The sequence below is a fragment of the Paenibacillus sp. JT31N7 genome, assembly GCF_059692095.1.
The window spans coordinates 173,014-230,684 of the sequence record NZ_JCAUAT010000006.1 but is presented as its reverse complement, the minus strand read 5'-3'; the positions used below and the strand labels follow the sequence as shown (position 1 = coordinate 230,684).

Below are 57,671 nucleotides of genomic sequence, written 5' to 3'. Positions count from 1 at the left end.
GCAGGGCCTGTACAAGCATGAGCTGGGCCGGGTCTCCGATCCGGGCATACTCCGCAAGGTACGCGACGCATGGAATGTGCAGAACCTGATCCAGCAGCCCGATCTGCAAACCATCGTGGACAAAGCGCTGCAAGCCGATCTGATTACCGGCTATAACGTAAAAGACGACCGGTATACGCCGCACTTTGACAGCGGGCGCTCCCTTACATACGGACACAGCGAAATTGATCACGCCCTTCAGCTAATCGGACTGCTCCGCAGCGAAAATATCGACGCCCGCGTCCAACTTGAGCCGAAAACCTCCGCTTTCATTTACTTGAAAGAATGGGGCGAGCCCGTGCAAACCGACGATTACAAAGTTGTGCGGATCGAGAACGGAAACTACATTGCCTATGCCAAGGAATATGACCTTTCATTCGAGTTCGCGACAGCCGGGCAAAAAGACCGGTTTCAGGAGATCGTCCTGAAATACGCCAAGAAAGACAGCGAAGACCAGAGCGGCCTTATTGCTCACTCTTGGTGGCAGCCGCTGTATTATTCCCGGACCGAGCTGCCGGATTACAAAGTCATCGCCAACAACAAAATCGCTAAAGGTCACTACTACGCCCAGACCTTTTCCCTTGCCGACAAGTCGGAAGCCATTGCGGAGGGCATCCGCAAAATCAGCCCGGCTACCAAGGTTGAGTCTTACCGGTTCTGGGTCGACGAGCCTTTTTACAACTATTTAATCGGGGAATACAAGTAAAAGATCATCCGGATATATCCGGGTTTTACCGTGAAGACAGAACCCTCCAGAGGAGAAGAGGCAGCGAGCCAACTCTCTTTTTCGGAGGGTTCTTGTGCTGAAAAAAAGGCTCTCTGCCGCAAGACAGAGAGCCTCGAAAAGAAAGCGAACGCGGGTTAATCCAGTTTTTCTACCGTGATCTGGGCGTTCGTTCCCGTGCCGCTGAGCGTTAACGTCAAACCGGACACGGAAACCGTAAGGCTTCCCGTCGTTACCGCCTGGAAGAGCAGATCGCCTGTCAATACGCCTCCCGCCAATGCCAGTGAAAATACCGAGGCACTCGGCTGCGGCACTGCCGTCCCGCTGAAACTTGCGGCCACCGAAGACAGCAGGCTGAGCGTTCCCGTATAGATGAGAAAACTTACCCGGTAATAGCCCGGTTCGTTGATCAGAAAAGTCGTCGTCGGCGCAGCCGGACTGAACGTAATAGCCGTGCCGTATTGGACGCCGGCCGTGTTGAACGGAACCAGTCCCCCTGCGGTGACCGTTGTCCCTCCCGTATTACTCCGGCTGGCAAACGAAGTGAAGCCGGTTCCCGCTGCACCGTCGGCTCCTGCCGTTCCGTCGGCCCCCGTGGCACCTGTCGCTCCTGTCGGGCCAGTAGCACCCGTTGCTCCGTCGGCTCCCGTCGCACCTGTCGCTCCATCGGCTCCCGTTGCACCTGTAGCACCAGTCGGCCCGGTCGCACCCGTGGCTCCATCGGCTCCGGTTACTCCTGTTGCTCCATCGGCCCCGGTCGCACCCGTGGCTCCATCGGCTCCCGTTGCACCTGTGGCTCCGTCGGCTCCAGTTGCTCCTGTAGCACCAGTCGGCCCGGTTGCTCCTGTTGCTCCATCAGCCCCGGTTGCTCCTGTCGCTCCATCAGCTCCTGTCGCTCCATCAGCTCCGGTTGCGCCTGTGGCTCCATCAGCTCCTGTCGCTCCATCAGCTCCGGTTGCGCCTGTTGCTCCATCAGCTCCCGTCGCACCTGTCGCTCCGTCAGCCCCGGTTGCACCTGTCGCTCCGTCCGCTCCCGTTGCTCCTGTAGCACCAGTCGGCCCGGTCGCACCCGTTGCTCCATCGGCTCCGGTCGCTCCTGTCGCACCTGTTGCTCCATCGGCTCCGGTTACTCCTGTTGCTCCATCAGCCCCGGTTACTCCTGTGGCTCCGTCGGCCCCTGCTGCTCCTGTGGCTCCGTCGGCTCCGGTCGCACCTGTCACTCCATCGGCCCCGGTTACTCCTGTCGCCCCATCAGCTCCGGTTACTCCTGTCGCTCCATCGGCTCCGGTTGCACCTGTCGCTCCATCAGCTCCGGTTGCACCTGTGGCTCCGGTTGCTCCGTCAGCACCCGTCGCTCCGTCGGCCCCGGTTGCACCCGTTGCTCCATCGGCTCCGGTTGCACCAGTCGCTCCATCAGCCCCGGTTGCACCTGTTGCTCCATCGGCCCCGGTTGCACCTGTAGCACCAGTCGGCCCGGTCGCACCTGTGGCTCCATCGGCTCCCGTGACACCTGTTGCTCCGTCAGCCCCGGTTACGCCTGTCGCTCCATCGGCTCCCGTCGTACCTGTTGCTCCATCGGCCCCGGTTGCTCCTGTTGCTCCATCTGCCCCGGTTGCTCCTGTCACTCCATCGGCTCCCGTCGCACCTGTCACTCCATCGGCTCCCGTCGCACCTGTCACTCCATCGGCCCCGGTTGCACCTGTCACTCCATCGGCCCCGGTTGCTCCTGTGGCTCCATCAGCCCCGGTTACTCCTGTGGCTCCATCGGCTCCCGTCGCACCTGTCACTCCGTCAGCACCCGTCGCACCTGTCGCTCCATCAGCTCCGGTCGCGCCTGTTGCTCCATCGGCCCCAGTCGCACCTGTCGCTCCATCAGCTCCGGTCGCGCCTGTTGCTCCATCGGCCCCAGTTGCGCCTGTTGCTCCATCGGCTCCCGTTGCTCCTGTCGCTCCATCGGCTCCCGTTGCTCCTGTCGCTCCATCGGTTCCGGTCGCGCCTGTTGCTCCATCGGCTCCTGTTGCGCCTATAGCACCAGTCGGCCCGGTCGCACCCGTGGCTCCATCGGCTCCTGTTGCGCCTATAGCGCCAGTCGGCCCGGTCGCACCCGTGGCTCCATCGGCTCCGGTTACTCCTGTTGCTCCGTCGGCTCCGGTCGCACCTGTTGCTCCATCAGCTCCGGTCGCACCTGTCGCTCCGTCGGCCCCGGTTGCTCCTGTAGCACCAGTCGGCCCCGCTGCTCCCGTGGCTCCTGCCGGCCCCGTAGCTCCCGTACTTCCAGCCGGTCCGGCCGGTCCGGTCGCTCCAGTCGCACCCGTGACACCCGATGCACTTGCGCTTGCATTCATGACAACGACTTCGTCCACCAGCACGTTCGATGAATTTTGCAAAGGTGAAAGAGTCACCAGAAAAGAGGCATAGGCCGCATTCGCAGGCACCGCACCGGTTACCTCGTAAAGCATTTTCCATGTACCGGTTGACACGTCGGGAAGGGTTCCCTGCTGAATCGTGCTGGCTATTCCGTCCGAAATGAACAAATACGAGGAATCATAGTAAGCCAGCGTTACGTTAACTTGTGGACTCGTACCGGTGCCGGTTTTGGCAAATGAAGCGGATATCGCATAGCTTTCTCCCGGCAAAGCGAAAACCGCCTGAACGATCCCCGCCCCGACATTTCCGCCCGTCATTAGGCAAGCATTTGCGCCAACCTTGGGATTTGTACTCACCGCAACGGCATTATAGGCTCCCCAGGCATCCATGCTTCCCAGCTCGAAACCGCCGTTTTGAATCAAATTGTTAAATAAAATGGTCATAACCTCACCTCCTCTATTAATCTATTAACTTCGAACGTAATTGGTTTGTAGAGTTACCATGTGTTAAAAAATTCGGGCTCACGCCAAGCCGTCTTCTTCACCTAACGGCACGAAATGCTTTTCGGGGCAAAAGGTTTTAACCTTCTCTACGATGAGACTCGGGTTGTAGCCCGTTTTTTCCAGTTCGCCCGCAGAAACTTCCAGATTCCATTTGTTCCGGAATATTTCCGCATTGTAGAGGCCTTGTTCGTGCCAAGCGAGTCCGTTGGCCGTAAAAGTCGCGTGACCGTGATGATGCACGTAAACGTCGCAGGCAGCCCACAAAATTTTTCCGCTAATCCGGGTACGAAGGCAAAAATCGTCATCTTCATAACCGCCGGGGTAAAAACGCTCATCGAATCCTCCGATGGTTTCAATCAGTTTTTTATGAAAAAGCATACAAAAACCGATCAGCCGGTGCGGATAAAATCCCATTCCTATGTTTTGCTCTCTCCACTTGCGCGCAAACTGCTGCATCTCGACCATGGTTTGATAAGAGTCCGGCTGAATCCGCTGAATCGGTGCCACGTTACAGGAAACAGGTCCGACGATGCCGATGGTCTGGTCCCAATCGAGCCAGCCGCGCAGCCCTTGCAGCCAATTTTCCGTAACGACGACATCATTGTTCAGGAGCAGCAGGTAGTCTCCCCTGGCCGCCCGGATTCCCTGGTTGCAGCCACCGGCAAAGCCTTTGTTCTCAGAGTTGGCAAGCACGGTGGCATTTCGGACCGTGGATAAATAGGCCAGAGTGCCGTCGGTCGATCCGTTATCCACAAAAATAAACTCGTACGGCAAAGACGTGTACTTTTGTACGCTTTCCACACAAGCCCGGGTATGCTGCAGCCCGTTCCGGGTCAATATAATAATCGAAGTTAAAGCTCCCATTCTCTCACTCCTTTTTCGGATTCCTGCTAGAATATGTGCGCGGATAAGAGACAGTTTGGGTCTTGAAAAAAACAAACATCCGTACAAAAAAAGAGCTTCCGAAGCGAAGCCCTCTTTTAAGCCGGAAAATAGTTTCGGTCGGTTTTGATAAACTGTAACTACTATGGTAACTTAGCTAAGAGACAAAAGATCCCTCAAGGGAATAAAGGAGAGACATTCATGGAGCTTAAGAACAAAACGGCCATCATTACCGGGGCCGGCAAAGGAATCGGCAGAGCCGCCGCCATCGCGCTTGCCAAAGAAGGCGTTAACCTCGGTCTTCTGGCCAGAAGCACAGCGGACCTGGAAGCCCTTCGTAAAGAGCTTTCCGGTACTTACGGAGTCAAGGTTTTCTATGCTTCCGCCGATATTTCGAAATCAACCGAAGTGCAGCAGGCTATCTCCTCCTTAACCGGAGAGCTCGGCCATGTCGATATTTTGATCAACAATGCCGGAATCGCCCAATTCGGCACGGTGGCGGATATGGACCCCGAGCAGTGGGAGCGCATTATTCAGGTCAACCTCATGGGAACCTATTATGTGACGCGTGCCGTCCTACCGGGCATGATCCAGCAAAACAGCGGAAATATCATTAATGTGGCCTCTACGGCCGGAGAACGCGGTTTTGCGACCGGATCGGCTTACTGCGCCTCCAAATTCGGGGTTCTCGGTCTGACCGAGGCGCTTATGCAGGAAGTCCGCAAATCCAACATCCGCGTAACGGCGCTGACGCCAAGCACGGTCAATACGGATCTGGCGAGCAATGCGGGCCTCAAAATCGGCGACGAAGACCGCATGATGCAGCCGGAAGACGTAGCGGAGCTCATTACGACCACGCTGAAGCTTCCGCCTCGCGTATTCATCAAGACCGCCGGAATCTGGACAACCAATCCCCAATAACGCCGGTTTTAAAGAGTTGTCCTAAAAGTTTCCACGGGTAAGCTTCCAAAAATGGAAACCCTAAAAAGACCTCTTCCTTTCCAAAACGGAGGAGGTTTTTTGTTTTATTTTCTCGTATTAAAAAAATATCAGGTAGGTTAACTATAGGTAGGGTCAAAAATTTAGTTCCAAAAATTTTAAGAGCTTATTTTTACAGATGATTTTAGGGAGGGAATTATAAATGAGTTCAGCGGACGCTAACGTGAAAACATTCTTTTTCAAGGAAGATGGCGACATTCCGAACCACCCCCAGTTGCCCGTGCTTCTGTACAGCGGGGCTTTTCGGGAAAATGCGGAGCAGACGGAGAAGCTGTTTAACCGGCATAACTGGCTGAACAGTTGGACTAACGGCGTGTTCGATTACCATCATTACCACAGCAACGCGCACGAAGTCCTCGGCGTCATTAGCGGAAGCGCGGTAGTCCGGCTCGGCGGCGAGCATGGAAAGCAGGTAGAGCTGAAGACCGGCGATGTGGTCGTGCTGCCTGCCGGAACCGGGCACAAAAAGCTGTCGGGCAGCCCCGACTTCAAGATCGTAGGAGCCTATCCGGACGGCATGGAGCCCGACCTTCACAAAAAGGGCGAAAGCTTAACCCCCGCCATCCGGGAAAAGATCGTCAGCGTTCCCGTGCCGGACACGGATCCCGTTTTCGGTGAGGACGGGCCGCTCCCCCGATTGTGGAAATAAAAAGAACGGACCGGGTATGGAAATGCCGGTCCGTTCTTTTTTTGGGGTTGTATGCGCATGTGCGATTCCGGCTGAATTGCGGGAGTGTCACAGGCGCCGTTAGCGGTGCGCTGACGGTACTCCGGCAGCTATTCCCGCCGGAGTACGAGCCGCTTGGTCGGTGACCGCACAGCGGGCAGGCCCCGGGCTCGCATATCGTGGCCAGCCGGACAGCCCGGCCCGCGGCGGGCTCCAGGCCCTGCCCTCAACGGCCGGCCGTCATCGGCGACCGCACAGCGGAGCCTCGGGCACGCGCATGGGGCCAGCCCACCGGGACGGCCCCGCCCTCAGCGGGCAAGCCTTCGCCGGCAGCCCGGCCCGTCAGAGGGCTCCACGCCGCGCCCTCACCGCCCTGCCGCGCGCACGGCCGCTTCCCGGCGGCCCGCCGTCATCGGCGCCCCGCACAGCGGGCAGGCTTTCGCCGGCGCGCCGGGGGCCTTGCCCGCAGCGGGCTCGCCGGCGGCGATCCGCACCCAGGCGTTGCAGCCCGGTCCGGTGCAGAGCCACGCGGGCACCGTCTCCGTGCGTACCGGCCCTGCCGGCGCGCTTCGCTCCGGCGCCCTGCCGGACGCCGGTGCGGTGCGGCTCACCGCCGTCACCGTCCGCTTGCCGGAGGACGGCTGCGCGCGGCGGCCGGAAACCGGCGAATCGCCGCTCCGCCCCGTAAAAGCGGACACGACGAACCGGGAAACGCCCGCCTTTCTTCCCCGGTACAGGGAAGGCGAGCTTACGATGAGCTCCTCGCGGGCTCTGGTCACGGCCACGTAGGCGAGGCGCCGTTCCTCTTCGAGATCGGCGGCGCTGTCCGCCGCTTTCGGGTCCAGTACGGAGCTGTGGGGCAGACTGCCCTCGCACGCTCCGATCAGGACGACCACGGGAAACTCCAATCCTTTGGAACGGTGAATGGTCATCAAAGCGACCCGGTCGCCCTGCTCCTCGGAGAGATGGCGGCCGCTCTGTCTGCTCCGGGACAGCACGTCGTCCACGAACAGGACGAACTCGGCCGTGGTGCGGAACCGTTCCGCCGACGTTTCCAGCTCGTCCAGCATCTCCTTGAGCATTTCCTTATGCTGGGTCGGCTGCTTCCGCCCGTCCGTCTCGACGTAGGCGTCGTAGAAATGCACGCGCATTTTGCGGATCGCGTCTATCGGCTTCAGTTTTTTCAGCTCCCGGATCAGCTCCAGTCTGGCCTGGATCTTCTCTTTCTGGAAGTCCTTCTTGTCCGGCATGGACAGCAAATGGACCAGCGGTCCTTTCTTCGGCTGCCGGGCCTCCTGTTGGCGGATATACGCCATCCCGTGCTCCCGGTTGATGTACAGAGAAGGCAGCACCCCCTCCATCGCCTCGAAGTCCCGGCGGTTCAAAGACAGGCGCATATGATCCAGAATCGGCTTGATCAGCCAATGCTCGTACAGCAGCTGCCCGTCCCCGTAATCGATATAGGGGATTTCGCGCAGAACGAGCTGCTCCAGCAGAGCGCGGTTGTTGCTTGCGGAGCGGTAAAGCACGGCGTAATCCCCGTAACTCCGTTTTCCCTGCTCCACATCCTGCCGGATACGGGAGAGGACGATTTCCGCCTCCTCGTCGGTCGTCAGCGGGCGGATATACTGGGGCCGGGCGCTGTCCGCGCTCGCGGCTTTCAGCGTCTTCTCCCGCCGCATCTTGTTGTGCCGGATGATTTCGTTTCCGAGCCCCACGATAGACGCCCCCGAGCGGTAATTAATCGCGAGCGTAATCACCTTGGCGGACGGGAACTCTTTTTCAAAATGAAGAATAAATTCGCTCCGCGCCCCGTTAAACGAATAAATCGTCTGGTCGTCATCCCCGACCACCATCAAATGGTTCTGCGGGGAAGCAATCATGCGGATAAGGTCGTACTGGATGCCGTTCGTGTCCTGAAACTCGTCCACCATGACATATTGAAAACGGTTCTGCAGCGAGCGCAGCAGGCTCTCGTTCTCCTTCAGCATCCGGTACGCCCGGAGAAGCACGTCGTCGAAGTCGATTTTGGCGTTGGCCCGCTTCCATTCTTCATAGCGGATCAGAATGCTCCGGATTTCTTTCTCTTCCTTCGTTTGCTGCGGCAGGTCCTGAAGCTCCGTCCGGTTCATTTTATAGAAAGAAAGCAGCGTCAAAAGCGTTTCGGGCTGATACGTATCGGGGATGCCCAGCTCCCGCATAATCTGCTTGAGCAGGATATGCTGCCGGCGCGTCTCGTTGAAAATCTCTTCTTGGACCCCCTGGCTCCTGATAACCCGCAGAAAAAAAGAGTGAAACGTCCGCGCTTGAAGCCGGGAGGCTTCCTGGGCCGTTATTCCCGGCAGTGCGGAGATGCGTTCTCTCATTTCGGCGGCGGCTTTGCTGGAAAACGTGACAAGCAAAATGCTCGCCGCCCGGATTTGGCGAACCGCGAGCAAATAGCCCGTCCGGCAGACGAGCACGGACGTTTTGCCCGAACCGGCGCCCGCCAGCGTCAGCAGCGGTCCTTCGAAGTGTCTTACCGCCCGGATTTGCGGCTCGTTCAGGGCGATGCCCTGCGCCTCCAGCCGTCGGAAGTAAAAAGCGTCCCGTTCTCCGTCCGGGACCAGTTCCCTGCTTGTATGTGCGGAAGCCATGGCGGCTTGCGGAATGTTCGTTTGTCCCGTACCCGGAGGCACGGTGTAAAAAGGGGCCTGACTCACAACCGTTCACCTTCAACTTCTGTCTTTTTTGTCCTCTTGCCGCTCTATGCAAGCCTGGTTTCAAAGCTCACCCTAGAACTATACCACTCCGCGGACGAAGAGAATACATTCCGATAACAATTTGTAACATAACTGCAATCCAGTTTTCATCTTCCTTTAATATAAAAGCTCTATACTAAAACTCGACCCCCTTTTAATAAATAAATCTTAAGACCCGCAGCCCGTTGCTGTGGGTCTCTTTCTTTTTAAAAATGGAACGCCTATCCATTTTTTTCGTTCCTACGGAAACAATTCGGCGGGGCTCCCCGAACAGTATAAAGGACGAGCCGGAATAGAGCCGGCCCGCCGTCACTCCCCTGCAGCCGCCGATAAGCGTGGGCGGAAGCTTTTGATGACCATCGTAGGCCCTTAAGTCCCTATCGCACGTACACAAAACGTGGTCATAAAAACAAGAGGAGGTTTTCCTTTAACCATGAAAAAAATGCCTATATTATTATCTGCCGCAGCATGCGCCATCGGCCTTGTCAGCGCGGCCCCTTCGGCCTCGGCCATGTCCCTGAGCACGGGAACCCAGAGCGAGCACGTTCTGAACCTTCAGGAGCGGCTTGACGCGCTCGGTTACTTTGACGCGGGCGTCACCGGCTACTACGGAATGAAAACGGCGGAGTCCGTGAAAAAATTCCAGCGCGCTTACGGCCTTCCCGTCGACGGCGAAGCCGACTCGAAGACTCTCGGCAAGCTGGAGAAAGCGGCCCTGCCGAAACAGAACGCTCTGGAGCAGATGGCGCGCATCATCTATTCCGAAGCCCGCGGCGAATCTTACCAGGGGCAGGTTGCGATCGGCGCCGTCGTCATCAACCGCGTGCAGTCCAACCAGTTCCCGGATTCCATTCCGGGCGTCATTCACCAGCCGGGACAGTTTTCCGCCATCCGTGACGGCCAGTATTGGCTGAAGCCTAACGAAACGGCTTACAAAGCGGCACGCGCCGCCCTTAACGGCTCCGATCCGACCGGGGGCGCGCTGTTTTACTTCAATCCGGACGTCGCCACTTCATCCTGGAGCAAGTCGCGTCCGAAAATGGCCGTGATCGGGAACCACGTCTTCACGAACTGATCGAGCTTTCATCATACAGGGCATCACCTACACAGGTCCCCGCACGCTAAAAAGCCAACTTTGCCCCGACCACGCAAAGTTGGCTCTTTCCTTTTTATCCGGCTTTACTGCATGGGCAGCCAACTCACTTTCCAAATGCCGGCTTTGTTGCGGGTCAGGCTGAACGTTTGTTTGTCCTCCGGTGAACTGGACCCCCGCTTCGTCATGACAATGTAGGCGGAGTCCCCGCTGCTTTCCTGGTACAGCGTGTAATCCTTCCGCAAAGCGTCCCATTTCTGTTTCGCCTGTTTATCCGCATCCGGTTCCCTGCCCATATCGGTCATGTATTCCTCCCGGCTCGGCGTGGCGTAATCGCTGCCTTTTATCAGAAGGGCATAGACCGTTTCCCAATCCCCTTTTTCCGAAGCCATCACGTAATAGCGGAAAATATCGATCGGCTCCAGCCCTTTGAGCGAGTCGTCCGTTCGGGTTTTGGCGAAGTCCCCGTAGCGGTCCAACATTTCTTCCCGGGTGAAGTACCACTGAGGGTCTGTGTCCTCCTTGCGGTCCGGCCCCAGGAACGGGTTCGGGAGAAAATCCGATTTATAAATTTTTGCGGTATAAGTGCTTTGAGAACGGATCATATAAAGTCCGTCTGTCTCCCCTTCGATCACAATTCTTGCACCCGGGATCAGGTAAGTCGGCGTACCGGAAGGGAACAAAGCCTCGACCCTATTTTTTAGCAATCCTTCTTTTGCAATGGAGGAATCGTAGACTCCCACGTTTTTTTTGGGCACCCACTTATCTCCCGCATATTTGCGGCCGTCATAGGAGAACACATTTACGCAGACCCAATCCTGGTAGTCTCTTATAACTTGAACCACTCGGCCGTACTTCAAAACCCCGCCGGAAGGCTTCGGTTCCCCGGGATACAGCGAAAAATTGACCTCATGTACAATAACGCCATAATAAGGCTTCATCGTCACGACTGGCCTTTCCGTCAAAAATTGGCTGAGCCGCACTTCTTTAAGTCTCTTGTCCGCGTCTTTGTTCAAGTACCATTCCGGAATCCAGCGCTTCTCGCCGATTTTCACGAACCCGTTCCGCTTCTCCAGAACCGTAACGGGGTTCTCGGAATTTACCGTCGTATCCGTTTCCTCATCGCCGAAAACCTCCGGCTCGGACACAACTGTCGCGTCTCCTTTGAGATAGAAGGTCCCCGTTTCCTGCTGCGGCGGCTCCGTCGGCTTCAAGAACCCGGACCATGCCTTGGTTACGGCGGGCGCCAGTTCCCCGCGGAACAGGAACGCGGCCGCCGCCAGGCACAAGAACACAGCCGCCAATACGGGCAGCGTTCTCCTTCTTCCGGGGAAGCCCGGCTTCCGAATACGGCCGCCCCGAGCGGATTTCGCCGCCTTTTGCTCGATGCTGTAAATATCGTCCATCGTGAAGGTTTTTCTCGTAAAAGGTCCCGATTTCAGCTTGTCGTACCATTCCGGTTTAGCCCCGTTCATAAGCAGACTCCTCCTTCCATACTTCCGACACCTTTTTGCGTGCGCGCGACAGCCGCGATTTCACGGTTCCCTCCGATACGCCGAGCACCTGAGCGATTTCCCCCATCGTCATCTCGTATTTGGCATCCAGCACGAGCACTTCCCTGAATTTTGCGGGAAGCTTCATCACTATTTCCCAGATCTCGTCCGTGAAAGCCGCCTCCATCACTTCACTCTCCGCCGACGGATGGCTGCTCCCGGGCCGCGCACGGCCGACCAGAATCACCCTGCGCATGAAAGCCGTCCGCAACTGATTGCGCGCCGTATTCCGGGTTATCGCGAACAGCCACGTTTTGACGGAAGCTTTCCCTTCGAACGTATCCATGTGGCGGAAAACACTCAAAAAAACATCCTGCGAAATATCATCCGCCATTTCCCTGCGTCCGGTCAGAAAGAAGGCGTAGTTCCACACGTCTTGCCCGTAATCCAGCATCAACGCCCGAAAGTTTTCTTTCGGCGGTTTTTCCTCTTCGTTCACCTGCTGAGCCCCCAACGCCTTCACCTCCACCCATTAGACAACAGAAACAGCAAAACCGTTCCCGCTCCGCAAAGTTTTTTTGAAAAAAGCCCGATTCGTTTGGACCACTCCCAGTGCTTCAGATGCAAACATGGCGCCGTATACTAGGACACCGTAAACAGCTTGGCCCTGCCGCCCAGCCAAAAAAAGGCCGCCAAGGCAGCCGATTCAATCAGATCCGTTTTCAAGAGGAACAGCCTTCGCCCCGTCTTCCGTCCAGGTCCTGTAAGCATCTATATTGGCTTCGGAATCATCGCTCGCATCCGACGTTTTGTAATAACGGGCGGAATACATGTGCTCCGCGTCCGTTTTATTGTCATCCGTATTGAGCAGTAAATGGAATTCGGAAATTTCCAAATTCCAGCTCACACTGCGGGCAATTTCCCGCATATGCTTGGGCGTGACGAACGCCTTCACAGCAGTAATCAGGGCAGCATGCGTATCCGGGTCCGGCTCCCCTTTCCAGTCGATCCTGCAGGTTACATCGGGTCGGGTAAACGTACAATAAAGCCCTTTATACCCTTTCAGGTTCTTTTTCATGGACTTGGCGGCAGCTCGGATCGGATCCGTTTTCACACTGTGTGTCACACTGCATGCGGACAACGCCGCGACAAGCGGCAGCACAAAAACGCTCCGTTTTATAAAAGACCGCTTTTTCAGCAAATTTTTTTCGGAAATCGGCGGAACAACATCCCGTTCGGTCCGCTCGGTCCGCTCGGTCCGTTCTATCCGTTCGTCCATATTCGGCCCCCCGCGTCTTTTAAATTCCAGTCCCGCTTCCGGTCCCGCCACACTTGTTCCTCCGGTACTCACCGCTGCTTTGCGGCCGTCCTTCCCGGCTCCTGTCAGTTCCTTATATTTCCTGCTATAAGTACGATCTTACCAAGTTTTCGCTTATAATAGAACTAACTGTAACAACCCGATCAACATTTATCTTATGTTCTGAAAAAGGAGACTGCGACTATGAATTCCGTTATCGATCTGCTAACGCGACACCGTTCCATCCGCAAGTTTAAACCGGACCCGATTCCCGGCGACCAGCTTCAGGCAATTATTGCATCCGCACAAATGGCCTCCACTTCAAGCAGCGTACAAGCCTATACTATCATCGCCGCCACCGATCCCGTACTGAAAAAAGAACTGGCCCGGCTCACCGGCAACCAGGCCTACGTCGAGCAGTGCGGGCTCTTCCTCGTGTTCTGCGCCGACCTGAGCCGTCTCCGCAAAGCAACCGAGCAGTCCGGCGAAGTGTTCCACCAGAACACCGAAAGCTTCCTCGTCGCCTCAATGGACGCCGCGCTCGCCGCGCAGAATGCCGCAATCGCGGCCGAATCACTCAGTCTGGGCATCTGCTATATCGGAGGCATCCGCAACAACCCGGACGGCGTCGCCGAAGCGCTGAAGCTTCCGGAGCTCGTTTATCCGGTGTTCGGAATGTGCGTAGGCGTGCCGGATCAGGAGCCTTCTCTCCGCCCACGGCTCCCCCAAACGGCCGTTCTCCACGAGAACGGCTATCAGAGCGAACGCTCGGACGAAGGCGTCCGCCAGTACGACGAAACGACGCGGAAATATTACGAGGAACGGACCGGGGGCAAACAGAGCGTTACCTGGTCCCGGAGCATGGCGGACAAGTACCGCCAGCCGGTACGCGCTCATTTGAAGCCGTTTCTGGAAAAGCAGGGGTTCAGGCTGGAATAGTTCCATGCTCCCTAATAAACAAAAAGACCCCTTCTTTTGGGGTCTTCATGCCGCTAGGCATGTCTTATTTGGCTCGATGAACGGTCAAGTTGACCCGGTTGGTCTCACACATGAAGCTGGAGAGGTGAACCGGCTCATCATTCGCGTCGAAAGCAATTTTTAAGATCCGGAACAGATTCGCCCCGATATCACATTCAAGCAGCTTCGCGTAATCTTTAGTCGCCCCAATGACATCGATGATCTTATCATTGCTTACAATTTCGGTATGATAGTCCTCCGACAGAATCTTGTAGGTCGATTCGTTCATCGCAATCTTCTTCTCCAGATCGGGGAACCGGGTGAGTGAATAATGGGCAATATCATAGAAAAGAGGGCGGTCATCCACGTACATCAGCCGCTCAAGCTCCAGCACGGGACTGCCTTCCTCAATCTGAAGATGCCCGGCTACCTCCTCCGAGGCCTGAATGACCTCACTCCGGAGAATCCGGGAGTTCGGGATCATGCCGAGCTGATGGCTGAACTCCGAGAATCCGCTTACAGATAACAGCTCATTGTGGAACTTGTTCGAGGCCACAAAGGTGCCTCTGCGGGGAATTCGCGTCAGCGTGCCGTCCCGCACCAATTCCTCGATCGCTTTCCTGATCGTAATCCGGCTTACCTTATAAGTATCACAGAGCTCCGCCTCGGTTGGAATCTGTTCATCCGGTTTATATCTTCCGTGCTGGATATCATTCTTCAACATTTGCCGGATCTGCATATACAGCGGCTGGGGGGTTGAAGGATTTAAATTCATCGTTCATTCATCCTTATCCATCAATGATTATATATTACCTATTATACATTGATGGCCTACTCCAGTCACCATGCCCCGAAATATCCTATGGTCTTCGCCGCCGTCGTTGCGCCCTGCTCCAGGCAAGCCTCAATCGAAAGCCCACTCAATCGGCCGTAGATGAACCCGGCAATAAATGAGTCTCCCGCGCCCATCGTATCCACCACATTCACTTTTCCAACGCCGCACGTATAGAACCGCTCCCCGTCATAGGCCAGTGAACCGTTCTCTCCCAGAGTAGCGACGGCGATCCGAGATCCTCTCTGCTTCACTTCGGTCAAAAGCCCCCGGATATAGCCATCGTCCCGGGTATAAGAGAAGAACGGATAATCCACGTGAGGCGTTAAGGTCTGCACAAGCTCGTCGCTGAGCTGGTCTGAGAAATCAAAGGAGGTCACCAGACCCTTTTCCTTAAACGCAGCAAAATACTTATCGGCATGCCCCCATATGCCCGAATGTACAAGCTGATAATTTCCGGCAAAGCTAATTTCCTCCGGAGTAAGAGAGAACTGCGCCATAACCCCTTCGTCATAATCGCCAAACTTGCGGTCATTGCCGATCATCTCGACCTGGGTTACCGCTGTTTTTCCTGCCTTTTTGGATATTCGGGAAGTATCCACGCCCTTATCCTTAATAGCCTGAATCATAATCTCCCCATATATGTCGGTACCAACCCAGCCTATATAAGCGGTCTGTGCACCCAGTTCCGTTAAATAAACGGCCACATTCACCGGATTGCCTCCCGGGTAGGCTTTGCCGCTGGCCTGATAGACATCCATGCAGTTATCTCCGACTGTAACGATTCTCATCTTGCTCCCGCCTTCCCTGCGATTAAAAGAGGAGCACTACGAAGTAGTGCTCACGACATTTTAATATTCCATTTGACGATAGTATCTTCTAAGCGTTAACGGATGGTTTCTCTCACGCTCCAGGTGGACACTGATGCGGCTTAGTACGGACCAGTTGATATTTACGGAAAAGTGTTTTCTGAACTCTTCGCTGATGCCTTCCATTTTGAATTCCTTGGTATCAATAATGGTCAATTTCTTCGTGACCTTCTCGGCAAAACGTTCCACGCGGTCCATCAGCGGTCGGGTTTCGTCTTCACCTTTTAGCAGAATCACGCTGGTATCCTCAACCACCAGCTCAAGTGTGCCGTGGAAGAATTCCGCCGCATGGATCGATTTCGCATGAATCCACTGCATCTCTTCCAGAATACACATCGCGTAAGAGTACGTATTCCCCCATAGATTTCCGGAGCCCACCATCATGTGGTAGTCAGTATCCTTATGCTCTTTCGCGAAGGCTTCCGCTTTCGGATCGAAGGTCTTGACCGCATCCAGAATCGCACGCGGCAGCAGGGAGACTTCCTTGACAAACTGATCGTATTGAGGGAACTCGTTATTGTTATACATGAAGCGGAACACGACCATGTGCAGCAGCATAAAGAACGTATCGAAGGAATGTTTCTCCGAGCCCGTGGTGATGCAGTGATCCACAATCTTCGTCAGCGGTGTATCCGGTTCAGCCACAAGCGCGATGGTAGTTGCCCCGCGTTCCTTACAGAACTCGGCTGCGGCCACAGTCTCCTGAGTGGTCCCGGATACGGAGGTGAAAATACATACGGAATCTTTGCTGAAATGGCGGTTGTTCATCACCATGAACTCAGCGGCAATCTCCGCATGCACGTCAATCGTCGAGTTCGATTTCAAAATATATTCATAAGGATACATCATGGCGATCGTGCCGCCCGCACCAATCAGAAAGAGGTTGCTGTACCCTTTCTTGCAAATTCCGTCCACAATCTCTTCAATCTGCCCTCTAAAGGCAAGGCCCTCTTGTTCTACAAGCTTAAGGAATAACTGTTCATCAAAGTTCAACATGTTCGTTCCCTCCCCATATTGGAGACGATCTCCAATATGATCCAATTTTATTTGTTATGTCTTGTATTATAAATTAATATAACAATTTAAACAACATTTTTTTGACTAAGCAACGATTTGGCTGTCCCCGGACTTTTTGGAGCCGTATTTCTTCTCCCAGTAATAGTACACGGGCAGGCCTGTCGCGATAACAATTGCTGCCGCAATCATGCCTTGAATCGGGGCCCACGTAAAGGTTCCCCATGCCAGCCATGCCGCCCCGGCGATCGCCAGGATTGTCGTTACTCTCCACATGGGCATCCGGTAAATCGGGTTATAATCGTCTCTCTTCCGGCATTTGTAGACGGCGGCAAAGTCGAGGATGTTAATAACCAGCTGAATGAGTGTAAAGTAACCCAGCAATTCCGTTAGATTGCTAAAAAACACAAGAATACAGGCAAATGTAACCTGAGCGATGATCGAGAAGCTGGGTGTTTCGAATTTGGGATGGACTTTCCCAAAGCGTTGGAAGAACAGTCCGTCCTTCGCCATGGCATATTCCAGGCGCGGCTGAAACATAATACACGAGCTCAAGGAACCCAGAATAACAATGATTGCCGTAACGGCCACAAAGGATGAGGCCATACCGGATAGTCCCGGAATGTATTTCACGGCGTCGGATACAGCAGAGCTGGAACCCATCAGCTTGTCGAACGGCATCAAGCCGGTGACACACACCGCAAGCAGTGTATACAGGCCAAGTATAATCAGCACCGAACTGATTAACGCCTTAGGGAGAACTTTCCCCGGATTTTTGAATTCTCCAGCCATAAAACAGATGGCAGCCATTCCCGTGTACGCCCAGGTCGTAGCGGATACGCCTCCGATCAGACTTGAGCTTCCGGCTCCCGCCGCTGGAGTGTAAGCGAAGTTGTCAACATTCATGTACATAAGTCCGAGCACAATAACAATCAGGAAAGGAATGATTTTAACAGCGGTAATAATGACCTGAAAGCTTCCGCCTCCCTTAACGCTGCGGTAATGGATGGAGGTGATAATTAAAATAATCGCCACCCCAAGGAGCTTGCCCGCAAACCCGGCAAAGAACGGGAAGAAGCTTGCCAAGTAAGCCACGATGGCCAAAGCCATAATGGAAATGGACGGCGGATCGAGCGCCCAGAATGTCGCCCAGCCGTACAGGAAAGCCAGGGGCCTCCAACCCGCCTTATTCAAGTATACGTAACCGCTTCCATTTTGCGGATAAGCCGTTGATAATTCAGCCAGCACCATGACCTGCGGAATCGCGATGATCCCGCCGATAATCCAGGCCAGGATTGAAATTGAGGGAAGACCCGCCGCTTTTGCCACATCCCCGGAAGAGACAAATATTCCGGAACCTACCGTAGTTCCAACTGCGATAGCCAGGGCCGACCAGAAACCCAGTTTTCGTGTAAGTGTGTCATTACTCATAGCGAGTTCCTCCAAATCAAGATGAGTAGACTTTCAAATCCCTTATTTTCCCGATTGATTTCTTAAGTGCCTCATGCGGACTCTGGTAATAACCGGCCCCCATAATCTCTAAGGTGCAAGCTCCTTTATAACCGTGGCTTTGAAGGGCTGTTACATATTCTCTCCAATTCAGCACCCCGTCATCTAAAGCCAGATGCGCATCGGACGAGCCGTCTCCATCAATCAGATGGAAATGGCAGAGCTCCGGCAGTTTCGTAAAGTAATCCTCCGGTGTCTCTCCTGCAAGCTCCATCGCTACGGTATCGATCATTCCTTGTAACGAAGGGGAATGGATGTCACTCATCACCCTTAGAATTCCCTCCACACCGATCAGAAGATTCGATTCGAACCGGGTCAGAGGCTCCAGCGCAAGCGTCACCCCCTCTTTCTCAGCCACCCGCGATACCTGGTAGATCGAATCGGTTGCATATTTCCACGATTGCTCCCGGGATACCGAGAAGTCCCCGATTCCCGAAGTCATAAGCATCCTATCGGTCCCCAGCTCTAGCGCGGCGTACAGATTATCAATGAAATAATTGACACTCTTCTGCCGCAAATGCGCGTCTGAGGCCGCGATGTTGAACGGATAGACGCACTGCTCCGGCGTGTAACAGACAACCTGCATATCTCTTGACTTCAGCTGCTGCCTGATCTGCCTTAAGTTACCGAGGACATTCCGGTAGACATACAAATGAGGCTCACCCGCCCACAGTTCGATATGACCGATGCCGAGCTCCGACATGGAATCCAGGAAGTGCTCGAAGGGAAAGTGCTTGTACGTAATGTTCATTCCGGCTAGGTTCATTGCTTCACCCTCTCTTAATGAAAGCGTTTTACTATTTGTTATGCTTTGTATTATAACTAATGATTACATAAATTTCAACGCTTTTTTTAAAGGGCATAATTTCCTGTTTGGCGTCTTAAAAGTAAGACCTAACTTGCGTTCGTTTAAAAGAACACAAAAGAGCAAGCATGTCGGCGCTGCCCGCTCTGCCTGCTCTTTTCGGTATAAATCTTAACTTAAGTCAATAAGCCTCGACCAGCTCATCTGATTTAAGGCAAACCGTAACAGAAATCAAGGGATGTCTTCCCTCAAGGACGGGTACACTAGGTTGGGACCAGCGCTGATCCAAACAGCTGTGCTTCCATACCACGTGTAAGGAGGGAACAATATGTCCGAGAATAACGATAAACAGAGCCGCAGCCGCGATGGCCAAGACGGCATTAATGCCGGTGAAGCTGCAGGAACCGTCGGAGGTGCTGCGGCAGGTGCTGCCGTAGGCTCCATTCTAGGCCCGTTGGGTACATTGGCAGGCGGGGTTGCGGGCGCCGCATTAGGCAACAAAGCCGGTGAAGGAATAGGCAACAACGATAAGCAGTCGAACCATGGAGATAGAAACAGATCAACCTCGGGCCAAGAATAACCTCCACGCCAGAACAAAAAAGGAGAACAGGGATTCACTGTTCTCCTTCTTGACTTTGCACCTTTCTCCACCCAAAGTAGCGACTTATTTTCTAAAATGACGCATTCCCGTCCGTTCGCCTCTATTCTTACCGGGCCGGTTCCTCGTGCAGGCTCCGCCCGATCCCGTTCGCCAGAGTCCTTAAATGTTCGCGCATCTAGGGATTCTTTTTTGCTGCTGACAATACCGTTTTAACTGCGTATTACGCAGCTTTTTTAGATATCCATCTCCCTGACGTCGTCCTATTCCGCCCCGTCCTCTCGCTCGCACACGATAATCTGCCGCTCGAAGCTCCCTTTGCGGACGACGCAGCGGTCCTTCACGGCGAAGCCCGCCCGCTCCAGAGCGGCGTCGACCGGCTCCGCCGAGATGACGACTGCCCGCGGAGCGAGCCTGCGGGCGCTGCGCAGCATCTCGAGCTGCTCCTCTGTGCTCAGAACCGAGCACAGATTGTACGGCATGTCGAGAAGCAGCGCATCGTAGGCGCCATCCAGGTCACGGATGTCGCATATCTTCACCACATCGGGATACCCGAAGTGGGCGAGATTTTCCCGCGCGCCGCGGACGGCAAGCGGGTTGAGATCGCGGCCGACGATGTCGATGCCCATCGACAAGGCCTCCACCAGGACCGTGCCGATGCCGCAGCACGGATCGACCGCGCGGATGCCGGCCGGGTCCGGCACCGCGATGTTAACCGCGGCGCGGGCCACTCGCGTACTCAGCGCCGTGGAATACTGCCGCGGCTTGCTGTTGTGCGCCAGCCAGACGGCTTCGCTCCGGCGGCACGGCCCCAGCACCCAGCGGCCGCCGGCGTAAGCCGCGCCGAGCAGGTGCCGGGGCTGCTTCATGTCCGCTTTGCCCCGGACATGCCGGCCGATCCGGCGCTCGATGGCGCGCCGCTCGTCGTAGGAGGCCTTCCCTTCGGCCTCCACGTAGAGCAGCTTGAACGTGTCCCCGTTCAAATCGAGCGACTCGGCCTCTTCGGCCAGCTCGGCCAGGCTGGCCGCCTGGAGCCGGACCTCGAGCCGGTGCCGGATAAACGGGCTCCGGCTCGGGTCCAGCTCCAGCGGGCTCTCGGCCCAGCCGTCCTGCGGCCGGACGCCCAGCAGGGTGCGCAGCTCCAGCATGCAGAGCTCCTTTTCGTCCTCGTGGCAGGCAAAACTATATACATAAGACGGCACAGGGCGGCCGTCTGCGGATGAATTCATCAAAATCCCTTCCTTGCTGTTCAGTGACTGGTATCCCCGTATTTTATCGGATACCCGGGTCTGCGTCTACAAGCGGCTTTGCTCCTGTTCGTTTTTACACGTTAAAATGCTTCGACTGAATGAATTCCCGCATCAATACCTTCGCTTCCCGCTTCTCCGGAGCATTAGAACCCCAGGAAGGAAACTCGTAGTAGGTGCACGTAATCGGATAGAAAAATTTATCAAGAACTAGGCATTACAAAATATTTTCATCATATATAGGTGATATATCGTTCGGATTTGATGAGGAGGATATCATGCAACCTATGTTACCTATAGAAAAATATTTTGGGCAGTTTGAACTGGTGCATGCTTTTTACGGGGCTATGCCTACAGGTGTCAGCGTTTCCGAAACCGGTCGTATTTTTGTTTGCTTTCCGAAATGGGGAGACGACGTTCCATTTACTGTGGCGGAAATTGTTGAGGGTGAATTGCGGCCTTATCCCAGTTTAGAAACCAATTTGGTTAATATCGGAAATATTACGAAGTCTTTCGTCAGTGTCCAAAGTATCGTTGCGGATGGAAGAGGAACACTTTGGGTACTGGATACAGGGGCACCAAATTTTTCTGAACCAATTCAAGGGGGAGCAAAATTAGTTGCTGTTGATTTAAGCACGAATACAATAAGGAGAGTATATACCTTTGCAGAAGATGTTGTCTTGCCAACAACTTATCTGAATGATGTCCGCTTGGATTTTCGGGTTGGAAGAGCAGGCTATGCCTATATAACGGATTCTTCTTCCACAGGGCCAGGGGCTATTATCGTCGTAGATTTAGAAAATGGGAACGCGTTTAGACGGTTAAATGGGGCCATATCAACTTCACCTGACCCCTATTTTTTACCGAAAGTAGAAGGTCAAATTTTGATGAATCGAAACCCGGACGGCTCGACTTTCCCATTCAGATTGGCTTCCGATAGTTTAGCGATTTCTCCTGATGGAAAGGTTTTATTTTATGCTCCGCTAACCAGCCGTCAGCTGTTCTCGATCTCAACAGAAGCCCTAAGAGACAGAAGGATACAAGACATGGATTTATCCCACTATGTGCAGTATTGGGGGGAAAAAGGCGCGTCTGATGGAATGATCACCGGCGCAAAAGGAACCGTTTATGCGGGAGACTATGAAAACAACAGTATCCGGAAGATATTGCCGAATGGCGCAATGGAAACCATCGCACATGACCCGAGAATTTTATGGCCGGATACTTTTTCGATTGGCCCCGATCAATACTTATATGTCATTGTGAATCAATTACATCGGCAGGCGAGATTTCATTATGGAAGAGACCTGCGGGAAAAACCGTATAGTTTACTTCGTATGAGAATTGATGAATTCCCTGCTCCTACCTTTTCATAATGAAGGTAGCTATCCCTCATCAGGGAGCTGGCCATCACCAGCTCCTTTCGCATTTTTCGCCGCTGATCCCGTTAAGCTGAACCGCATCACAAATAGTGGTATAGCAGAAGGTGGAAATAGAAGTTACTTTAATTAGAAACCTAATAGCATAGGAGGAATCCGGTTTAACTTCGGATTCTTTTTTTATGCACGTACTAGGCTCCTACTTAAAAGACACGCCTTGCTAAGACATGCGGCAGGCAGCATACGGTCTTTCCGTCGCTTGCCGCAACAAAAAATCCCCGACACCGGGTCAGGGATTCGGCCTGTTCCGTTCGGAGCAGGAGAGGAAGACGCAACCCGAGCGAAATCGCGGGAGCGTCTTTTTTTATTGAACTAGCGGGGAAGTTAGTTGAATACGACATTTTAATACCGGATCACCGTATCGAGCGCGACTTCGATCATCTGGCGGAACGTCGTCTGGCGCTCTTCCGCCGTCGTTTCCTCACCGGTCACGAGGTGATCGCTGACGGTCAGAATGGACAGGGCGCGGGCTTTGTGCTTGACGGCCAGTGTATACAGCGCGGCGGTCTCCATTTCTACCGCCAAAGTACCGTACTTCGTCAGCAGGGCCGCTGTCGCGCCCTCGTCGTCGCGGTAGAACGTGTCGCTTGTGAAGACGCTGCCCACATGTACGGGCATGCCTGCGGTTTCGGCGGCTTCATGGGCGCTCTTCAGCAGCCCGAAATCGGCGGCCGGGGCAAAATCCAGCCCGTTGAAGCGGATGCGGTTAACCGCGGAGTCCGTGTGCGAAGTCATCGCGAGCACAAGATCGCGCACCTTCACGTCTTCATGGAAGGCTCCGCACGTTCCGACGCGCACCAGCGTCTTCACGCCGTAGCTTTCCAACAGCTCGTGCACGTAGATCGAAATGGTCGGCACGCCCATGCCCGTCCCTTGAACCGATACGCGCTGGCCTTTATAGGTTCCGGTAAATCCGTACATCCCTCGTACCTCGTTGTAGCAGACGGCATCCTCCAGGAAGTTCTCGGCGATAAACTTCGCCCGCAGCGGGTCTCCCGGCAGCAAAATACGTTCCGCGATTTCGTTTTCCTTAGCTCCGATATGTACACTCATGATTCATAGGCTCCTCTCAAAATTCCGCATTTGTTCATTATTCGGCCGGAACCGGGTATGTCTGCCGGCTTCCGGCCTCATTTTCATTCCATGACGTCGATTTTATTTCCAGTGGCTGCCGATAAATTCGTCCCGCCCGGATTGGGCGCGGTCTTCTTTATAGTGCTTCGGATTTTTGCGGTGGTAATTCTGATGGTACTCCTCGGCTTCGTAGAAAGGTCCCGCCGGAACGATCTCCGTCACGACCGGCTTGTCGAAACGGCCGCTTTGCGCCAGTTCCCGCTTGGACTGCTCCGCAAGCTCCCTCTGCTTCTCCGTGTGAGTAAAAATAGCCGCCCGGTACGAAAGCCCCCGGTCCTGAAACTGCCCAAACGCATCCGTCGGGTCGACCTGCTGCCAGAACAGCTCTAGCAGCTTTTCATAAGGAAAAACGTCAGGATCGAACCGGATCTGCACCGCTTCCGCATGACCGGTCTCTCCCGCTTTGACCTGCTCGTAGGTCGGATTCGCCTCGCTGCCGCCGGTATACCCCGATACGATGCCGTGAATGCCCGGCAGTTCCTCGAAGGGAGTCACCATGCACCAGAAGCAGCCTCCCGCGAAGGTAGCCAGCTCTTCAACCGCCTGTTTTTCGGTCTCTGTCATATCTATCGTCCTCCCCGTCTAACCGTCCAGGTTAAAAATGTGTGCCGCATGGCCTTAAAATAGCACGGCACCCGCCGCCATGGCAAGTTTCACGACGCATTCGCCCAACATAAATACCCGCAACCGGAATTGCGGGCATCGCTTGGAAATACGTCGGAAACCGGGCCTGCATGAAGGAGACTACTCTCCCTCCACGCCCCCGGAAGAATCCTGTTCCATACGGCTGAGCGCCGTGTTCACGAGAAAATCAAACAGATCGTCGTCTTCCTCCAGCTGCTGCTCGATGGCGACAATCTCTTCTTCCGTGCCGGATTCGGCGGTGAAATTTAAGCTGTACATCCATTCTTTCCCCTTTTTGCTGAAAAGGGCCACCTCGTAAGCGGTCTTGCCTTCCGCCAGCTTAAATTCCACTTTGCCGATATATCCGTTCTCCGCATCGTGAATCATGCTGGCATTCAGTACCTGAATTGTTTGTCCGTCCATTTCACCCATTATGTCACCTGCTTAAATTAGATTTCGTTGTAAATGGCTTATCAGCATACGCTGGTTTATATTGTACAGGAAGAATCGCCCGCGGGATAGAGCGGAGGCCTCATGCGATTAGACGCCGAAATACCCCGCCCGCCAGTCACCGGGTTATCCGGAGCGGTGTCCCTTCATTCCCGTCCGATGATGCTGGATGCGAGCAGCTCGTAAGATTTCAGACGCTGCGCGTAATCCGGCACCTGAGTCACGATAAGGAACTCGTCCGCGCCGTATCGTTTCTGCAGCTCGTGCAGCTGCTCCTTGATCTGGCCGGCCGTGCCGATCAGCGTACGCCTGTCGGGCGCGTCCGCTTTCTCCGGCCGCCCGCCGTCCGCAGCGGCCTCATCCGCCGCCGGAGGAACGCCTAACGGCCCTTGCCGGTCCTGCGCCTGCGCGGCTTCGCTTCCGGCAGCCTCCTCCGCGAGCGGAAGCCCGGAGCGAAGCCAGTCCGCTCCCTCGGCGGCCAGCTCGCGGGCCCGCTCCTCCGTCTCGGCGCAGACCGCGCCGACGGCGACGATGGCTTTCGGCTCCGCCAGCAGGCGGGAAGGCCGGAAAGCGCTGCGGTACTCTCCGAGCACGGCGGCGCCGTCGTTGTCGCTCATGAAGCGGCCGAATACGTAGCCTGTCCCGTATTCGGCCGCGTAAGCGGCGCTTTTGGCATTCGTGCCGAGCAGCCACAGCTCCGGCGAATCGGGAGGAACCGGGCGGGCCGTGACCCGCTCCCCTTCCACGGTAAATTCGCCTTCGATCAGCGCGGTCAGATCGCGGATTTTGTCCGGCATCTGCCGCACATTCTCCAGGAAATTGCCGCTCAGGGCAAGCGTGACATGCGCGGAACCGCCGGGAGCCCGGCCGATGCCCAGGTCGATGCGCCCGGGATGCAGCGTCGCCAGAAGGTGAAACGCCTCCGCGACTTTAACCGGCTGGTAGTGCGGCAGCAGAACGGCGCCCGATCCGATCCGGATATGCTCCGTATGGGCCCCGATATGGGCCAGGAGTACTTCCGGGCATGCGGAGGCAAGCTGCTTCATGTCGTGGTGCTCGGATACCCAGTAGCGCGTATAGCCGAGCTTTTCGGCTGTACGCGCCAAGGTGACGGCCTGTCCCAGCGCCGCATGGGAATCCGCTTTTTGCATGACCGGTACGAGATCCAGCACGCTGAGACGCAGCGGCAACGGTTTCATCTGTCTTCCTCCTTCGCGTCTGTCGTCAGAATCCGTAAATGGTCATGCCGCCGTCCACATAAAGCGTCTGTCCCGTCACATAGCTGGCCGCGTCCGAAGAGAGGAACACGACCGGCCCGACCAGCTCCTCCAGCCTGCCTACCCGATTCAGCGGCGTACGGCTCGTCACCTCGGCCACGAAGGATTCGTCGGCCAGAAGCTTTTCCGTAAGCGGGGTCGGGAAATACCAGGGACCGATGGCGTTGACCAGGATATCGTATTTCGCCCATTCCAGCGCCAGGATCTTAGTCATTTGAATAAGTGCCGCCTTGGTCGAGCCGTACACGACTCCCGTGCGCAGCGCCATATGGCCCGCGACGGAGGCGACATTCACGATCCGTCCTCCCCCATGCTCCTTCATGTGGCGCCCGACGGTCTGCGACATCAGAAAAGCGGACTTGAGATTCGTCTGCACGATCGCGTCCCACTCCTCATCCGTCACTTCGAGCGCAGGCGTACGGATGTTCATGCCCGCGTTATTAACGAGAATATCGAGGCGTCCCGCTTCGCGTACAGCACGGCCGACAGCCTCCGTCACGCCTTCGCGCGTCCCCGCATCGGCCGCTATCGCGTAGGCTTTGCGCCCGGTCGCTTCGGCAATTTCCACCGCTACGGCGTCCAGATCGCTCTGCGTCCTCGACAGCAGCACGACATCCGCTCCGGCTTCCGCCAGACCGATAGCCAGCGCTCTGCCGATGCCTCTCCCCGCTCCGGTCACCAGAGCCGTTTTACCTTCCAGTTGAAAAGACGGCAAATACATTGCTATACACTCCTTTTATATAACCGCACCCGCGCATACGGGAACAGAACAGTAAACTAAATTAGTTTTCATGATAAAAGATTAACCGCCAGAAAGCAAAGGCCGGCTTTTCAAAATCAGGGATTTAAAGGACGAAACGGAGAAGCGGGAGAAAATCAGGATGATGCGGGGGAACAAATGCCGGACGTAAAAAAACAGACAACTCCGAAAGGCCCATGCTTTCCTGCGCCTTCCGAACCTGTCTGCCTGTCTAAAACGTCAACCGTCTTTACGCGGGGTGAGCTTGCGGGGGTCAATACCGTTGTCGATACGAAGAGGGGCGTGGAACGACTTCGCCAGCTTATCCCACGACACGATTTTGAAGTTCTGGTTGCGTTTTTTTCCGTTATCCAAATTTTCATCGTCCTGAGCCACGAAAATCCCGTTAGGGTAAGCCGGACCCAAACCGAACCCGACGACATCGATTCCGTCCGTCTCCGTTGTCCCGTCAATGAGACCGTCCTTGACGGCGAAGCTGCCCAAGTATCGGTTTGTACCTTGGCGGTTGTAAACCGCGTAAGTGCTGCTTCCCTGGCTGGAAGCCATCAGGTAGCCTTTGCCGTCCGCCCCGTAATACAGCGTCAGCCCCTCGATATCCGCGGTTAAATGCCCTTTGCCCGCCTCATCCACCTTGGCGTAAGGCTTCAGGCCGCTGTCCGGCTCGGCGCCGATCTTCCAGATGGCCGCATCTTCTTCCGCGATGTAGATCGTCCCGTACTCGTCGTCCGCGACAATTCCTTCCGCTTGGGACGCCAGTTTGAAATGACGTACAAGCTTGCCTTCCACACCGGCCGGTCCGGGTATCAGCTCGATCTGTTCGAATTCTCCTTCTTTGCCGAGCACAAGCGCATAGTACTTGCCGGTATGAAGGCTGTGATAAAGGCTGAAGCCGTACACCTCGCCCATACCCGACTTGATCGGCTTGGCCGCGATATTGGCGAGCGCCCCCGTCTCCGGGGAGATCGAGAAAACGTCGATCGTATTACTCGTCCGGTTCGTCGCCGCCGCGATGTCCATCCTCTTACCGTTAAGCTCGTATCCGTAGCGCACGTCGATATTGTTCATTTTGCCGAGCTTGTAGGACTGGACCTGCTTGCCGTCCAGGTCATAGACCAGGATGCCGCCGCCCTTGTTCGTCGCAATCAGCTTGCTCTTGGCCGGATCGTCCGGATGCACCCAGATGGCAGGATCATCGGCCGCATCTTCCCCTGTGTCGACCGCTTCCGTTTCGCCGTCCGCCGTTACCCGGGCGAGCGTTTCCCCGACAGCCGTCTGATCCCCGCCGCCGCTGCGCAGCTTGCTGAGCACCAGCTCGACGAAGCCTGGCGGCACATACGTTTTATCTCCGATCAGTTTCACATGTCCGTTCAATTTTCCGTCCGTTCCGTTTAGCTTATATCCGTCATTCCCGATGGTGACCGAACCTTCCAGACCGCTCTGCAGAGCAAAATCAGCCGTCTGCGTGCTTTGATTCCACGACACGCGGGCCCCTGCCTGCTCCAGCATATCCCTCAGCGGTTCATAGCCTTCCTCGACCGAAGCCCAGGCAGCCTGGCTGTAAAAACTTGCGGCGATCAGCAGTACGCTAAAGCTTTTGAACAGTTTCATCGTTAAGTCCTCCCGGTTTTACCCGAATAAGCTTCTATTCTTTATTATGAAGAGAGAATATTAGGGGAAATCACGGAAGGCATTAACGTTTTGTTAAAACGCGTTTCATTTATATACGGCGATCCCTAAAGGAAAGTATTGACAGAAGGAGGGAAATGCTATTTAATAACGAATGAGAATGATTATCATAATCAATTTTAAATAAATAACCCATTCTCTATTCTTACATAATCCTTGAGGGGGAACTATGAAATGAACCGTCGTAAACGGTCCTTGTCTACACTGGCTCTTTTAATTTTCACGATTTTTGCCCTGGCTGCATCCGGGTGCGGCCAAACGGGTACGGCTCCCGCAGCTTCAACGTCACCGAACACGGCATCACCGGCGCCTGGCGCGACGGATACCGCGCGTAAAGTAAAGCATGCGATGGGAGACACCGAGATCAAAGGCACTCCGCAGCGCGTCGTGATTCTGACCAACGAAGGGACCGAGGCTCTTCTGGAACTCGGCGTCAAACCTGTCGGCGCCGTTAAATCCGGTGTCGGCAAAACGTGGTACCCTCACATTGAAGATGCGATGCAGGGCGTAACGGACCTTGGAGAGGAAGTCCAGCCGAACCTGGAACTGATCGTGACTCTCAAGCCCGATCTCATTATCGGAAACAAAGTCAGACACGAGAAAATATACGGCCAGCTGCAGCAGATCGCCCCGACGGTTTTCGCCGAAACGTTAACCGGGCAGTGGAAAGAAAACTTCAAGCTCTATGCCGAAGCCTTAAATAAAAAAGCAGAGGGTGAAAAAGCCCTCGCCGCTTACGATAAGCATGTGGCGGATGTGAAAGCAAAATTCGGCTCCAAAACATCGGCCAAAGTATCCATCGTCCGCTTCCTCCCGGGAGCCGTCCGTATTTACCAGAACGATACGTTCTCCGGCGTTATCCTTAAGGATTTGGGCTTCGCGAGGCCCGCGGCCCAGGACAAGAACGCCTTCATGGAGGTCATTACAAAGGAACGCATGGTCGATATGGACGGGGATATCCTCTTCTACTTCAACTCCGATTATGATGATTCCAAAGGCGGCACGAAAACCCAGCAGGAATGGATGTCGGACCCGCTCTACAAAAATCTTAACGCGGCCAAAAACAACAAAGCCTTCCAAATCGATGAAATCATCTGGAATACTTCGGGCGGGATCAAAGCCGCCAACCTGATGCTGGACGATTTGGTCAAGTACGCGGATAAGCTGTAAGCAGAAAAGGCTCAAGCTTTTCACGGCTTTAATGGAAAAGCCTATACGACTCGGGACCTGCCCAGGTCTTGCCCTATAAAATTCCCCTGTAAACGAGCGCTATTGTAGAACGGCCCGCTTGCAGGGGATTTTTTATATTTGATGGAAGCGCGACACCCGGGGACAGCCGCACGCTCAGCCGCCCTTGTTTTCCAGTGCGCGCGTTCCGGCACTGCATGGCGGGCAGGCAGCCCGCACGGCTGCCTGCCCGGTCCGTGCCTCAGCAGCTTTAAACGCCGGAAAAAAAGAACCTTCCCCATTCGATGATGGAGCAAGGTTCTTTTCCGAAAGGTTAACGTTCGTTTAGAGCAGGCTCTGAAGATGCCTTGCCGGGCCTGCTTCTGAGCAGTTTTGCCGCTATATAAGCGAGGAGCGCCAACTGGGGGATCAGCGTTTCCCAGGTCGGATAAACTCCCAGCCAGCCCACGGACGGAAGTCCGGAAGCGGAATGAGCAGGTAAAACCGACGCGACCTGCAGGGAATGGATACTTTCCCCGAGGAAACGGAAAACGAGGTAATAGATAAGCGCCGATGCCGTCATAAAAAAGGGCCGGATCGGCAGTCGGGCACTCAGCCGGATAATGGCAAAACCAATACCGATCAGCAGCAGGAGCGTCACTCCGATACCTAAAAATAGCTGGGACGGCGCAATCGAAGGCGCCATACCCACGTAAAAGATCGTCGTTTCCGCCCCCTCGCGCAGTATGGCGAGAAGCGAGACCGCGAACAGCGACCATAAACTTCCGCCGGCCAGGGCACTCCCCATCTGACGGTCAATGTAGCTGTTCCACGCTTTCACATTGGATTTGGCGTGAAGCCAGTTCCCTACGGTCAGCATAAGAATGACGGAAACAAGCCCTGTTCCGCCTTCAATGAGTTCCCGTGCGCTGCCGGAAGCAGCCCGAGAAATCATATAGGAAAGCAGCAACGCCATCGCTCCGCTCAGAAGCAGTCCGCTTCCGACGCCCGACCAGATCCATCCGCGCTTATCCCCGTTCCCGGTTCGCTTCAAATAAGCGAGCAGCGCGGAGATGACGAGAATCGCTTCGAGGCCCTCACGCAGCAGAATAAGTCCGGCGTCCACGGCCGTGTACCGCTTCTCGCCTGTCATCGGCTGAAGCTGTTCCCGCATGGCCGTGATGACTTCCTCCGCTTTATCGCCCGCAGGCGGAACCGACATCAGGTAACGCGAAGCTTCCGTCATCTGGTTTTCGATCTGCGTATAGACGGCCGAGGAACGGATTCTGACCTGCCCTTCGGCCGAAGGCCACTTCTGAATAAAAGCCTGCATCTGCCCCGCCGCTTCCGTATGATGACCGGCGGCAATGTCCGATGAAGCGTGGTCGAGAATCCCGATAAGCTCCGCAACGGACATATCTGCAGGTTCAGGGGCTTTGGATACGATTTTACCTGCCGTATAATCGTTCACGAGCTGAATGAGAGCCGCGGTTTCACCCGCCGCCTGCTCCGGCTGTTTGGGCTCGGCCTGCAGGGCTACGCGGATCATGCTCATTTGCGTCTCCATTCCGCTGTATACGGTAAAATTATCGCTCCGGATAGCCTGCTCGACTTTGAGCCATCCGCTGTTCAAGGTTTTATAGTCGTTATACGCCCGGGCCAAATCGCCCGACCGGATGCTCGCAGCCAGCTTTGTCATGACGGGAAGAAGACTTGCCGCCGTGTCCTGCCCGGACTGGCCCGTTTTTGCGTCCTGCCGGCCTTCCTTCGCATACTTGTTCACGGCCTTGGCCAGTTCGGACAGGGCCGCTGTTGCGGCCTTGGGGTCCTTCTCCCCCTCAGCGACCGTTTTCTTTGCATGCGCCAAGGCCGAGTTGACGTCCGCTGCGGCAGCGGAGGACTTGGCGGCGTTAGCCTGCCAAAGTTTATCGGCCTCCGCCAAATGCTCGGCGGCTTTGGCCCAGCTTCCCTGGCCGGCTTCAACGAGCGCTCCCCCTACAATGGGGAGCATACCGTCCGCGCCCGGCGCCTTGCTTTCACCGGCGGCAAAAACGGGAGAGTATCCTGCCCCCGCCGCCGTTACGCTGATCAGCAGCAGAAGCGCGGCCAGACCGATTTTAAAAACGCTTTGGCATGCGGCCGAAGAAAGGCTGTATTTTTTCCGTTTAAAAAAGGGTGTCGCCAATATAGCCGCCCTCCTTTACGCCGGGAAAGCAGGCAAAAACCGCACTGCCGATGTGTACGATATATTCATTAAGCTTATCGCTCTTACCCAGCGCTTTCTGAATGGGAACAAACTGCTTGCGCGGATCGCGCTGGTAGCAAACGAACAAAAGACCCGCATCCAGCTGGCCTGTTTTGTGGTCGATTCCGCTTGAATAGGAGTAAGAACGGCGGAGAATTTTGACGGATCCGTCCCCGCGAGCCAGCTTCAAGTGGGAAGTATCCGGGATGACGAGCTTGCCGGAGGCATCCTTCTTCTCCATATCGGGCGCATCGAACTCGCCCGATGCGCCGAGCGGAGCGCCGCTGTCCCTGTGGCGGCCGAAGGTCGCCTCCTGATCCGCCAGCGTCGACCGGTCCCACACCTCGATCCGCATGCGGATCCGGCGGACGACCATATAACTTCCGCCGTGCATCCAGCCGCTTCCGTCCGCGCCGTCCGCCCACACGACTTTCTTCATCTCCTGCTCATCCTTCACATCCGGATTGCCGGTGCCGTCCTTAAAGCCCATCAGATTGCGCGGAGTCGCTTTGGCCGGGTCCGAATATCCCGTCCGCTGGAAGCCTTCCTGCGTCCAGCGGAGAACGGCCTTGCCCCGTGCGATGCGGGCCAGATTGCGGATCGCGTGGAACGCGATCTGCATATCGTTGGCGCACACCTGCACGCACAGATCGCCGCCGCACCATTCCGGCCGCAGCTCGTCGCCGCCGAAAGCGGGCAGATCCTGGAGCGCCTCGGGCTTCTTGTCCCCGAGACCGAAGCGGCCGTCGAAGAACGACGAACCCGCCCCGAAGGTAATCGTGGTCCGGGACGGTGTAAGCCCCGCGGCCTCACCCGTATCGGCGGGAGGCAGCAGCTCATTCCCGTCGTCCTGGCCGACCATTCTGCCCTGGGCCATGTTGGCCGCGGCGGTCGTCCATGCCTGGAACAGCTTGCGTACTTCCTCGACGGAAGAAGCCGTCACATCAAACGCCGCAAAGCAGATAAAATCCTGGACGGACGTAACGATCCCCGCTTGGTGACCGCCGTAGAAAGGCACCGCGCCCTGAGGGTCCTTTTCGGCCCCCGAGGCGGAAAACGCCTTTTCCGTTTTGGTCGTCTGCGCCGCAACGAGGCCGCGGGCGCCGGCGGCGCCAAGCAATAGCCCGGCGCCGCCAACTCCGGCCAGCTTCAGAATATCTCTGCGGCTGACCGGTTTATCGAAAAATCCTTTTTTCTGATCGTTATCGTTCCCGCTCATTTCGCCGCCGCTCCCAGAATCGTTCCCATTTGAGAAAGAGGCTCGGCCAGCGCATCCAGCAGGCGGCTCAATTTTTTCGTATCCTCCTGCTTCAATTTCTCGTAAGAGACGTACCCGTCTCCTTCTTTGTAGGCAGCAAGTGCCTGTTCCAGATCTTTGAATTTCGCACCGATCGTTTCTTCGAGCGCCGCGTCCTTGCTCTTGAGCTTAGGCTGCAGGAGGGTATAGATCTTCTTAGCTCCTTCGACATTCGCCACGAAATCATACAGATCGGTATGCGAATAACGCTCCTCTTCCCCCGTCACTTTGGAGGCGGAAACTTCGTTCAAAAGTTCAACGGCACCCGTTACTAGCAGAGCCGAATCCACCTCGACCGTTTCGATTAGAGCACGAAGCTGCTTCGCGTCGTTCAAAAGACGGTCCGCATACTCCTCCTGACCCTTCGTCGTGTTTTTCTGCCAGAGCGCCTGTTCGATGCGGTGAAATCCGCGCCAGTCTTTCTCTTCAACATCGTTCTCGCGGGCATCGATATTCGGGTCCAGGTCACCGAGAGCTTCGGCGATCGGTTCGATTCTTTCATAATACATCCGGGTCGGCGCGTACAGTTTCTTGGCTTCTTCAACCTTTCCGGATTTAACGGCGTTCACGAACTTTTCCGTCTCTTTGACGAACAGATCGGATTGTTCCGTGGCGTACGTGCGGTAAGCGTCGAGAATCGGTTTCCACGATTCGTCGCCTTCCGGAGCCGGAGCTGCCGCAGCGGGAGTCGCTTTTGCATCCGGCGTTGCGGAAGCACCCGCGTTTTTATTGTTGTTGGAACCACATCCCGTAAAAAGCACCGTGCAGGCTGCAAACAGCGCGACATAACGTATCTTCATATAGACAACTCCTCGAATTCTTTTGGCTGAAAACAGGATGATAAAAGCATGGTTCTCATGTCCGTTCATCACAAATTCCCAAAACGAGTATATCAACATTGAGAATCATTATCAATATCTTTTTTTGGAAAATCGAACGTTTTTTTGCATTCATTTCAATCCTGCATTAAAAAGGAATTGACAGGAACAAGCGTTCTTATTTATACTGTTTACAAGAGATTCCAGGAGGTTTTTATGCTTCATCACGTCGAAATCAATGTATCTAATTTGAACGAATCGACTCCTTTCTGGGAATGGCTGCTGAGTCAGCTGGGATATGAGACGTTCCAGCGCTGGGAGAAAGGGATCAGCTGGAAGTGCGGAAATACGTATCTGGTTTTTGTACAGACCGAAGAACGTTTTCTGGACCTCCCTTATCACAGGCGGCGTACCGGCTTGAACCATCTTGCCTTTCACGCGGAATCCAGAGAGCAGGTGGACAAGCTGACGGAAGCGCTAACGGCAAGAGGCGTCCGTGTCTTGTACCGGGAACAGCATCCGCATGCGGGCGGCCCCCGGCATTATGCCGTCTATTTTGAAGATCCGGACCGGATCAAGGTGGAAGTGGTTGCTCCCGGCGTTTAGCGGGCTGCCCGGCTTTGTTTGGCATTACGATCGTCTCTCACGGATTTGCAATAAGGAAAAGGCTTGTCTGACCGACATAAAAAGAGAGTCCCGGCAGGACTCCCTCTCTTCCTCTCCCTCTCCCTTTCCCCTCTCTTCCTCTTCCTCATCTGCTGCTGCGGATTTATACCAGCATTTCGGCGAGGCTGCGGTATTTCCGGTATTTGGCCAAGACGGCATTAACCCGGGCCGCTCGTTCCTCCAGCGTGCCTCTGAGCACAAAATAAGGGATACGGCGCATGTTGAGATCCGCCAGAATCTGTTTCTGAAACAGATTCCGCTGGGCGTCGCCCGACCGGTCCCACGTGTCATCGTAAGGGATGTCCGTGTCGCATACGAAGACCAAATCGTAGCGTTCGGCGGCAGCCTCCGCCAATTCGTGAAGCCGCGGCAGCGCCTCGCCGTGATAATACATCGAGAACCGCAGCGTCGTGCGAGCATCTGTGTCGACGAATACATACTTGTCGGCTTCCCCCGTCAGCTTCTCCTCCCTCTGCACGTGGCCCTCCGCGATTTCCAGGAGCTGCCGTTTTGACAAACGGCGGCCGCTCTGGTGCTCCGCCCAATATTCCCTCCCGTATTCGGGCATCCAGCTCGTTCCGTGAAGATCCGCCAAATAACTGGCGAGCGTCGTTTTTCCTGTCGACGGAGCCCCCAGAAACACAACCTTCGTGATCAAATCCCGATAGACGACAGGATCTACATAACGGCGCTGACCGTACGGATCATGACGAACCCGTGTGCCGGAGACCGGCACCGTCAGACGATCGGGATCTACCTGCCTGTTATGCGCACCCAGTGCGGCGCTTACGTGGTCTCCGTATCTTTCGCCGGAATAGAAACGAGTAATCTTCCTCCCGCCAAGCATGGCGAGAATATGCTCCTCGTGCATGTTCTGGATTTCGGGTGTATATCCGTTTTCCGCCGGTCCGTCCCAGGCTTCGATAACTTCAACGCCGGGATACAGCTTTCGTATCCAATCGGCCCTTACGGGGAGCGGAACATCCGTGACTTCCGGGCTGTCATAAATGAGCGCGATCACTTCGTCGTTCTCCTCTATCGCCGTCTCGATCATCAATTGGTGCCCTTTATGAAGCGGAGCGAATTTCCCCAGAGTAAGGCCGGTGGTTACAGGTCCTTTTTTCAGTTCCGTATCGTGTATGATCCTCTTTTCCGTATTCTTTTCCGTATTCATTTCCGTATTCATTTCAATATTCATTTCCATGCACCTCTTTCCGTGTTAGAAGGATCTCCCGCAGGCTCCGGCGTAAGACGTAACCCGTCCTGTCCCGCTGCGGCATAGTTTCTTTTCCACGTAATCAGTCCGGATATCGCGATGCCCAGGTAGATCAAATACAAGAACGCAATCGCATCCAGCCCCTTATAGGCGTACATGCCGATCGACAGCACATCCACCGCTATCCAGACGGTCCAGTTTTCCAGAATCTTAGCCGATAAGAGCAGCTGGGCAATGATGCTGAGCGTAGCGATGAACGCATCCGCGTAAGGGATGGAAGCGTCGGTATACTTGTGCAAAACATACCCCCAGCCTGCCGTCGCGCCGATCAGAAACAGAATCAGAGGAAGGATCAGCCACGGCGCTATTTTCCTCGTCGGACGCACTTCCGCGCCTCCCCTTTTTGTGAGCCAGAAGATCCAGCCATAGATGCTCAGCAGGAAAAAGAAAACTTGAAGCCCCATATCCGCGTAGAGCTTTACCTCCCAGAACATATAAAAAAAGCAGGCCACATTAATCAGGGAAATCGGCCACGACCATAAGTTTTCCCTGGCCGTCAGCCAGACGCAAAGCAGTCCTGTCGTAGTAGCCGCAATTTCCAGCGCCGACGATGATGTCAACCCTGCGACCGTCAGCATAGCGGCCAGCAGCACAAGCATAGTTCCCGTTTTCTTCATTTCATTCCCTCCAAACAATTATTTTAATAATATTAAAAGGACAATATCAAATCTTGAAAGAAAAGCCTAGCTGTACAGTGACAGCTGAGGCACATCTCCGGTAAATCGGTAAAGCTGGGCCGCACGCTGGGAATAGCGGTTGGAGAACTTCCGCTCGCCCCGTGAATCTTTCACTTCCTCTATAATGCCTTTGCGGCTTTGCGTGGAGGTAATTTTGCGGATAAAATTTTTCTCCTCAAACTCCGGAACCAGCGTCCGGATAACCTGATACAATTCACTGATCGTGAATTCATCGGGTAGAAACTCCTTCGCGATAATCGTCGTCAGCATCTGCCTGCGAACCTGGTCTAGGGCATCCTGGAGAATCTGGTTGTGATCGAAAGCCAGCTCCATCTCAAGCGCCTCTTCCACGGAAAAAAGCTTAACATCGGCTGCGTCATCCGCCGCCTGGCGGCCGGCCAAGTACTGTTCATGCACCAGCGCGAAGAAAGCATGCGAGATGATCCAGCCTCGGGGATCACGGCCGGGCGTGCTGTACACATTGAAGTATTGAATGTGCACTTCCCCGACCCCGGTTTCCTCTTGCAGCTCACGCTTTGCGCAATCGTAGACCGTCTCCGTCTCCTTGCAGAAGCCCCCGGGAAGCGCCCACTGGCCGGCGAACGGCCAGCCTTTACGCTGGATAAGCAGAACCTGCAGCTCCCGGTGGGGGAGAGATTTTTTGACCGTGCCGCGCTCGGTCGAAGTGATCGTAAAAATCACGATATCCGCTGGAGCGCCGTCCGGTGTTCTGTATTTGTCCGACGAGTAATTCAGGGCCTCGGAATTCGTGTCCATGTTTTCACCTGCCGTTTCCTAGAGAATGAAGATTTATATGTTCAATTTGATAATATCATTATGACACATTAAAATTAATTGTCAAGGTGGATTTCTCCTCTTTTTTCTATAACGATGAGGCAGGTGCTGTCCGGAAGCGGAACGAGGGCACCGTTCTCGTCCATGAAAACGACTTTGTCCGCAAGCGCGTCCGTATAACCCTCCTGCAGGAAGTGCCGGAATTCCACAATAACGGCTTCCGGTCCCAGCACCTTACCGATAAAGTCGGCATAGTCAGAGGGCGTGAAGTAACCGAATTGCTCCTGCACTTCGTGAACGTAGGCTTCCTCTCCCCACGTATACGTATAAAGAAATTCCATCGCATCATTCACCGGCATTATCGCATCGCCATCTGCCGTATACTCGACTTGTATCTGCCTGCCGGCAAAATCACCCGTATACCGCTTCAGCCATTCCTTGTCCTCTTGGGACAGAAACCGGATGCGCCGTTTTGTTTCCACGGGTTCCGTCATGATGCCGTCACGGATAATGATTCTCCCTCCCACGGCCAGAACATCGAAAGCACTGCGCAGAGCGGCTGCAATCGTGTCCCGGTTGAACTTGGACCCGTTCCATTCGATATAAGAGTACAATTCATGCAGGATGGAGGAGAAGATAACGGTTCCGACGGTTCCCGGATGCACGTAATCTTTTAGGTTGAGCGCGTCTCCCTTCAGAACCTCCCAGCGGTGTCCTTCGAGCTGCTTTTTGCGGTTTAACGCTTCAATGACATTGGTGGAGATGTCAATTCCGACCGGCTGCTTATCCGGCAGCCTTTGCTCGATCAGGTCCAGCATAACTCCGCCGCCCGGCCCGATATCGAGCACTTTTTCCCCCGTTATGAACTCCAGCATCACGCTCTTGTAGTCTGCGGTCCGGTTCATCGTCTCCAGATACTCATCCTCGTTATGAAACCGGTCGTAGGCGTCGCGTCGCAGTTCGAAAAGATCGAACAGAAGCAATACCGCTTTCTCGTAGAGCGGAGACTTCTCCGCTTCCACACAAAATTCAATGAGTTTTTCGGCGGCAGCGGAAAACTCGAAGGTGAAGAAGACCGTATCCGCAGACGAAGGGCTGCGTTCCACTTTATATGCCAGGTGGGGATTTACAGGCGCCCGGTCGGTTCCGATATGTTCGAAGGCAAGCTCCCGCAGAAACTTCTCGATGATACGCTTCTTGTAGACGTTGATTTTCTTCACGCCCTTGTAATCGTAATACATGGCGTTCATCAGCCGCTCGAAGCTGATATGATGGACGGCCTCATCCGTCATGTCCGGGTCGGTGTTTACCCCTGTTTGCAGAGCGAGCATAAACACCTTCACAACTTCTTCCAGGCTGAATTCCTGAAGCGCGGATTCCACGTACCACAGTGTTTTTCCCGCCAGTGGCTGCAGCGCTTTTTCGAGGGCAAGTCCGGGGTATCGGGCTTGACTAATGTGCTCGGATTGCCTGGATTGCTTGGTCCGTACGGTTTGTCCAGCCTGCCCCGTCCCCCCGTCAAACGCTTCGCCGACAAATACTTGCCCGCCCGGCGGCATCCCTTCTCCCGCTTCGCGTTCAATCGCTTCCGCTACTCGCTCGTATTCGGCTTCGAAGTTCTCCCCCTGCCGGATGGAACCGCTTCTCAGTTTACGCAGCCGTTCGCGGACCGACCACGCTCCGGGGTGCTCTCCGCTTGAAATATGCCCGGCCAGTTCCTCCACTTCGCTGTGCACCGTGTTCCACAATTCGGACGAAACGGCGCCGATGACGCACTCATTCAAAGGAAGCAAAAGACTTTGGAGCTCTCCGGGAGTCAGAAGCCCCCGCTTAACGATCTCCGTCAAAGATTTGTTTCCTTCGAACGGGACTTCGCCTCGTATGTACTGGCCGATCAAGCCGTGCGTTTCGATCAAGGTGCGGGTTACGCGAAGCTTATCCGTCGCCGTCTCGCCCGTTTCGTTAAAACGGTCAAAGAGCTGAGCGGACCCGATATTATGAACGAACAAATGGATCCCGTCGGCCTGCCACTGCATCCGCTGTCGGACCGTTCCGCCTTTGGCCGTTTCGGACCAGACGAGCACGGTTTCCAAAATTTCTTTCACCCAGAAAGAAAGCTTCAACCCGTCCAGAATACGCAGCGTTCTTTCCACATAATCCAATACCGGGTTGGCTTCAGCCAGCTCATGAATGGACCGGATCCGTTCCAGATTGACGATCCGCTCTTCCGCCGAAACGAGAAACCGGAGCCACGTATAAGTAGAAACCGGGGTTTCTTCACCCCGGCGGTACGCTTCAATCGCTTTTAGTGAAGTAAGCATAAATAGGTCCTCTCTTCCTGTGAAAACAAAATAGTCGTTATAGCAATCATATGATGTTTAACCCTAAGGGGAAAGATTGAATTCACCCGATGAATAACAAAAAGACGGAAAGGAACCTTCATTCCTTTCCGCCCTTTATCGTTAAAGCAGCCTTCTCTGAAGAGTCCTGCGTTCTTCGCGGTCCAGCTGCAAATAACCGTTTGCGAGAAGCCGAGCTTTCCGTGGCAGTCTTACAGTTTTCTGGAAGTCAGCTTAGCCTGCGTGAACAGAAGCAGATAATCGTAGCCCCCCGCTTTGGAATCCGTGCCGGACATATTGAAGCCTCCGAAAGGATGCACGCCGACCAACGCGCCCGTACATTTGCGGTTAATGTAAAGATTGCCGCAGTGCATGTCTTCGAGAGCCGTTTCGATTCGGCTTTCGTCTTTGGAGAAGAAAGCGCCGGTCAAGCCGAACTCGGTATCGTTGTACATGGCGATCGCTTCTTTCCAGTCTTTCGCTTTCGCGATAGCCAGGACGGGACCGAAAATTTCCTCCTGCATGATGCGAGACTTGCCGTCCACATCGGCAAAGACGGTCGGCTGGATATAGTAGCCGTTTCCTTCCGCTTTGGCGCCGCCCGTAACGAGACGGCCTTCTTTTTTGCCGATTTCAATATATTCCAGGATTTTATTATACGAGTTCTCGTCGATCACGGGACCTGCGGCGTAGTTTTCATCCTGCAGGCCGATCTCCAGCTTCTTGGTCAGCTCCGCAACCTTCTCCACAATTTCGTCGTAGACGGATTCCACAATAACGGCGCGGGAACCAGCGGAGCATTTCTGCCCTTGGAAGCCGAATGCCGAAGCGGTAATGGCCGCCGCAGCCGCATCGAGATCGGCGGTTTCATCGACGACGATCCCGTCTTTTCCGCCCATTTCGGCGATAACGCGCTTGATCCAGATCTGGCCTTCCGCCGTTTCGGCGGCCAGGCGGTTAATGCGGAGGCCTACTTCTTTGGAACCGGTGAAGCTGACGAAACGGGTTTTCGGATGCGTCGTCAAGTAGTCGCCGACTTCGGCGCCGCTGCCCGGAATGTAATTGATCACGCCGGCAGGCAGGCCGACTTCTTCCATAAGAGCCACGAACTTGTGGGCGATGACGGGCGTAGTGGACGCCGGCTTCACAAGCACCGTGTTGCCCGAAACGACAGCCGCCGTAGCCATACCGGCGCAAATCGCCAGCGGGAAGTTCCACGGGGGAATCACCACGCCTACTCCCAGCGGGATGTAAGTCACGCGGTTATCTTCGCCGTCGAGCTTCGTGAGCGGCTGATGCGTATTCGTCTCGCTCAGACGGATCGCTTCTCTCGCGTAAAATTCCATGAAGTCGATCGCCTCCGCCGTATCCGCGTCGGCTTCCGCCCAGTTTTTCCCGGACTCCAGAATCATCCAGGCCGAGAATTCATGCTTGCGCTGGCGCATCAGCTCCGCCGCTTTCAGCAAATACTCGGCGCGTTCGCGTACGGGCACCTTTTTCCATGTCTCGAAGGTGACTAAAGCCGTCTGCATAGCGCGCTCGGCGAGCTCCTGAGTGGCTTTGCTGACACGGCCGATTACCTGGTCGATGTTTCCGGGATTGATCGAGACAATTTTGTCCTCGGTCGTTACTTTATCCGCGCCGATGTGAAGGGGATACTCCCGGCCAAGTTCCTGTTTAATTTTAGCCAGAGCTTCCTGCATCGCTTTTTTGTTGGCCTCCTGCGTAAAATCCGTAAACGGCTCGTTTGTGAACGGGGCAATTGTCGTTTGGTTCATGGTCATAATAGCCACCTCTCCATAAATTAAAATGTATGTTTATTTAAAAAAGTTCTTCAAGACAAACCAGACGTTGGCCGGGCGCTCGGCCAGGCGCCTCATAAAATAGCCGAACCAGTCGATTCCGTAAGGTACGTAAGCCCGCACCCGGTATCCTTCCGCGACCAGCTGCTTTTGAAGATCCTCGCGTATTCCGTAAAGCATCTGAAACTCGAATTGATCCCCTGAAATCTTCATATCGCGGATAAAAGCTTTCATTTCATGAATGACCGCTTCGTCGTGGCTGGCGATCGCGGCATAATTGCCGTTTAATAAGTGCTGTTTAATGATCTTTTTATAATTGTCGTCCACGTCTTTCTTCTCGGGAAAAGCAACTTTGGGCGATTCCTTGTAAGCGCCTTTAACCAGACGCAGATTCGCGTGAATGCTGTTCAGATCGCGGATATCCTGCTCCGATCGGTACAGGTAAGCCTGAATGACGGTTCCGACGTTATCGTATTCGTCGCGCAGCTCGTGCAGAATATCGAGCGTAATCTGGCAGTGCTCGTAATCTTCCATATCGATGCGGACGAAGTTCCCGTGCTTCTTGGCACAGTCCAGAATCCGTCGCATGTTCTGCAGGCACAGATCCTTGCTGATATCCAGACCCAGCGAAGTCATTTTAAGCGAAAGGTTCGAGTTGACACCGGATGCTGCAATCGCTTCCAAAGTCTTGATACACATCTCGGCCGATTCATCGGCTTCTTCCTCGCTGAAAACAAATTCGCCCAAATGATCCAGCGTAGCGAGACGGCCGTCGCTGTTCAGTCCGCGGACAGCTTCGATCGCCTGCTGAATGGATTCCCCCGCTACAAACCGGGCGGCTCCGAACCGGAGACCGAACCTTTTGGCCATTTTGTTCGCCGAATGGCTTTTGCCCAGGGCTTGGAACATATTTCTCATGATGGCTTCCATAAAGATGCCTCCATATTCCAAATTATTGAATATTATGTTCACTTCATTGAACACATATGTTTAATATATGTCCAATAATACAATAATGTTCATCACTTGTATACACTTTCTTCTATTTTCAGCCAATAAAAAAACACCTCTGAACAGTTTTCTGTCCTGAGGTGCGCGAAGATTGTGTTTGCTGTCCTTGCTATCGGCAGATCTGCCGCTACTCCGTGTGGATATCATACTCTCTCATTTTCTTATAGAGAGTCCCCCGGGAGATGCCGAGCAGCTTGGCTGCCGCGCTTTTGTTGCCGTATGCCCTGCGCAAAGCTTCTTCGATCTGACGGTCTTCCTGTTGAAAAGCGGAATGAGGCTTCGCCGCTCCCGTTTCCTCTCTGTCCGAGAAAGACTCGGCATGCTGCATTTTGGAGGAAAGACCCGGAGGCAGGTGAATGTCCATGATCGTATCTCCCTCACAAAGAATGACGGCGCGTTCCATTACGTTGCGCAACTCCCGTATATTGCCGGGCCAGTCATGGTTCATAAGCACGTTTAAAACGTCGGAGTCGATCTTCGGAACGGGTTTGTGGTAATGCTCCGTAAATTCCCGGATAAAAGCCTGCACCAGCTCGGGAATATCTTCTCTCCGCTCGCGGAGGGCCGGAATTTCGATGCTCATCACGTTGAGCTGATAAAACAAATCCTCCAGAAAAAGCCCCTGCTCCATAAGAGGCTGCAGCGAAGTATGCGTCGTGGCGATAATCCTCGCGTCCGTTTGGATGCTTTCTTCCCCGCCTGCACGATGAAACGACTTGTCTCTTAAATACTGGGAAAGTTTAAGCTGAATATCCAGGGGCATCTCGCCCACTTCCTCCAGAAAAAGAGTGCCGCCGTCAGCAAGCTCCAGCTTCCCTTCCTTGCCCTGGTCTTCGCCGCTTGTAAAAGCGCCTCCCTGGTAGCCGAAAAGCTCCGTTTCCAGCAGACCGCCCGGAATGGCGCCGCAGTGCAGAGAAACGAAAGCGGCGTCTTTGCGCTCGCTGCTGTAATGAATGGCCTGGGCAAGCATCTCCTTGCCCGAGCCCGGTTCCCCGACAAGCAGCACAGGGGTGCTGAAGCGGGCAAATTTGCGGGCGACCTCCAGGGAGCGTTTGATATCGTGGCCCATTCCGATGATGGACGAGAAGGGCTTGTCCTGCTCGATCCGCAGGGGAATGGCCGAATACAGCTCTTCGTTCAGACGCACGATCCGCGTGATATCCTGTTCCGTGGCGATCCCGCCGATAATCTGATTGTTCTCCACGATCGGAGAAGCGCTGATCAGGACATGGGTGTCCGGGGCCGGCTGGTGATAGACTTGGCGGATGGTTCGGCCTTCGTCCAATATTTGATGAAGCATGATCGATTCTTTCTCGAAATGCTCGCCGATCGTCCGTCCGATAATGTCCTGCTTGCCGATCCCGTACACCTGCTCCGCCGTTCTGTTCCAGTAAATCACGCGGCCTTCCCGGTCTACGGCCGTCACTGCCTCGTTGACGGTTTCCACGAGGGTGTCCAGATAAGACACCAGCTGCCTTTTCTCCTGCTGCAGGCAGTTCATCATGGCTTCGGCCGTAACGATGCCCAGCTTCCCCGAATCCTCGCCGAGGACCAGAACAGGCTTCTGCCAGTCGCTCTGAAGCTGGCCCAGCCTGGACTTCGGACAGGCGGCCGAGCAGGGCCATCCCGTGCGGCGGACCCATTCATCTATAGTCATATCCGGATGAAAAGCATCCAGAAATTTCGCTTCCTGATAGGAAATGATATAAGCTGCAGCAGGGGCCGTCTCCACGATTACAAAACGGACCTGTTCCAGCAGAGCCTTGGCTTGCGATACCGGGCATTCCCCCTCCAAGGCAAGGAAAGAGGTGTCCAACTGAAGGTGTTCAAGACCGAACATGAATGTGTATCCTCTCGTTAATAATCTCTACTTAAAATTAACACAGTTATGTAACCAAATCCATCGGGACCGGTTAATTTGACTCTCTCCAAAAGGAAAAGACCCGCTCCTCCGGAGGAGGAAGCAGGTCTCATTCTAAATCAGGTCAGATTTTGAATTTGGAGAGGCTCTCCTGCAAACTTTGAGCCATCCGGCTCAAGGATTCGCTTGCGGAGGAAACTTCCTCCATAGAAGCAAGCTGCTGCTCGGATGCCGCGGAAATCATCTGGGCACTGTCCGACGAGCCCTGCGAGATTTGCAGCATTTCCATCATCGAGGCGCTCACTTCCTGGGAGCCGGCAGACATTTGTTCCGTTGCCGCGGAAACCTCGCGGATCTGATCCGATACGTTCTGAACGGCCGTGTAGATATCCTGGAAAACAATCCCGGCAATATGGATGATTTCCGCGCCCTTGCTGACTTCCGCAACGCCCCGGTCCATCGTTGTGATGGCATTATCCGTGGACGTGCGGATGTGCGCGATCAACTCCGTAATATGCGCGGCCGATTTCGCGGACTGCTCCGCGAGCTTCTTCACCTCGCCCGCTACGACGGCAAAGCCCCGCCCATGCTCGCCCGCTCTGGCCGCCTCGATGGAGGCGTTGAGCGAGAGCATCTGGGTCTGGCTCGCAATTTGCGTGATGACGTCGACAATGTCGCCGATTTGCCGCGAATGCTCGCCGAGCGTCTTAAGCTCTCCGGAGGTGACGGTTACGGAATCGCGGATGGAATCCATCTGCCGGACCGCCATCTGGATGGCGTTGTTCCCCTGTTTCGCCTCGGAAGCCGTCCGGTTGGTCGTATCGGCAACCGTCGATGAAGACTCCGCGATCCGCTGGGTGCCTCCGGCCATCTCTTCCATCGCCTTCGAGCTCTGCTCGGCGCTCTGCACCTGCGTCTCCGAGCCGCGGACAATTTCCTCGATCGACTGGCCCACGTGCTTGGATGCTTCGACCGATTCGGCCGACGAGGCCGTCAGCTCTTCCGATGAAGCGGCAACCTGCTCCGCCATGAGGCTAACGTCCCCGATGATCGCGCTCATCGATTCAAGCATCTTGTTCGTATTTTGGGCGATTTCTCCGATCTCGTCTTTCGAAGTTACCTCCAAACGGGGAGTCAGATCTCCTCCCGCAACCTTCTTCAGCACCTCCGAAAGATGCAGCATAGGCGCAACGGCCACCCTGCCGATCTGCCAGGCAATGAGCAGGACCAGGATACACACGATCAGAATGATGAGGGTGGTCGTCCGGACGAACTTCTGGAGTGTCTCCAGAACCTCCGCGTCATTGGTCAGAACAATCATCTTCCAGCCGGTAGTCGATACGTTATGATAGGAGGCTGTGCGGTCTATGTTTTCCGGTGACGTGTAATCGACTTCGCCGTCATTTTGCACCAGTACCTGTTCTTTGAATTTTTTCAGCTCGCTCGCCTGCATCACTTCATCAAGCTTCTTCCCGATCCGTTCTTTATCCGGATGAGTCAAATACGTGCCCTCACCCGAGATCAGGTAACCGAAACCGTTCTCGCCCACCTTAGCTCCTTCTATGAGCCTTTGAAGAATGTCGGGGTTAATGACCGCATGAATGGCGCCGAGGAACTCGTTGCCCTCTACGATCGGCACGGCGACGACGATAACCGGTTTTCCCGTTTTGGAATTGATCAGCATGTCGCTGACGACCGTTTTTTTTGTTTCGGCCATTTTTTTGAAATAATCGCGTTCCCCGACTTTCGATACGAGGCCCGCGGTGTTTGTACTGGTACCATCCTTCTCCACGTAGGCGTAGTACTCGAATTCTTTGTCGATTTCTCCTACCGTCTTGAGCACGCTCAAGATTTGGGTCTTTTCCCCTTTAGCCATCTCGGGATGCTTCTGTATCATCTCTTCGACCAGCGATATTCTCTGGCGCACCCAGTAATCTACGCTATCCGCATTGGACTTCGCGAGGTTTTTCATGCTGTAGGCAATCTCGTTCTCCGTGTTGGTTTTCGCCATATTCAGAAGAACGACGGATGTAACGACCAGCGGTACAAGCGAAAGCAGCAGAAAAGCGGCGATCAGCTTTGTTTTCAAGGAATTTTTCAGCTTTATTTTCTTCCACACTTGGTTCATCTGTTTCTCCTCCTGTAATGTATGTCAGCTTTTTTATTTATCGGAGAAAGATGGGAAAGAGTTGAGTTCTTTTTTTGCACATAAGAGAAGTCTACTTATCTTGCCGGTCTAGTACCTGTGACCTATACTTGAAAAAGAACAAAAAAGAGGCAGGTGTCCCCATGAAGTGGTTTACGGACTACATAGAAGAGCTGCAGCTTGTTTTCGATGAGGCGGTGCGCCGGGTTTCCGCATTTCCCGCCCCGCTGCATACGGCCGGACTGGACTATCTGGACAAGTTTCATCCCCTGAAAAAAGACAGCACGAAAAACTACATTTGCTATCTGCTGCCGTTCTGGCTGAGGGAACAGACCAAGCTCCCTTCCGGTACGTATAGAACGCTTTCGTTAGCCAATGTGTTCGTCATGCTTCATTTTTTCGTCCAGGACGATTTCATGGACACGGATACGGGAGCGGAAGAGCGCCGGCTGATGCTGCCCCTCTCGAATCTGTTTCAAGCGGAATATTCCCGCCTCTACCGGGTTTTTTTTCCTGCGGATTCCCCGTTTTGGGCATACGCGGATACCTACCTTCGGCAGTGGGCGGAATGCGTGACCAAGGAGAACGAAGCGGATTATTTCCGCAAAGACCCCATCCGCATCGCGTATAAAGCCGCTCCCGTTAAACTGGCAAGTACGGGCGCCCTGCTGTTAAGCGGTCAGGAGGAGCTGATCGGGCCGTTCTCGCAGCGGACGGATCATGCTCTGCTGGCCTTGCAAATGGCCGATGACTGGGCCGACTGGCAGGAAGACTTGGATACGGGCAGCTACAACTGTCTCCTCTCTCTGATCCGGGTGCGAAGGGGCTTGAATCCGGATGAGCCGCTTTCGGTAGACAACGTCAAACAAGCCGTGTTCACTCACGGCTGCCTGCGCGATTATGCCGAGGCCGCATCGGCCTACTCCGCCGGTGCCCGGACCGACTTGTTTCAAGCCCCGCATATGGATGCCTTTCAACAATCCCTATCGGATAGCCTCCTGACGGAAGCTTCGCGGATTGACAAAGAAAGGGGACTTTTGGAACTAGGAGGATTTGCCTACTTGCTGTCAAAAAGAAACAAATCTTAATGACATTAGACCTATACCCATGCTATACTCAGGGCGGAATATGATCCCTTTACTTTGAAAGGATGAGCCTTGTGTCAGCAGAAGAGATTTTGAAAAATCAAATCATTGAGAAAGCCTGGACGGACCCGGAATTCAAGAAAGCGTTGCTGAACGACCCTAAAGGAGCCTTAAAGCAAGCCTTTGACCTCGAGCTGCCGGAATCGGCGGATGTAAAAGTTCTGGATGAAGCTCCCGGCCGGTACTTTCTCGTGATTCCTCCGAATCCGGCTGAAGTACTCAGCGCCAAATCCGACGCGAATAGCGTCTGGTAATCCCCTACAAAACGGCTAGCCGGGTATCGAAGGAAACCGGACGATCGCTTCAGTGCCGACACCTTTCTCGCTCTTAAATTCCAGACGGCCATGCATGACCTCGATGATCCGGAAGGTGACCATAAGACCCAGGCCAGTCCCCTTGGTTTTCGTTGAAAAGTACGGCTCTCCAAGTTTGGAGAGCTCTTTAGTTTCCATTCCCTCCCCGTTATCCCGGATATGAATCCACACTTCATTCTTCTCTTGGTACGCCCAGATCTGGATCTGCCCCTGCCCGTCCAATGCCTCGATACTATTCTTAATGATGTTAATAAACGCCTGTTTGAATTTCGAAGAATTGCCCTCGATGTAGAGATCCTCCGGGACCTCCAGTGTAATTTCACCGCCTTGAAGATTAGCCAGCGGAACCAGAATGCCTTCGATTTGCTTCAATTCCTGGCAGATGTTCAGTGACGTGATATGTTCCAACTGCGGCTTCGCGAACGTAAGAAAGTCCGTAATGATGTTAGAGGCACGGTCGAGTTCCTCGACCGCCATGTTCATGTACCCTTTTTCCTTCTGGCCCAGCTTCTCTGCGGCCAATTGAAGGAAACCTCTCGTCACCTGCAGAGGGTTACGCACCTCATGAGCCACGGAGGCGGCCAGGTCGCTTATGATCTCCATTTTTTCCGCTCGCTGCAGCTCATTGTTGTACATCACCAGTTCCTTGGAATACCTCACGATTTTATCGTGATCCCGGGCAAATCCCCTGCCGAGAATAATGATGAGCGAGGTCACGAAGCAAACGATACCAACCTTCCAGTAAATAAACTCATACTGTTCGTTTTTGGCATAGAACACAAGCAGATCGACGATACCGGATGCCGCGAAAAGGCCGATTCCCGTCGTTAAAGTTACCCCGTCCTTGCTGCCCCTGACCGCATGGATGATAGCCATTCCGATCAGCAGCACAAATTGGATCAGCATCGTAAGCCCCAACAGCGTAACCGTCACGAAATAATAAGCTTTGTCGTACCGGTAGGAGGCCAGGTGATTCACCAGTTGGAACAGAGCGCAGAGAACCGAGAATCCGATCTGGAACCAGCGGTATTTGGTCAGCAGCGACCAGGCCCCGTGGCCCAATATTTGTTCGAAATACACCGTCAGGGTCGGCAAAAACACAAGCAGCGCCAGATCAAACAAACTTTCGATCCACTTGCCCTGTTCTTCGAAAAACGTATACGTAAACTGGGAAGACCCGATCATGAGCATCCCGATAGCCAGAATGACCAGACTGAGCGAGAGCCATTTGGCAAGCTGCCCCCGGTTCAGAAATACGGTGCAGATCAACATCAGGAGGGCAATGAACACGAGGGCGCAGCCCAGCAAAACATCGGTCAGATTCGATTTGACATAGCCGGGAAGCAGCGCCTGATAGTCTCCGATTTTCACGTTTTTCTGGAGTCCGATCCTGTCGCTGTCCGTCTCGATATGAATATAAACCGTTTTACCGGATTCTTTGGCACTGAGCGGGATCAGAAGCCGGTTCTTGTCGTACACGTAGGTGTGTCCCGCTTTATAGATTTTGCGTTCATCCGTAAAAACTTCGATGCGGTGGCCGTACAGTTTTCCGATCAACATGCCCGGCTCGTCCCATTCCAGTTGAGGAAGCTCGATTTTCACCCAGATTCCCGAAACGCCCTCCGGCTTGACCGGCATGTTCCCTTTCTCGTTGGCGGGCGTCCATCCGTCTGTGCCGGACGGAGTCCGCGTTCCGGCAGAGCCAGTCCCCTGACTGTCCCACTTGTATGCCCATTCGGTAATCTTGATCGTGTCCAAGGGAGATTGCCCCCGCGCCGTGAACGGCACGAACAACAGAGTAAGCAGTACGATCCCGATAAATACGGATGCCAGGAACGCCGTTGCTCTTGATTTGGTCATTATGTATGCACCTCTGAAGAAGAATAGAAAAGGGTAGTCTAATACCGGAATCCCTGATATGACAAAATTCGCCAAATACACTTATATTTCCTGCCTATTCGGAAAAATAAAAGACAAAGCGCGATTTTATTCGACAATCGTCGCTGTACGGATTCAGCGCATGCAGAAGCTCCAGCAGATCGGCCAGCTCTTCCACGGAGTGGGTATCGTCCCCGGCTTCCATATATTCGTTCAACTCTTCCCCGAGCTTCCGCCGGAGTTCACGTTTGTATTCCCTTCGCCAAGCGAGCGTATGCGGCAGTTTTGCCCGTTTTCCCGGATGATTTCCGGTATTTTATCCCGAACGTGTTTGTTATAAATGGTCATACGCAGCCTCCGTCTTTGCGTTCCGTATGTTCTAAGCTTACCATTTTGATAGAGGCTCCAAAACTACCTGACGGCGGAAAACGCACAATTTCTCTTCCTTAAAGTACGTTATGAGGGCCGAACTGCCGAAAACGGCGCCCTTCAAGGATTTTCTTGCACATTCCGCCGATTGCCGATACATTAATAAGTACTTGGGACAAACTGATCGGAGGGAAAGCACCGTGGACGTTCTTATATTAGGAAGCGCCAGCGCTTCGGGAAGCAGGGAAAGGGACAACACTTACCTGCTTTTTCAGCATAGGGAAGGCAATTGGATGATAGACGTGGGCGGCAATCCGCTCGGCAAACTGAAACAGGCTGAAATCCCGCTGCAAACCATCAAAGGAGTCATTCTTACCCATTTCCACATCGACCATATTTTCGGTCTCCCTTCTTTGCTATGGGGCATGTGGCTCGGCAAAAGAAAAGAACCGCTGATCATCTGCTGCCCGCAGGATCATCAGGATCAGCTCGGCGATATTCTCCGCGCGTACCGAACCGATGAGTGGCCGATCGGCTTCGAGATTAAGGTGCAGCCGTTCGACTGCACAGAGCCCGGTACCTTGTTCGTGCAGGGCGATATGACGGTCTCCGTCTTCACGAGCCTGCATTCGGGCTCCACATCGGGCATCACGGTCGCGTGCGGGGAGAAGGTACTCGTCTATTCGGCGGACACGGCCCCGAGCGAATGGATACGCAGCCAGCCAAGGATTGACGTCCTGATCCACGAAGCGACGCAGGCCCGGGGCGACATGAGCATCCACACGAGCCTGGAAGGCATCCTGACCTTCTATCCGGTCGACCGAATCCCTCAAGTGATCGCGATTCATCTTACGGATGACGAGCCTTACGAAGAGGTTTTAGCCCAATATAAAAAAACCGGCACACCGGGCGTGTTGCTGGCACACGATATGATGAGGGTTTCTCTCTAGGAGGTGAGTTTCTTTGAAAGTAATTGTGTATGATCTGGAGATGACCGTTACCCGCAAAAAGATCCACGTTTCGGAAATTATCGAAATCGGGGCGGCGGCCGTTGAATTCGCGGACGGCAAGCCTGCCGTAACCGGCACGTTTCAATCCTTCGTAAAACCGGACCGGTCCCCGGTTATTTCCGCCTCCACGCAGGCCCTGACCGGCATTAAACAAAGCGAGCTGCAATCGGCGGAACCTTGGCCGCTCGTGCTGGAACGTCTGCTCGAATGGATCGGCGACGGAGACTATTATCTGTGCGCCTGGGGTCCCGACGACCTGATCCAGTTGGGCAGCGACTGCCGGATGCACGGCGTCAAAACCGATTGGATCTGCAACCATAACAACCTGCAAAAGCTCATGGCCGGACTCGTCCGGCAGGAGAAACAGCAGCAGATGGGCCTCAAGACCGCCCTCGAATACTGGAATATCCCATTCGACGGCTCCCATCACCGGGCCCTGGACGATGCGATGAATACCGCCAAGCTGTTCATCCACCTGCATGACCGGCTCGAGCTGGAGCGGAATCAGGCGGGGGATCTCCCCCTATACACGACGGAGGTCGTGTACAAAACCGGCGACAGCTTCACGAACAACCCGTTCGAAAAGCTGGCCCTGTTCGCACAAAAGGAACCTACGTCGTAGGTTCCTTTTCTTTTGGGCGGATGAGACTTTCCGGCAGACAGCGATGCTTCCGGCGTCCGCCGTTTTTACAGCACCGCTTCGACGGCCGGCTGCATATCCAGAGGATCGACGCCGGACTCGAAGCGCTTCACGACGTTGCCCTCGCGGTCGACGAGAAATTTGGTGAAATTCCACTTCACATCGTTGCCCTGGAGCAGCTGCGGCTGCTTTTCCGACAGAAACGCATTCAGCATTTTACCGCTCGGATGGTTCAGGTCAAACCCTTCGAAAGGCGCTTGTTCGGTCAAATAAGCGAAAAGCGGATGCTTCTCTTCACCACGTACGTCGATTTTCTCGAACAGCGGGAACGTAACGCCGTAATTGAGCTGGCAGAAGGTGTTGACTTCCTCGTTCGTGCCCGGCTCCTGCTCGCCGAACTGGTTGCATGGAAAACCGAGGACGACAAGTCCCTGATCCCGGTATTTCTCGTACAGCTTCTGCAGATCGGCGTATTGCGACGTAAACCCGCATTGGCTGGCTGTGTTGACGATCACCAGCACCTTGCCTTCGTACTCTTCAAGCTTCGTTTCCGTTCCGCGAATGCTTCTGGCTGAATAAGGGTATACGCTCATCGTCATCTTCCTCCATGTTCTTGCGGTCCCGCACTACAGAGGCGGCTGCCCGGCGGTGGTACAGGTACCCAGCTCTTATTTGATTTACAAAAATTAAATTGCCCACAATTTATGTGTATTTTAAATGTAGCACAGTCCAAAAAACAAGTCAAAAACTTGGGTCTGCACGTCTCGCGGTTCCCAAAATTTCCATCCGGCATCCAAAAGCGGTATGATAGAAACGAGACCATGCAGATAAGGTGGAATGAATGACATGACAGGCAAGCGCAAAGGTTTTACAGGTCTTCTGCTTCTCGTGATGGCCCTTCTGGTCATCGCCGCAGGATGCGGTAAAGCGAAGACGGACGGAAGCGGTACGGCAACTCCGGCTCCGACACCGTCCCCGACGGCAGCCGGTTCCGCGGGCGGTTCGGAGCCGCCGAAGACGGACGGTAAGAACCCGGTCGTGACCATCGAAATGGACAACGGCAAAATCATCAAAGCGGAGCTTTATCCGGATGTGGCTCCGAATACGGTGAACAACTTCATTTCGCTTATCAAAAAAGGATCTTACGACGGCAAAATCTTTCACCGGGTCATCCCCGGTTTCATGATCCAGGGCGGCGACCCCGAAGGAACCGGCGCCGGCGGTCCGGGCTACGGCATCAAGGGCGAGTTTACCTCCAACGGCTTCAAGAACGAGCTGAAGCACACCCGCGGCGTACTCTCGATGGCCCGCGCCCAGGATCCGGACTCCGCCGGCTCCCAGTTCTTCATCATGGTGGCGGACTCCACGCATCTCGACGGTCAGTACGCTTCCTTCGGTAAAGTAACCGAAGGCATGGAGGCGGTCGACGAGATCGTCAACCAGCCTACGGAAGCCAACGACCGTCCCAAAACTCCGCCGGCGATGAAGAAGGTCACGGTGGATACGCTCGGAGTGGAATATCCCGAGCCGAAAACGATTAAGTAAGCAGCCGCAGGCCGCCGCTCTCCGGAAGCCGGCCGTGCCGGCACCTTGCGTGCAGGCCGGAAAGGCCCGCCAGCTTGAATGCTGGCGGGCCTTTTTGCGCGAGAATATCACCGGGGAAGCTCCTGTCACACCGAGCTCTTCGCGCTCCTCAGTGCGTGATATCGGCCGGGATGGCTTCCGCGGCCGCCGCAAGGTCCCTCCCGCTGAGGAAAATCTGCAGCCCCCGGCGGCCGGCCGAAATGCTGACCGGCTTGGTCTCCAGCCCCGCGCACTCCAGATACAGCGGGTAGTTCTTTTTCATACCGAGCGGAGATACCCCGCCCCGTATGTAGCCGGTCAGCGCCTGCAGCTCCTTCACCGGGACCATGTCCACCTTCTTGTTGCCGCTTACCGAAGCGAGCGCCTTCAGGTGAAGCTCTTTGTCTCCCGGAATACAGGCCAGCAGAACCCCGGTTTTGTCCCCGCGCAAAACGAGGGTTTTATACATGCTGTCGATTCCGATCCCCACTTTTCCCGCCACGGTTCCCGCATCAAGCTGATCTTCGTCCCACTCGTATTCGTGAAGGGTATACGCGATACCGAGCTTGTCGAGCATCCGGCAAGCGTTTGTTTTGGCTTGTGTCCCCATCGTTTCAGCCTCCCTGCTGTGTATGGATCGTGATTACGCCCGGCCGCCTCCCGGCTCCATTCTCGCTTTCACGGAGCGGGCATATTCGGACGGACTCATGCCGGACGCTTTCTTGAACATTTTCGAAAAATGATGCACGCTCCCGAATCCGAGCCGGCCGGCGATTTCCGTAAAATTGCATGTCTCTTCCCGGATGAGAAGCTTGGCCTGTCCGATCTTGATCCGGCTCCAATATTTCATAACGGTTGTGCCTGTCTGCGCTTTAAAGCTCTCTTTGAGCAGCGTTTTGCCGATATGAAAATGACGCGAAATTTCATCCAGCGTGACGGGAGATTCCACATTCGCTTCCATATAGGCAATCACTTTGGCCGCCAGCTCCTCCTGATTCTTCTGTCTTGCCGGAGAAGATATCTGGGCCCGCGAGACTTCCCGGTCAAACGGCGCCCGGCGCAGCAGCCGGATCAGGAACGCTTCGAAATAGCAGCGCAGCAGCTGCTCGGAACCCGGCAGAGCATTCTCTCTTCGCTTCAGCGGATACTCGAACGGAAATTCGAACGCGTTCTCCCCTTCCTGGACAATCCGGGCCAGCAGATCCCTCTCTTCGTCCTCCAGCCTCGGAACCGCGCCCGCAAAAGCGTTCATAGCGGGGGAATCGCAGTCAAAGGTGAGCACGATAACATTGGGCGCCCTGCCCGGAGCGGCACGGAAGCTGTGAAATTCGTTCGGCTCGTGGAAGATGGCCATGCCCTGCTTAAGTACATGCCCCGCTTCATCCGTCACGACCTCGATCTCTCCCTTGTCCACGTACAGAAATTCCCAGAAGTTATGCCGCTCTCCCCGGAACACGTAGTCCTTCCCATGTTCGAAATAATACATCGTGATGATGCTGCCGATCCGGATTACCTGCTCCAGGTGCGTCCTCTGCATCCGGTTTAGCCGGTCTTCCCGCGTTTCTCCACTTGCCGGAACTTCTTGGAGTTCCAAGGCACGGGCTTCTTGGGCTTCTTGGGCTTCTTGCTCTTCCGGGCCTTTCTGGTATTCTTGGGCTTCTTGCGCTTCCCGGTTTTCCTTCAGCGCCTCTTGCACCTCTTGCTCCTCTTGCTCCTCCTGTTTCGCCTGGTTTTCCCGAATTTCCCGGTTCCCCCGCTTTTCCCCGACAGCCTGATCTTCCCGGACACCGTTTTTTTTCCGCGACTCCTTCTGCTCCACACTCTCACCTCCTGCCGTTCCGACTAAAAGGGACAAAAAATCCGACCCTTCGGACAAAGAAAAAGAAGAATTCCCTTTTTATACTGAATATAACGGATTTTATTCCTTTACCAAATGCGATTCAGAAAAGAGGAGCTTCTATGAACCTGGGAATAATCGGCTACGGCGACCGCATCAGCCATGTTGCGTCAGAGATCATGAAGGAGGACCCGGACTGCAAAATAACCGCCATCACGGATATCCGTCTCGGGGAACTTCAGGAACAGTTCCGTGAAAAAGGACGGGAGGCTATCTCCTTCTACGCATCCGCCGACGAGATGCTCGATAACGAGCGGCTGGACGGCGTTCTGATCGGAACGCGCTGCTCCCTGCATACGCCCATGGCGCTTAAAGTGCTTTCCCGCCATTTGCCGCTGTATCTGGAAAAACCTGTCGCGACAACGATGGAGGAGCTGCTCCGGCTGAAACAAGGCTACGAGGCCTCCCGTTCACCGGTCGTAGTGTCGTTCCCCCTGAGGGTCACGTCGATCGTCAATTTCGTCCGGGAAATCATCGAGTCCGGGAAAATCGGCACCGTCGAGCACGTGCAGGCCGTAAATAACGTGCCGTACGGAGCGGTGTATTACCAGAACTGGTACCGGGACGAAGCCGAAACAGGCGGGCTTTTCCTCCAGAAGGCGACACACGATTTCGACTATATCAATTCAATTCTCCGACTCGCTCCCACGGGTGTGGCCGCCATGACGTCCAAGCAAATTTTCAAAGGCACCAAACCTGCGGGACTGAAATGCGCCGACTGCGAAGAGAAGCGGACCTGTCCGGACAGCACGGCGTTTCCCTCCAAAGATATCCCGGAGACGTGGGAATACTGCGTATACGCCGAGGATACCGGCAACGAGGATTCAGGCAGCGCGCTGATCCGCTACGAATCGGGCATGCATGTGTCGTATTCGCAAAATTTCTTCGCCCGCCGGGCGGCCGCTTCCAGAGGAGCGCGTTTCCTCGGGTACAAAGGTACCGTCGAGTTCGATTTCTACACGAACCAGGTGAAAGTGTTCATGCACCACACGCCCCGCGTAGAAACTTACGAAATTGGAGCGGGCGACAACCATTTCGGCGGCGACTCCGCCCTTGCGGCCAATTTCGCCGGGCTGATGCGGGGCGCCGCTTCACCGGTCGCTACGATGGACGACGGACTGTTAAGCGCCTTGATGTGCATCCAAGCCCGTGAATCCGCCGTATCCGGAACGTTCCGGCCTATAAGGTACGACACGCCGGCGGTATGTACGCCGTAATCGTCCGCTTGAAGCAGCCTGTCCACCACGGACGGGCTGCCGGCCGTTTTTACTCGATCTCGTAGACGAGCCAATCCGTAGAGACATGTCCACCCATTTTGTTGTACAACGACTGGGCGGCCGTATTATCTTTGGCCGTCTCCCACGTCATATAGGCAAAGCCCTGCTCCCGGATGTAGGACAGGCACGAGCGGAACAGCCGCTCTCCGACTTTATGGCCGCGGGCAGAAGCATCGACGAAAAGATCGTTCAGCACGGCCGTCCTTTTGACTTGAAGCGTGCTGAAGGAAAAATACAACGTCGCGAAACCGACGAGCGTACCGTCTTTCTCCGCTACAAACTGCAGACCGGCCGACGGATTCTGCCGGAGATGGTCAATGAGCTTAACCAGTTCTCGTTCATCCGGACGGGGCCTTTTATAGAAATCGACGATATATTGGATCATGAGATCGTGAAGCTGGCGGGTATCTTCCTCCGTCGCGGGTCTGATGCTGACCGAATCCGTAGTCATGGCAGGCGTTCTCCTTCCTAATGCGTATAGGATTTATGCTTTTCTATCATTTTAGTTACGGCTGACTCCGGTTACAACCTTATTTTACAAATCCGTCCGTTTCATCCTGCCCTTCCGCCCACAAAAACATCGTGTGTTTTCCACTTGGCGAGTTTATAATAAATGGAATAAAACTTCAAAGTTGCTGGAGGATTAGGAAATGAATGCCGTCGAAAAAAGAATTCATAACCTTTATCAGTACAAACCCGCACTGACACTGGACCCGTCTGTCGCCGATCATTTCTGGGACAAGAAGCTGGACCTTTTCAAAAGCAAGCCCCTCAATGCCCGCGTCGAGCGGAGAGACTCGCTGATGAACGGAGTCGATACCTATCACGTGACTTACGAAGGGTTTGACGAAACTCCTATTCACGGATGGTTTCTGGTTCCCTCTTTTCTGCAAAAGAAGAGCTACCCCTGTCTCGTTATGTTCCCAGGGTATACGGCCGATAAAGGCCTGCCGGAACGGTATGCGGCCTGGCTGCTTCAGGGTTTTGCCGTTTTTGCCGTCGATGTGAGGGGCCAGGGAGGCGAAACCGGCAACCGGCTCGACTACGACGCGGGAACCAGCACCGGCTGGATGACGCAGAACATCCTCGACAAGGACCGCTGCTATTACATGGCGGTTACGCTGGACGCGTACAAGGCGGTCGAGTGGGCCGCCGGACGGCCGGAAGTACGGACGTCCAAAATCGCGGTAGTGGGCGGCAGCCAAGGCGGCGGACTCTCGCTGATCACGGGCGCGCTCCACGAGAAAGTGTCGCTGATCGTTGCGGACATCCCGAATATGTGCCACATGGACTTCGGCGTGCTGAACTCGGTCGGTTCCCTGAAGGAAGCCGCCGATTTCATCAAGCGGAACCCGGACCGGCTGGAGCCGGTATTCGAGACGCTCGCCCATTTCGACATGATGAACCTGGCCCACCGCATTCGGGTCCCTGTCCGGATGACCGTCGGGCTCAAGGATATGGTGTGCTGGCCG

General features: G+C 54.7%; 52 protein-coding genes (2 of these 52 only partly in view). 16 read left to right on the top strand and 36 right to left on the bottom strand.

Annotated features, from left to right (window positions below; all coding sequences use genetic code 11):
• On the top strand, positions 1-745 hold the 3' portion of the coding sequence (locus tag AC58P5_RS23180; protein ID WP_497390797.1) for a hypothetical protein. 653 nt of this gene lie to the left of the window's left edge; 745 of the gene's 1,398 nt are visible here — the last part of the coding sequence; its start codon lies off the left edge, out of view; the stop codon is at positions 743-745.
• A 155-nt stretch (positions 746-900) separates the two neighbouring features.
• Here AC58P5_RS23180 and AC58P5_RS23175 read toward each other — a convergent pair whose 3' ends face one another.
• Positions 901-3,573: an NTTRR-F1 domain gene (locus AC58P5_RS23175; protein WP_497390795.1), complete on the bottom strand. Its 2,673-nt coding sequence runs from the start codon at positions 3,571-3,573 to the stop codon at positions 901-903.
• A 78-nt stretch (positions 3,574-3,651) separates the two neighbouring features.
• Complete coding sequence (locus tag AC58P5_RS23170; protein ID WP_497390793.1) at positions 3,652-4,497, bottom strand: glycosyltransferase family 2 protein; 846 nt, start codon at positions 4,495-4,497, stop codon at positions 3,652-3,654.
• Positions 4,498-4,716: 219 nt separating this feature from the next.
• Between AC58P5_RS23170 and AC58P5_RS23165 the strand changes: the two genes are divergently transcribed.
• Positions 4,717-5,436, top strand: coding sequence for a 3-ketoacyl-ACP reductase (locus tag AC58P5_RS23165; RefSeq protein ID WP_497390791.1), 720 nt, complete (start codon positions 4,717-4,719; stop codon positions 5,434-5,436).
• 220 nt (positions 5,437-5,656) lie between these two features.
• On the top strand, positions 5,657-6,163 hold the full coding sequence (locus tag AC58P5_RS23160; protein ID WP_497390789.1) for a cupin domain-containing protein: 507 nt from the start codon (positions 5,657-5,659) through the stop codon (positions 6,161-6,163).
• 383 nt (positions 6,164-6,546) lie between these two features.
• Here the strand turns inward: AC58P5_RS23160 and AC58P5_RS23155 are convergent, their stop codons facing one another.
• Positions 6,547-8,883, bottom strand: coding sequence for a UvrD-helicase domain-containing protein (locus AC58P5_RS23155; protein ID WP_497390787.1), 2,337 nt, complete (start codon positions 8,881-8,883; stop codon positions 6,547-6,549).
• A 472-nt stretch (positions 8,884-9,355) separates the two neighbouring features.
• On the opposite strand from AC58P5_RS23155, the gene AC58P5_RS23150 reads away from it, so the two are divergent.
• Complete coding sequence (locus tag AC58P5_RS23150) at positions 9,356-9,997, top strand: cell wall hydrolase (protein WP_497390785.1); 642 nt, start codon at positions 9,356-9,358, stop codon at positions 9,995-9,997.
• Between the two features lie 104 nt (positions 9,998-10,101).
• Here AC58P5_RS23150 and AC58P5_RS23145 read toward each other — a convergent pair whose 3' ends face one another.
• The 3 genes from AC58P5_RS23145 to AC58P5_RS23135 form a co-directional block, all read right to left on the bottom strand.
• Positions 10,102-11,490 carry an SH3 domain-containing protein gene (locus AC58P5_RS23145; protein WP_497390783.1) on the bottom strand — a complete coding sequence of 463 codons (1,389 nt, stop codon included), beginning with the start codon at positions 11,488-11,490 and terminating at the stop codon, positions 10,102-10,104.
• The gene (locus AC58P5_RS23140) at positions 11,477-12,022 is read right to left on the bottom strand and encodes an RNA polymerase sigma factor (RefSeq protein ID WP_497390781.1); all 546 of its coding nucleotides are present in this window, start codon (positions 12,020-12,022) and stop codon (positions 11,477-11,479) included. Before AC58P5_RS23140 ends, AC58P5_RS23145 begins: the two co-directional genes overlap by 14 nt.
• Positions 12,023-12,214: 192 nt before the next feature.
• Positions 12,215-12,838, bottom strand: a complete 624-nt coding sequence (locus AC58P5_RS23135) for a hypothetical protein (RefSeq protein ID WP_497390779.1) — start codon at positions 12,836-12,838, stop codon at positions 12,215-12,217.
• Positions 12,839-13,009: 171 nt separating this feature from the next.
• Between AC58P5_RS23135 and nfsA the strand changes: the two genes are divergently transcribed.
• Positions 13,010-13,744, top strand: coding sequence for an oxygen-insensitive NADPH nitroreductase (gene nfsA / locus AC58P5_RS23130; protein ID WP_497390777.1), 735 nt, complete (start codon positions 13,010-13,012; stop codon positions 13,742-13,744).
• Positions 13,745-13,808: 64 nt separating this feature from the next.
• Here the strand turns inward: nfsA and AC58P5_RS23125 are convergent, their stop codons facing one another.
• The 5 genes from AC58P5_RS23125 to AC58P5_RS23105 form a co-directional block, all read right to left on the bottom strand.
• Positions 13,809-14,537 (bottom strand): GntR family transcriptional regulator, encoded by a 729-nt coding sequence (locus AC58P5_RS23125; RefSeq protein WP_497390775.1) that lies wholly within the window; start codon positions 14,535-14,537, stop codon positions 13,809-13,811.
• A gap of 65 nt (positions 14,538-14,602) precedes the next feature.
• Positions 14,603-15,385, bottom strand: coding sequence for a fructoselysine 6-kinase (gene frlD, locus AC58P5_RS23120; RefSeq protein ID WP_497390773.1), 783 nt, complete (start codon positions 15,383-15,385; stop codon positions 14,603-14,605).
• A gap of 60 nt (positions 15,386-15,445) precedes the next feature.
• Complete coding sequence (locus AC58P5_RS23115; RefSeq protein ID WP_497390771.1) at positions 15,446-16,459, bottom strand: SIS domain-containing protein; 1,014 nt, start codon at positions 16,457-16,459, stop codon at positions 15,446-15,448.
• Positions 16,460-16,564: 105 nt separating this feature from the next.
• A complete protein-coding gene (locus AC58P5_RS23110) occupies positions 16,565-17,908 on the bottom strand; it encodes an amino acid permease (RefSeq protein WP_497390769.1) in 1,344 nt (447 codons plus the stop codon).
• A 16-nt stretch (positions 17,909-17,924) separates the two neighbouring features.
• Positions 17,925-18,752, bottom strand: a complete 828-nt coding sequence (locus AC58P5_RS23105) for a TIM barrel protein (protein ID WP_497390767.1) — start codon at positions 18,750-18,752, stop codon at positions 17,925-17,927.
• 367 nt (positions 18,753-19,119) lie between these two features.
• On the opposite strand from AC58P5_RS23105, the gene AC58P5_RS23100 reads away from it, so the two are divergent.
• The gene (locus tag AC58P5_RS23100; RefSeq protein WP_497390765.1) at positions 19,120-19,371 is read left to right on the top strand and encodes a hypothetical protein; all 252 of its coding nucleotides are present in this window, start codon (positions 19,120-19,122) and stop codon (positions 19,369-19,371) included.
• Between the two features lie 281 nt (positions 19,372-19,652).
• On the opposite strand, the gene AC58P5_RS23095 is transcribed toward AC58P5_RS23100, so the two are convergent.
• A complete protein-coding gene (locus tag AC58P5_RS23095) occupies positions 19,653-20,618 on the bottom strand; it encodes a TRM11 family SAM-dependent methyltransferase (RefSeq protein ID WP_497390763.1) in 966 nt (321 codons plus the stop codon).
• Positions 20,619-20,914: 296 nt separating this feature from the next.
• On the opposite strand from AC58P5_RS23095, the gene AC58P5_RS23090 reads away from it, so the two are divergent.
• Entirely contained in the window at positions 20,915-22,012 is a 1,098-nt protein-coding gene (locus AC58P5_RS23090; protein WP_497390761.1) for an L-dopachrome tautomerase-related protein, read from the top strand.
• Between the two features lie 405 nt (positions 22,013-22,417).
• Here AC58P5_RS23090 and deoD read toward each other — a convergent pair whose 3' ends face one another.
• The 6 genes from deoD to AC58P5_RS23060 all read right to left on the bottom strand — a co-directional run bounded on the left by deoD (position 22,418) and on the right by AC58P5_RS23060 (position 27,928).
• Positions 22,418-23,128 (bottom strand): purine-nucleoside phosphorylase, encoded by a 711-nt coding sequence (gene deoD, locus AC58P5_RS23085; RefSeq protein ID WP_497390759.1) that lies wholly within the window; start codon positions 23,126-23,128, stop codon positions 22,418-22,420.
• Between the two features lie 102 nt (positions 23,129-23,230).
• Positions 23,231-23,773: a peptide-methionine (S)-S-oxide reductase MsrA gene (gene msrA, locus AC58P5_RS23080; protein WP_497390757.1), complete on the bottom strand. Its 543-nt coding sequence runs from the start codon at positions 23,771-23,773 to the stop codon at positions 23,231-23,233.
• A gap of 180 nt (positions 23,774-23,953) precedes the next feature.
• Positions 23,954-24,265: a hypothetical protein gene (locus AC58P5_RS23075; protein WP_370001371.1), complete on the bottom strand. Its 312-nt coding sequence runs from the start codon at positions 24,263-24,265 to the stop codon at positions 23,954-23,956.
• 164 nt (positions 24,266-24,429) lie between these two features.
• A complete protein-coding gene (locus tag AC58P5_RS23070; RefSeq protein WP_497390755.1) occupies positions 24,430-25,482 on the bottom strand; it encodes an LLM class flavin-dependent oxidoreductase in 1,053 nt (350 codons plus the stop codon).
• A gap of 25 nt (positions 25,483-25,507) precedes the next feature.
• On the bottom strand, positions 25,508-26,281 hold the full coding sequence (locus tag AC58P5_RS23065) for an SDR family NAD(P)-dependent oxidoreductase (protein ID WP_497390753.1): 774 nt from the start codon (positions 26,279-26,281) through the stop codon (positions 25,508-25,510).
• A gap of 258 nt (positions 26,282-26,539) precedes the next feature.
• Positions 26,540-27,928, bottom strand: coding sequence for a phytase (locus AC58P5_RS23060; protein ID WP_497390751.1), 1,389 nt, complete (start codon positions 27,926-27,928; stop codon positions 26,540-26,542).
• Between the two features lie 252 nt (positions 27,929-28,180).
• Between AC58P5_RS23060 and AC58P5_RS23055 the strand changes: the two genes are divergently transcribed.
• The gene (locus AC58P5_RS23055; RefSeq protein WP_497390749.1) at positions 28,181-29,176 is read left to right on the top strand and encodes an ABC transporter substrate-binding protein; all 996 of its coding nucleotides are present in this window, start codon (positions 28,181-28,183) and stop codon (positions 29,174-29,176) included.
• A 331-nt stretch (positions 29,177-29,507) separates the two neighbouring features.
• Here AC58P5_RS23055 and AC58P5_RS23050 read toward each other — a convergent pair whose 3' ends face one another.
• From AC58P5_RS23050 to efeO, 3 genes are read right to left on the bottom strand one after another with little or no spacing between them, the layout of a single operon-like run.
• Entirely contained in the window at positions 29,508-31,358 is a 1,851-nt protein-coding gene (locus AC58P5_RS23050; RefSeq protein ID WP_497390747.1) for an FTR1 family iron permease, read from the bottom strand.
• Positions 31,339-32,637 (bottom strand): iron uptake transporter deferrochelatase/peroxidase subunit, encoded by a 1,299-nt coding sequence (gene efeB, locus AC58P5_RS23045; RefSeq protein ID WP_497390745.1) that lies wholly within the window; start codon positions 32,635-32,637, stop codon positions 31,339-31,341. Before efeB ends, AC58P5_RS23050 begins: the two co-directional genes overlap by 20 nt.
• On the bottom strand, positions 32,634-33,515 hold the full coding sequence (efeO, locus tag AC58P5_RS23040) for an iron uptake system protein EfeO (RefSeq protein ID WP_497390743.1): 882 nt from the start codon (positions 33,513-33,515) through the stop codon (positions 32,634-32,636). Before efeO ends, efeB begins: the two co-directional genes overlap by 4 nt.
• A gap of 234 nt (positions 33,516-33,749) precedes the next feature.
• Here efeO and AC58P5_RS23035 point away from each other — a divergent pair, with 234 nt between their 5' ends.
• Positions 33,750-34,139 (top strand): VOC family protein, encoded by a 390-nt coding sequence (locus tag AC58P5_RS23035; RefSeq protein WP_497390741.1) that lies wholly within the window; start codon positions 33,750-33,752, stop codon positions 34,137-34,139.
• A 163-nt stretch (positions 34,140-34,302) separates the two neighbouring features.
• Here the strand turns inward: AC58P5_RS23035 and AC58P5_RS23030 are convergent, their stop codons facing one another.
• The 8 genes from AC58P5_RS23030 to AC58P5_RS22995 all read right to left on the bottom strand — a co-directional run bounded on the left by AC58P5_RS23030 (position 34,303) and on the right by AC58P5_RS22995 (position 46,088).
• Entirely contained in the window at positions 34,303-35,397 is a 1,095-nt protein-coding gene (locus tag AC58P5_RS23030) for an AAA family ATPase (RefSeq protein WP_497390739.1), read from the bottom strand.
• Positions 35,394-36,092, bottom strand: coding sequence for a nicotinamide riboside transporter PnuC (pnuC, locus tag AC58P5_RS23025; protein ID WP_497390737.1), 699 nt, complete (start codon positions 36,090-36,092; stop codon positions 35,394-35,396). The genes AC58P5_RS23030 and pnuC overlap by 4 nt, the downstream gene beginning before the upstream one ends.
• Before the next feature lie 66 nt (positions 36,093-36,158).
• A complete protein-coding gene (locus AC58P5_RS23020; RefSeq protein ID WP_497390735.1) occupies positions 36,159-36,929 on the bottom strand; it encodes an NUDIX domain-containing protein in 771 nt (256 codons plus the stop codon).
• 74 nt (positions 36,930-37,003) lie between these two features.
• The gene (locus tag AC58P5_RS23015) at positions 37,004-39,268 is read right to left on the bottom strand and encodes a class I SAM-dependent methyltransferase (RefSeq protein ID WP_497390733.1); all 2,265 of its coding nucleotides are present in this window, start codon (positions 39,266-39,268) and stop codon (positions 37,004-37,006) included.
• 230 nt (positions 39,269-39,498) lie between these two features.
• Positions 39,499-41,070 carry an L-glutamate gamma-semialdehyde dehydrogenase gene (pruA, locus tag AC58P5_RS23010; protein WP_497390731.1) on the bottom strand — a complete coding sequence of 524 codons (1,572 nt, stop codon included), beginning with the start codon at positions 41,068-41,070 and terminating at the stop codon, positions 39,499-39,501.
• A gap of 33 nt (positions 41,071-41,103) precedes the next feature.
• Positions 41,104-42,018, bottom strand: coding sequence for a proline dehydrogenase family protein (locus tag AC58P5_RS23005; RefSeq protein WP_497390729.1), 915 nt, complete (start codon positions 42,016-42,018; stop codon positions 41,104-41,106).
• A gap of 208 nt (positions 42,019-42,226) precedes the next feature.
• A complete protein-coding gene (locus AC58P5_RS23000; RefSeq protein WP_497390727.1) occupies positions 42,227-43,939 on the bottom strand; it encodes a sigma-54 interaction domain-containing protein in 1,713 nt (570 codons plus the stop codon).
• A 145-nt stretch (positions 43,940-44,084) separates the two neighbouring features.
• The gene (locus AC58P5_RS22995) at positions 44,085-46,088 is read right to left on the bottom strand and encodes a methyl-accepting chemotaxis protein (protein WP_497390725.1); all 2,004 of its coding nucleotides are present in this window, start codon (positions 46,086-46,088) and stop codon (positions 44,085-44,087) included.
• A 161-nt stretch (positions 46,089-46,249) separates the two neighbouring features.
• On the opposite strand from AC58P5_RS22995, the gene AC58P5_RS22990 reads away from it, so the two are divergent.
• Positions 46,250-47,194, top strand: coding sequence for a hypothetical protein (locus AC58P5_RS22990; protein ID WP_497390723.1), 945 nt, complete (start codon positions 46,250-46,252; stop codon positions 47,192-47,194).
• Between the two features lie 62 nt (positions 47,195-47,256).
• Positions 47,257-47,505: an NHLP leader peptide family RiPP precursor gene (locus AC58P5_RS22985; RefSeq protein ID WP_497390721.1), complete on the top strand. Its 249-nt coding sequence runs from the start codon at positions 47,257-47,259 to the stop codon at positions 47,503-47,505.
• A 15-nt stretch (positions 47,506-47,520) separates the two neighbouring features.
• Here AC58P5_RS22985 and AC58P5_RS22980 read toward each other — a convergent pair whose 3' ends face one another.
• From AC58P5_RS22980 to AC58P5_RS22970, 3 genes are all read right to left on the bottom strand, one after another.
• Positions 47,521-49,425 (bottom strand): ATP-binding protein, encoded by a 1,905-nt coding sequence (locus AC58P5_RS22980; protein WP_497390719.1) that lies wholly within the window; start codon positions 49,423-49,425, stop codon positions 47,521-47,523.
• A gap of 94 nt (positions 49,426-49,519) precedes the next feature.
• Complete coding sequence (locus AC58P5_RS22975; RefSeq protein ID WP_497390717.1) at positions 49,520-49,660, bottom strand: hypothetical protein; 141 nt, start codon at positions 49,658-49,660, stop codon at positions 49,520-49,522.
• The gene (locus AC58P5_RS22970; RefSeq protein WP_497390715.1) at positions 49,657-49,791 is read right to left on the bottom strand and encodes a hypothetical protein; all 135 of its coding nucleotides are present in this window, start codon (positions 49,789-49,791) and stop codon (positions 49,657-49,659) included. Before AC58P5_RS22970 ends, AC58P5_RS22975 begins: the two co-directional genes overlap by 4 nt.
• Positions 49,792-50,012: 221 nt before the next feature.
• Here AC58P5_RS22970 and AC58P5_RS22965 point away from each other — a divergent pair, with 221 nt between their 5' ends.
• Together AC58P5_RS22965 and AC58P5_RS22960 are read left to right on the top strand one after the other, a co-directional pair.
• Positions 50,013-50,762, top strand: coding sequence for an MBL fold metallo-hydrolase (locus tag AC58P5_RS22965; protein WP_497390713.1), 750 nt, complete (start codon positions 50,013-50,015; stop codon positions 50,760-50,762).
• Between the two features lie 13 nt (positions 50,763-50,775).
• The gene (locus AC58P5_RS22960) at positions 50,776-51,444 is read left to right on the top strand and encodes a 3'-5' exonuclease (protein ID WP_497390711.1); all 669 of its coding nucleotides are present in this window, start codon (positions 50,776-50,778) and stop codon (positions 51,442-51,444) included.
• 65 nt (positions 51,445-51,509) lie between these two features.
• On the opposite strand, the gene AC58P5_RS22955 is transcribed toward AC58P5_RS22960, so the two are convergent.
• Positions 51,510-52,055 carry a glutathione peroxidase gene (locus tag AC58P5_RS22955; RefSeq protein ID WP_497390709.1) on the bottom strand — a complete coding sequence of 182 codons (546 nt, stop codon included), beginning with the start codon at positions 52,053-52,055 and terminating at the stop codon, positions 51,510-51,512.
• A gap of 253 nt (positions 52,056-52,308) precedes the next feature.
• On the opposite strand from AC58P5_RS22955, the gene AC58P5_RS22950 reads away from it, so the two are divergent.
• Positions 52,309-53,007, top strand: a complete 699-nt coding sequence (locus AC58P5_RS22950) for a peptidylprolyl isomerase (RefSeq protein WP_497390892.1) — start codon at positions 52,309-52,311, stop codon at positions 53,005-53,007.
• A gap of 148 nt (positions 53,008-53,155) precedes the next feature.
• Here the strand turns inward: AC58P5_RS22950 and ybaK are convergent, their stop codons facing one another.
• Both ybaK and AC58P5_RS22940 read right to left on the bottom strand, forming a co-directional pair.
• Positions 53,156-53,635: a Cys-tRNA(Pro) deacylase gene (gene ybaK / locus AC58P5_RS22945; RefSeq protein ID WP_497390707.1), complete on the bottom strand. Its 480-nt coding sequence runs from the start codon at positions 53,633-53,635 to the stop codon at positions 53,156-53,158.
• A gap of 33 nt (positions 53,636-53,668) precedes the next feature.
• Positions 53,669-54,844 (bottom strand): AraC family transcriptional regulator, encoded by a 1,176-nt coding sequence (locus tag AC58P5_RS22940; protein WP_497390705.1) that lies wholly within the window; start codon positions 54,842-54,844, stop codon positions 53,669-53,671.
• Between the two features lie 140 nt (positions 54,845-54,984).
• Here AC58P5_RS22940 and AC58P5_RS22935 point away from each other — a divergent pair, with 140 nt between their 5' ends.
• Positions 54,985-56,139 carry a Gfo/Idh/MocA family protein gene (locus AC58P5_RS22935; protein WP_497390703.1) on the top strand — a complete coding sequence of 385 codons (1,155 nt, stop codon included), beginning with the start codon at positions 54,985-54,987 and terminating at the stop codon, positions 56,137-56,139.
• A 49-nt stretch (positions 56,140-56,188) separates the two neighbouring features.
• Here the strand turns inward: AC58P5_RS22935 and AC58P5_RS22930 are convergent, their stop codons facing one another.
• Positions 56,189-56,650, bottom strand: a complete 462-nt coding sequence (locus tag AC58P5_RS22930) for a GNAT family N-acetyltransferase (protein ID WP_497390701.1) — start codon at positions 56,648-56,650, stop codon at positions 56,189-56,191.
• Positions 56,651-56,849: 199 nt separating this feature from the next.
• Between AC58P5_RS22930 and AC58P5_RS22925 the strand changes: the two genes are divergently transcribed.
• Positions 56,850-57,671 carry the 5' portion of an acetylxylan esterase gene (locus AC58P5_RS22925; RefSeq protein WP_497390699.1) on the top strand. 141 nt of this gene lie beyond the right edge of the window, so only the first 822 of its 963 coding nucleotides appear in the window; its start codon is at positions 56,850-56,852; its stop codon lies off the right edge, out of view.

Coding starts and splice junctions, on each gene's coding strand:
- AC58P5_RS23145 (WP_497390783.1), bottom strand. CDS start 11,490: ATGAACGGGGCTAAACCGGAATGGTACGACAAGCTGAAATCGGGACCT.
- AC58P5_RS23055 (WP_497390749.1), top strand. CDS start 28,181: ATGAACCGTCGTAAACGGTCCTTGTCTACACTGGCTCTTTTAATTTTC.
- deoD (WP_497390759.1), bottom strand. CDS start 23,128: ATGAGTGTACATATCGGAGCTAAGGAAAACGAAATCGCGGAACGTATT.
- AC58P5_RS23160 (WP_497390789.1), top strand. CDS start 5,657: ATGAGTTCAGCGGACGCTAACGTGAAAACATTCTTTTTCAAGGAAGAT.
- AC58P5_RS22980 (WP_497390719.1), bottom strand. CDS start 49,425: ATGACCAAATCAAGAGCAACGGCGTTCCTGGCATCCGTATTTATCGGG.
- AC58P5_RS23105 (WP_497390767.1), bottom strand. CDS start 18,752: ATGAACCTAGCCGGAATGAACATTACGTACAAGCACTTTCCCTTCGAG.
- AC58P5_RS23090 (WP_497390761.1), top strand. CDS start 20,915: ATGCAACCTATGTTACCTATAGAAAAATATTTTGGGCAGTTTGAACTG.
- AC58P5_RS23020 (WP_497390735.1), bottom strand. CDS start 36,929: ATGGACACGAATTCCGAGGCCCTGAATTACTCGTCGGACAAATACAGA.
- pnuC (WP_497390737.1), bottom strand. CDS start 36,092: ATGAAGAAAACGGGAACTATGCTTGTGCTGCTGGCCGCTATGCTGACG.
- frlD (WP_497390773.1), bottom strand. CDS start 15,385: ATGAGAATCGTTACAGTCGGAGATAACTGCATGGATGTCTATCAGGCC.
- msrA (WP_497390757.1), bottom strand. CDS start 23,773: ATGACAGAGACCGAAAAACAGGCGGTTGAAGAGCTGGCTACCTTCGCG.
- AC58P5_RS23150 (WP_497390785.1), top strand. CDS start 9,356: ATGAAAAAAATGCCTATATTATTATCTGCCGCAGCATGCGCCATCGGC.
- ybaK (WP_497390707.1), bottom strand. CDS start 53,635: ATGGGGACACAAGCCAAAACAAACGCTTGCCGGATGCTCGACAAGCTC.
- AC58P5_RS22970 (WP_497390715.1), bottom strand. CDS start 49,791: ATGACCATTTATAACAAACACGTTCGGGATAAAATACCGGAAATCATC.
- AC58P5_RS23170 (WP_497390793.1), bottom strand. CDS start 4,497: ATGGGAGCTTTAACTTCGATTATTATATTGACCCGGAACGGGCTGCAG.
- pruA (WP_497390731.1), bottom strand. CDS start 41,070: ATGACCATGAACCAAACGACAATTGCCCCGTTCACAAACGAGCCGTTT.
- AC58P5_RS23030 (WP_497390739.1), bottom strand. CDS start 35,397: ATGAATATTGAAATGAATACGGAAATGAATACGGAAAAGAATACGGAA.
- AC58P5_RS22935 (WP_497390703.1), top strand. CDS start 54,985: ATGAACCTGGGAATAATCGGCTACGGCGACCGCATCAGCCATGTTGCG.
- AC58P5_RS23125 (WP_497390775.1), bottom strand. CDS start 14,537: ATGAATTTAAATCCTTCAACCCCCCAGCCGCTGTATATGCAGATCCGG.
- AC58P5_RS23005 (WP_497390729.1), bottom strand. CDS start 42,018: ATGGAAGCCATCATGAGAAATATGTTCCAAGCCCTGGGCAAAAGCCAT.
- AC58P5_RS22985 (WP_497390721.1), top strand. CDS start 47,257: ATGAGCCTTGTGTCAGCAGAAGAGATTTTGAAAAATCAAATCATTGAG.
- AC58P5_RS23000 (WP_497390727.1), bottom strand. CDS start 43,939: ATGTTCGGTCTTGAACACCTTCAGTTGGACACCTCTTTCCTTGCCTTG.
- AC58P5_RS22990 (WP_497390723.1), top strand. CDS start 46,250: ATGAAGTGGTTTACGGACTACATAGAAGAGCTGCAGCTTGTTTTCGAT.
- AC58P5_RS23065 (WP_497390753.1), bottom strand. CDS start 26,281: ATGTATTTGCCGTCTTTTCAACTGGAAGGTAAAACGGCTCTGGTGACC.
- AC58P5_RS22930 (WP_497390701.1), bottom strand. CDS start 56,650: ATGACTACGGATTCGGTCAGCATCAGACCCGCGACGGAGGAAGATACC.
- AC58P5_RS23095 (WP_497390763.1), bottom strand. CDS start 20,618: ATGAATTCATCCGCAGACGGCCGCCCTGTGCCGTCTTATGTATATAGT.
- AC58P5_RS23110 (WP_497390769.1), bottom strand. CDS start 17,908: ATGAGTAATGACACACTTACACGAAAACTGGGTTTCTGGTCGGCCCTG.
- AC58P5_RS23075 (WP_370001371.1), bottom strand. CDS start 24,265: ATGGGTGAAATGGACGGACAAACAATTCAGGTACTGAATGCCAGCATG.
- AC58P5_RS22950 (WP_497390892.1), top strand. CDS start 52,309: ATGACAGGCAAGCGCAAAGGTTTTACAGGTCTTCTGCTTCTCGTGATG.
- AC58P5_RS23015 (WP_497390733.1), bottom strand. CDS start 39,268: ATGCTTACTTCACTAAAAGCGATTGAAGCGTACCGCCGGGGTGAAGAA.
- AC58P5_RS23115 (WP_497390771.1), bottom strand. CDS start 16,459: ATGTTGAACTTTGATGAACAGTTATTCCTTAAGCTTGTAGAACAAGAG.
- nfsA (WP_497390777.1), top strand. CDS start 13,010: ATGAATTCCGTTATCGATCTGCTAACGCGACACCGTTCCATCCGCAAG.
- AC58P5_RS23175 (WP_497390795.1), bottom strand. CDS start 3,573: ATGACCATTTTATTTAACAATTTGATTCAAAACGGCGGTTTCGAGCTG.
- efeB (WP_497390745.1), bottom strand. CDS start 32,637: ATGAGCGGGAACGATAACGATCAGAAAAAAGGATTTTTCGATAAACCG.
- efeO (WP_497390743.1), bottom strand. CDS start 33,515: ATGAAGATACGTTATGTCGCGCTGTTTGCAGCCTGCACGGTGCTTTTT.
- AC58P5_RS23060 (WP_497390751.1), bottom strand. CDS start 27,928: ATGAAACTGTTCAAAAGCTTTAGCGTACTGCTGATCGCCGCAAGTTTT.
- AC58P5_RS23100 (WP_497390765.1), top strand. CDS start 19,120: ATGTCCGAGAATAACGATAAACAGAGCCGCAGCCGCGATGGCCAAGAC.
- AC58P5_RS22995 (WP_497390725.1), bottom strand. CDS start 46,088: ATGAACCAAGTGTGGAAGAAAATAAAGCTGAAAAATTCCTTGAAAACA.
- AC58P5_RS22955 (WP_497390709.1), bottom strand. CDS start 52,055: ATGAGCGTATACCCTTATTCAGCCAGAAGCATTCGCGGAACGGAAACG.
- AC58P5_RS23165 (WP_497390791.1), top strand. CDS start 4,717: ATGGAGCTTAAGAACAAAACGGCCATCATTACCGGGGCCGGCAAAGGA.
- AC58P5_RS23035 (WP_497390741.1), top strand. CDS start 33,750: ATGCTTCATCACGTCGAAATCAATGTATCTAATTTGAACGAATCGACT.
- AC58P5_RS23070 (WP_497390755.1), bottom strand. CDS start 25,482: ATGAAACCGTTGCCGCTGCGTCTCAGCGTGCTGGATCTCGTACCGGTC.